General features: G+C 62.0%; 48 protein-coding genes and 2 pseudogenes. 25 read left to right on the top strand and 25 right to left on the bottom strand.

Features of this window, described 5'->3' with window-relative positions; all coding sequences use genetic code 11:
- Positions 1 to 329: 329 nt before the first annotated feature.
- The 3 genes from AC1D2L_RS23875 to AC1D2L_RS23865 form a co-directional block, all read right to left on the bottom strand.
- On the bottom strand, positions 330 to 668 hold the full coding sequence (locus AC1D2L_RS23875) for a phospholipase D-like domain-containing protein (protein ID WP_476848395.1): 339 nt from the start codon (positions 666 to 668) through the stop codon (positions 330 to 332).
- Between the two features lie 82 nt (positions 669 to 750).
- On the bottom strand, positions 751 to 1,008 hold the full coding sequence (locus AC1D2L_RS23870) for an IS110 family transposase (RefSeq protein ID WP_476848394.1): 258 nt from the start codon (positions 1,006 to 1,008) through the stop codon (positions 751 to 753).
- 417 nt (positions 1,009 to 1,425) lie between these two features.
- Entirely contained in the window at positions 1,426 to 1,842 is a 417-nt protein-coding gene (locus AC1D2L_RS23865; protein ID WP_476848393.1) for a DUF1236 domain-containing protein, read from the bottom strand.
- 510 nt (positions 1,843 to 2,352) lie between these two features.
- Between AC1D2L_RS23865 and AC1D2L_RS23860 the strand changes: the two genes are divergently transcribed.
- From AC1D2L_RS23860 to terL, 6 genes are all read left to right on the top strand, one after another.
- Positions 2,353 to 2,658 (top strand): DUF3489 domain-containing protein, encoded by a 306-nt coding sequence (locus tag AC1D2L_RS23860; protein ID WP_476848392.1) that lies wholly within the window; start codon positions 2,353 to 2,355, stop codon positions 2,656 to 2,658.
- A complete protein-coding gene (locus AC1D2L_RS23855; protein WP_476848391.1) occupies positions 2,655 to 3,119 on the top strand; it encodes a DUF2924 domain-containing protein in 465 nt (154 codons plus the stop codon). Before AC1D2L_RS23860 ends, AC1D2L_RS23855 begins: the two co-directional genes overlap by 4 nt.
- Entirely contained in the window at positions 3,116 to 4,609 is a 1,494-nt protein-coding gene (locus AC1D2L_RS23850) for a recombinase family protein (protein ID WP_476848390.1), read from the top strand. The genes AC1D2L_RS23855 and AC1D2L_RS23850 overlap by 4 nt, the downstream gene beginning before the upstream one ends.
- A gap of 658 nt (positions 4,610 to 5,267) precedes the next feature.
- Positions 5,268 to 6,776, top strand: coding sequence for a site-specific DNA-methyltransferase (locus AC1D2L_RS23845; protein ID WP_476848389.1), 1,509 nt, complete (start codon positions 5,268 to 5,270; stop codon positions 6,774 to 6,776).
- A gap of 11 nt (positions 6,777 to 6,787) precedes the next feature.
- A complete protein-coding gene (locus AC1D2L_RS23840) occupies positions 6,788 to 7,234 on the top strand; it encodes a DUF5681 domain-containing protein (protein WP_476848388.1) in 447 nt (148 codons plus the stop codon).
- Positions 7,227 to 8,711 (top strand): phage terminase large subunit, encoded by a 1,485-nt coding sequence (gene terL, locus AC1D2L_RS23835; protein WP_476848387.1) that lies wholly within the window; start codon positions 7,227 to 7,229, stop codon positions 8,709 to 8,711. Before AC1D2L_RS23840 ends, terL begins: the two co-directional genes overlap by 8 nt.
- A gap of 177 nt (positions 8,712 to 8,888) precedes the next feature.
- Here the strand turns inward: terL and AC1D2L_RS23830 are convergent.
- Positions 8,889 to 9,077, bottom strand: a pseudogene (locus AC1D2L_RS23830) (DDE-type integrase/transposase/recombinase); the annotation flags it as partial.
- A gap of 492 nt (positions 9,078 to 9,569) precedes the next feature.
- Between AC1D2L_RS23830 and AC1D2L_RS23825 the strand changes: the two are divergent.
- From AC1D2L_RS23825 to AC1D2L_RS23815, 3 genes are read left to right on the top strand one after another with little or no spacing between them, the layout of a single operon-like run.
- On the top strand, positions 9,570 to 9,854 hold the full coding sequence (locus AC1D2L_RS23825) for a hypothetical protein (RefSeq protein WP_476848386.1): 285 nt from the start codon (positions 9,570 to 9,572) through the stop codon (positions 9,852 to 9,854).
- Positions 9,855 to 9,857: 3 nt separating this feature from the next.
- Positions 9,858 to 10,343, top strand: a complete 486-nt coding sequence (locus AC1D2L_RS23820) for a hypothetical protein (protein WP_476848385.1) — start codon at positions 9,858 to 9,860, stop codon at positions 10,341 to 10,343.
- A gap of 39 nt (positions 10,344 to 10,382) precedes the next feature.
- Positions 10,383 to 11,387, top strand: a complete 1,005-nt coding sequence (locus AC1D2L_RS23815) for an IS110 family RNA-guided transposase (RefSeq protein WP_476848411.1) — start codon at positions 10,383 to 10,385, stop codon at positions 11,385 to 11,387.
- A 544-nt stretch (positions 11,388 to 11,931) separates the two neighbouring features.
- On the opposite strand, the gene AC1D2L_RS23810 is transcribed toward AC1D2L_RS23815, so the two are convergent.
- Entirely contained in the window at positions 11,932 to 12,456 is a 525-nt protein-coding gene (locus AC1D2L_RS23810; protein WP_476848384.1) for a MarR family winged helix-turn-helix transcriptional regulator, read from the bottom strand.
- Between the two features lie 92 nt (positions 12,457 to 12,548).
- Here AC1D2L_RS23810 and AC1D2L_RS23805 point away from each other — a divergent pair, with 92 nt between their 5' ends.
- Positions 12,549 to 13,496, top strand: coding sequence for an alpha/beta fold hydrolase (locus AC1D2L_RS23805; RefSeq protein WP_476848383.1), 948 nt, complete (start codon positions 12,549 to 12,551; stop codon positions 13,494 to 13,496).
- Between the two features lie 60 nt (positions 13,497 to 13,556).
- Positions 13,557 to 14,759 (top strand): ABC transporter substrate-binding protein, encoded by a 1,203-nt coding sequence (locus tag AC1D2L_RS23800; RefSeq protein ID WP_476848382.1) that lies wholly within the window; start codon positions 13,557 to 13,559, stop codon positions 14,757 to 14,759.
- A gap of 393 nt (positions 14,760 to 15,152) precedes the next feature.
- On the opposite strand, the gene AC1D2L_RS23795 is transcribed toward AC1D2L_RS23800, so the two are convergent.
- From AC1D2L_RS23795 to AC1D2L_RS23760, 8 genes are all read right to left on the bottom strand, one after another.
- Positions 15,153 to 16,037, bottom strand: a complete 885-nt coding sequence (locus AC1D2L_RS23795) for an SMP-30/gluconolactonase/LRE family protein (protein WP_476848381.1) — start codon at positions 16,035 to 16,037, stop codon at positions 15,153 to 15,155.
- A gap of 6 nt (positions 16,038 to 16,043) precedes the next feature.
- Positions 16,044 to 17,342: a TRAP transporter large permease gene (locus AC1D2L_RS23790; RefSeq protein ID WP_476848380.1), complete on the bottom strand. Its 1,299-nt coding sequence runs from the start codon at positions 17,340 to 17,342 to the stop codon at positions 16,044 to 16,046.
- Positions 17,339 to 17,842: a TRAP transporter small permease gene (locus tag AC1D2L_RS23785; protein ID WP_476848379.1), complete on the bottom strand. Its 504-nt coding sequence runs from the start codon at positions 17,840 to 17,842 to the stop codon at positions 17,339 to 17,341. The genes AC1D2L_RS23790 and AC1D2L_RS23785 overlap by 4 nt, the downstream gene beginning before the upstream one ends.
- Before the next feature lie 31 nt (positions 17,843 to 17,873).
- Positions 17,874 to 18,863 (bottom strand): TRAP transporter substrate-binding protein DctP, encoded by a 990-nt coding sequence (gene dctP / locus AC1D2L_RS23780; RefSeq protein ID WP_476848378.1) that lies wholly within the window; start codon positions 18,861 to 18,863, stop codon positions 17,874 to 17,876.
- A gap of 66 nt (positions 18,864 to 18,929) precedes the next feature.
- Positions 18,930 to 20,207, bottom strand: coding sequence for a TRAP transporter large permease (locus tag AC1D2L_RS23775; RefSeq protein WP_476848377.1), 1,278 nt, complete (start codon positions 20,205 to 20,207; stop codon positions 18,930 to 18,932).
- Between the two features lie 13 nt (positions 20,208 to 20,220).
- Entirely contained in the window at positions 20,221 to 20,733 is a 513-nt protein-coding gene (locus AC1D2L_RS23770) for a TRAP transporter small permease (RefSeq protein ID WP_476848376.1), read from the bottom strand.
- Positions 20,730 to 21,716 (bottom strand): TRAP transporter substrate-binding protein, encoded by a 987-nt coding sequence (locus AC1D2L_RS23765; protein WP_476848375.1) that lies wholly within the window; start codon positions 21,714 to 21,716, stop codon positions 20,730 to 20,732. The genes AC1D2L_RS23770 and AC1D2L_RS23765 overlap by 4 nt, the downstream gene beginning before the upstream one ends.
- Before the next feature lie 47 nt (positions 21,717 to 21,763).
- Positions 21,764 to 22,915 carry a mandelate racemase/muconate lactonizing enzyme family protein gene (locus AC1D2L_RS23760; RefSeq protein ID WP_476848374.1) on the bottom strand — a complete coding sequence of 384 codons (1,152 nt, stop codon included), beginning with the start codon at positions 22,913 to 22,915 and terminating at the stop codon, positions 21,764 to 21,766.
- 112 nt (positions 22,916 to 23,027) lie between these two features.
- Here AC1D2L_RS23760 and AC1D2L_RS23755 point away from each other — a divergent pair, with 112 nt between their 5' ends.
- Positions 23,028 to 23,969 (top strand): LysR family transcriptional regulator, encoded by a 942-nt coding sequence (locus tag AC1D2L_RS23755; protein ID WP_476848373.1) that lies wholly within the window; start codon positions 23,028 to 23,030, stop codon positions 23,967 to 23,969.
- On the opposite strand, the gene AC1D2L_RS23750 is transcribed toward AC1D2L_RS23755, so the two are convergent.
- Positions 23,914 to 24,885, bottom strand: coding sequence for a LysR family transcriptional regulator (locus AC1D2L_RS23750; protein ID WP_476848372.1), 972 nt, complete (start codon positions 24,883 to 24,885; stop codon positions 23,914 to 23,916). The two genes, AC1D2L_RS23755 and AC1D2L_RS23750, sit on opposite strands and share 56 nt — an antisense overlap.
- Between AC1D2L_RS23750 and AC1D2L_RS23745 the strand changes: the two genes are divergently transcribed.
- The 4 genes from AC1D2L_RS23745 to AC1D2L_RS23730 are packed head-to-tail and all read left to right on the top strand — an operon-like array spanning position 24,812 to position 28,686.
- Entirely contained in the window at positions 24,812 to 26,056 is a 1,245-nt protein-coding gene (locus AC1D2L_RS23745; protein WP_476848371.1) for a TRAP transporter substrate-binding protein, read from the top strand. The two genes, AC1D2L_RS23750 and AC1D2L_RS23745, sit on opposite strands and share 74 nt — an antisense overlap.
- Before the next feature lie 28 nt (positions 26,057 to 26,084).
- Positions 26,085 to 26,675, top strand: coding sequence for a TRAP transporter small permease subunit (locus AC1D2L_RS23740; protein ID WP_476848370.1), 591 nt, complete (start codon positions 26,085 to 26,087; stop codon positions 26,673 to 26,675).
- Positions 26,676 to 26,680: 5 nt separating this feature from the next.
- The gene (locus tag AC1D2L_RS23735) at positions 26,681 to 27,970 is read left to right on the top strand and encodes a TRAP transporter large permease (protein ID WP_476848369.1); all 1,290 of its coding nucleotides are present in this window, start codon (positions 26,681 to 26,683) and stop codon (positions 27,968 to 27,970) included.
- Positions 27,971 to 28,005: 35 nt separating this feature from the next.
- The gene (locus AC1D2L_RS23730; protein ID WP_476848368.1) at positions 28,006 to 28,686 is read left to right on the top strand and encodes an HD domain-containing protein; all 681 of its coding nucleotides are present in this window, start codon (positions 28,006 to 28,008) and stop codon (positions 28,684 to 28,686) included.
- A 436-nt stretch (positions 28,687 to 29,122) separates the two neighbouring features.
- On the opposite strand, the gene AC1D2L_RS23725 is transcribed toward AC1D2L_RS23730, so the two are convergent.
- On the bottom strand, positions 29,123 to 34,705 hold the full coding sequence (locus AC1D2L_RS23725) for a DUF3320 domain-containing protein (protein WP_476848367.1): 5,583 nt from the start codon (positions 34,703 to 34,705) through the stop codon (positions 29,123 to 29,125).
- A gap of 751 nt (positions 34,706 to 35,456) precedes the next feature.
- Here AC1D2L_RS23725 and AC1D2L_RS23720 point away from each other — a divergent pair.
- Positions 35,457 to 35,933 (top strand): L,D-transpeptidase, encoded by a 477-nt coding sequence (locus AC1D2L_RS23720; protein WP_476848410.1) that lies wholly within the window; start codon positions 35,457 to 35,459, stop codon positions 35,931 to 35,933.
- Between the two features lie 840 nt (positions 35,934 to 36,773).
- Here the strand turns inward: AC1D2L_RS23720 and AC1D2L_RS23715 are convergent.
- From AC1D2L_RS23715 to AC1D2L_RS23700, 4 genes are all read right to left on the bottom strand, one after another.
- Positions 36,774 to 36,899: an ABC transporter gene (locus AC1D2L_RS23715; protein ID WP_476848366.1), complete on the bottom strand. Its 126-nt coding sequence runs from the start codon at positions 36,897 to 36,899 to the stop codon at positions 36,774 to 36,776.
- Positions 36,900 to 37,136: 237 nt separating this feature from the next.
- A complete protein-coding gene (locus tag AC1D2L_RS23710; RefSeq protein WP_476848365.1) occupies positions 37,137 to 37,739 on the bottom strand; it encodes a protein-S-isoprenylcysteine O-methyltransferase in 603 nt (200 codons plus the stop codon).
- Positions 37,736 to 38,959: a hypothetical protein gene (locus tag AC1D2L_RS23705; protein ID WP_476848364.1), complete on the bottom strand. Its 1,224-nt coding sequence runs from the start codon at positions 38,957 to 38,959 to the stop codon at positions 37,736 to 37,738. The genes AC1D2L_RS23710 and AC1D2L_RS23705 overlap by 4 nt, the downstream gene beginning before the upstream one ends.
- 220 nt (positions 38,960 to 39,179) lie before the next feature.
- Positions 39,180 to 39,944, bottom strand: a complete 765-nt coding sequence (locus tag AC1D2L_RS23700) for an IclR family transcriptional regulator (RefSeq protein WP_476848363.1) — start codon at positions 39,942 to 39,944, stop codon at positions 39,180 to 39,182.
- 299 nt (positions 39,945 to 40,243) lie between these two features.
- On the opposite strand from AC1D2L_RS23700, the gene AC1D2L_RS23695 reads away from it, so the two are divergent.
- Positions 40,244 to 41,594, top strand: a protein-coding gene (locus AC1D2L_RS23695) for an IS3 family transposase (protein ID WP_476848362.1) whose coding sequence is annotated in 2 segments (ribosomal slippage) — positions 40,244 to 40,581 and positions 40,580 to 41,594 — 1,353 coding nt in all. Because the reading frame shifts where the segments join, the coding sequence is not laid out codon by codon here.
- Positions 41,595 to 42,106: 512 nt separating this feature from the next.
- Here AC1D2L_RS23695 and AC1D2L_RS23690 read toward each other — a convergent pair.
- The 6 genes from AC1D2L_RS23690 to AC1D2L_RS23665 all read right to left on the bottom strand — a co-directional run bounded on the left by AC1D2L_RS23690 (position 42,107) and on the right by AC1D2L_RS23665 (position 51,662).
- Positions 42,107 to 43,180: an AI-2E family transporter gene (locus tag AC1D2L_RS23690; protein WP_476848361.1), complete on the bottom strand. Its 1,074-nt coding sequence runs from the start codon at positions 43,178 to 43,180 to the stop codon at positions 42,107 to 42,109.
- A gap of 134 nt (positions 43,181 to 43,314) precedes the next feature.
- The gene (locus AC1D2L_RS23685; protein WP_103875814.1) at positions 43,315 to 43,569 is read right to left on the bottom strand and encodes a hypothetical protein; all 255 of its coding nucleotides are present in this window, start codon (positions 43,567 to 43,569) and stop codon (positions 43,315 to 43,317) included.
- A gap of 111 nt (positions 43,570 to 43,680) precedes the next feature.
- A complete protein-coding gene (gene aspT / locus AC1D2L_RS23680) occupies positions 43,681 to 45,378 on the bottom strand; it encodes an aspartate-alanine antiporter (RefSeq protein ID WP_476848360.1) in 1,698 nt (565 codons plus the stop codon).
- 93 nt (positions 45,379 to 45,471) lie between these two features.
- On the bottom strand, positions 45,472 to 47,124 hold the full coding sequence (locus AC1D2L_RS23675) for a bifunctional aspartate transaminase/aspartate 4-decarboxylase (protein ID WP_476848359.1): 1,653 nt from the start codon (positions 47,122 to 47,124) through the stop codon (positions 45,472 to 45,474).
- 45 nt (positions 47,125 to 47,169) lie between these two features.
- Entirely contained in the window at positions 47,170 to 48,861 is a 1,692-nt protein-coding gene (gene aspT, locus AC1D2L_RS23670; protein ID WP_476848358.1) for an aspartate-alanine antiporter, read from the bottom strand.
- A 77-nt stretch (positions 48,862 to 48,938) separates the two neighbouring features.
- Positions 48,939 to 51,662, bottom strand: coding sequence for a decarboxylase (locus AC1D2L_RS23665; protein WP_476848357.1), 2,724 nt, complete (start codon positions 51,660 to 51,662; stop codon positions 48,939 to 48,941).
- Between the two features lie 219 nt (positions 51,663 to 51,881).
- On the opposite strand from AC1D2L_RS23665, the gene AC1D2L_RS23660 reads away from it, so the two are divergent.
- From AC1D2L_RS23660 to AC1D2L_RS23630, 7 genes and pseudogenes are all read left to right on the top strand, one after another.
- Positions 51,882 to 52,172 carry a hypothetical protein gene (locus AC1D2L_RS23660; RefSeq protein ID WP_476848356.1) on the top strand — a complete coding sequence of 97 codons (291 nt, stop codon included), beginning with the start codon at positions 51,882 to 51,884 and terminating at the stop codon, positions 52,170 to 52,172.
- Positions 52,120 to 53,895, top strand: coding sequence for a DUF3300 domain-containing protein (locus tag AC1D2L_RS23655; protein ID WP_476848355.1), 1,776 nt, complete (start codon positions 52,120 to 52,122; stop codon positions 53,893 to 53,895). Before AC1D2L_RS23660 ends, AC1D2L_RS23655 begins: the two co-directional genes overlap by 53 nt.
- A gap of 50 nt (positions 53,896 to 53,945) precedes the next feature.
- Complete coding sequence (locus AC1D2L_RS23650; protein WP_476848354.1) at positions 53,946 to 54,881, top strand: DUF2950 domain-containing protein; 936 nt, start codon at positions 53,946 to 53,948, stop codon at positions 54,879 to 54,881.
- A 77-nt stretch (positions 54,882 to 54,958) separates the two neighbouring features.
- Positions 54,959 to 55,993 (top strand): annotated as a pseudogene (locus AC1D2L_RS23645) (transposase); the annotation flags it as partial.
- A gap of 301 nt (positions 55,994 to 56,294) precedes the next feature.
- Positions 56,295 to 56,600 (top strand): DUF3489 domain-containing protein, encoded by a 306-nt coding sequence (locus tag AC1D2L_RS23640; RefSeq protein ID WP_476848353.1) that lies wholly within the window; start codon positions 56,295 to 56,297, stop codon positions 56,598 to 56,600.
- Positions 56,597 to 57,061: a DUF2924 domain-containing protein gene (locus tag AC1D2L_RS23635; protein WP_476848352.1), complete on the top strand. Its 465-nt coding sequence runs from the start codon at positions 56,597 to 56,599 to the stop codon at positions 57,059 to 57,061. The genes AC1D2L_RS23640 and AC1D2L_RS23635 overlap by 4 nt, the downstream gene beginning before the upstream one ends.
- Positions 57,058 to 57,671, top strand: a 614-nt coding sequence (locus AC1D2L_RS23630) for a recombinase family protein (RefSeq protein ID WP_476848351.1), incomplete at its 3' end; no start/stop codon positions are given. The genes AC1D2L_RS23635 and AC1D2L_RS23630, both read left to right, overlap by 4 nt.

Here is a 57,671-nt window from a genome sequence, read left to right as displayed (position 1 = left end):
CCTCGGCCCGGACCATCCCAATGGCGACGGTTCGGGCGCCAGCCACGGTCGCCGCGATAATACTGGACGTCCTGCACGCTACTCGGTTGCTCCATGGCCGTGCTCGTCGAGACGGGCACCGCAAGTGCGGGAACGGTTGCGAGCGCCCCGAGTGCTATCGCTGCAGCAATGATCGTTTTACGCATTTGGTCTCCTAGAATTGCGATCTGACGTCAGGTCGAATGTCGATCAAACGCGAAATGGAAACGATAGTTCAGTTTTGATTGCATAAAATGTGGATATATTTCGAATGATATGAGATGAACGCATGATGAACGTTTTTGTATGTTTTATATTTCTACGCGACGCGAAATTTTCGTATGAAAAAATGCCGCGATTTTTTTAAATTTGCGAACGCAACAAGCTCGCCATCCAGTCTGATATCTTTTCCGAGACGGTCCTCCTCTCCCAGAGCGACAACGTGTAAGACGTGGAGCGTTCGACGTCGGCGTCAAAAAGTCGATCTGTCTTTTTGCGAAGCGCTCGTCGTAGAAGTTGATGTTGGCCTCGTCGTCGTTCAGGCGACGGGCCCGCTCGTCGATATTGGTCGAGCCCACGGACGTCCAGATCCCGTCCACGATCGCGACCTTGCAATGATACATCGTCGGTTCGAATTCGTGGATCCTCACGCCGGCCCTGAGCAATTCCTCCCAAAGGTGCCGCGATCGCGGTCAGCGCAACCTTCTTCTCCTTCCCAGCCGCGATGAGCTCTTAGTACTGCTTCTCGAGATCGGGGTTGACGCGTGCCGCGGCTATTGCCGGGAAGTAGAGCGCTTGGCGCAACGCGGCGCGACCGCCTTGGATGCGTTCCTTGCCCTGCCATTTGCCCGACTGACGGGCTACAGGCGCTAGTCCGGCCAGAATCGCTGCCTGCTTTCCCTCAAGCTCCCCGAGTTCCGGCATATCGATGATGAGCGCTATGGCGGTTAGATTGCCAATAAATCCCGTTAGCCCCCTCGCATCGCCCAAGACAGCCTATCCCGCTATGGCAGCGCGACGCCTCCGGCGCGCTGCGGGGTCTTGCGGGATGCAATTCTGCAGGCAGTTCAATTCGAGGCAGTCGGCCCAGGGTAAACCACTCGCACTTTTCTCCGGTTGGTCGGCGCATTTTCGGTGCCAGAGGCAATAGGTCTCGGAAGTGCCTCGGGGGGCTTCGAAGTCGCAAGATCCGGTTTGGCCGACGGGCGTGGCCGACTTGATAGGTCCAACCCACGCGAACCGTGACTTTTGCCTTGGTACTCCGCGCCAGCTGACGTCGCCATCAGGATGCACAGGACCGCCGACCCGACAGGTAATAACGAGATGCGTCGCATCGAAATCCCCATCATACTGAGTCAGAGGTGAGCGAGGGGCCGGTCCTTTCGGGCTGGCCCCTCGGACGCGATATCAGTCGATGACCTGCACGATGCGTCCAGTGTCGGGATCGACGAGCACGGTGCGGTTGTTGACCACGGTATAACGATAGGTGGTCGCGCCATATTCACGCGGGACCTCGTAATACGTCACGCCCTGGCGCGGCAGGGTCGAGCCGACCACGACCGGCTCGGCATAGGTATAAGACGGCCGGCGCTGCTCGGTGACATAGGTCTGGAAGCGGGGGGTGTTGTCGCCGATGATCCCGCCGACCACGGCACCGCCAACTCCCCCAACCACAGCACCAACCGGGCCACCAACAATGGCCCCGCCCACTGCACCGGTGAGTGCGCCGCTCGCGGCCCCACCCTGCGCACCCGGCGGGTTCTGCGCGAATGCAACAACTGGAGCCGTGGCCAAAGCTACAATGAGAGCAATCTGCTTAATCATAGTGACGTCTCCTCGCTGCCATGCGTCGGGACAATCCCGGGCTGGCAGCCGGAGCGACAACTCGACTAAATTAGCAAGGTTCCAAACTGCGAATTCTAGTGAAAAATACACGGCGCTCACGCGGCGATCTATTCAGAAGAAGGTTTGGTTGCGATAAGGCACGCTACTAATCACTTGGATTTTATGTGTATCTGTCGAGGAACGAAGTCGCGCTTGACGCCGCATCCCCGCTACAGATCGTCGAAGTGAGCTGCCCAATTGCGGACCTCGCGGAAGTCTGCTTAGGGCCAACTGCGGAAGCAGGAGCGGACCCCAGGTTCAATTTTAGATCCGACAGCCGGAGTTTTGCGTGGCCGCTTAATCGACTGGACTTCGTTCGCACAGCAAGCATTGGTGTCCATGGCGACGCGAAGAGACGCGCCGATCTTCTGAGGCAACCCTGCCGGCCTGGCGCCGCGGCGGGGTCGCGGTGGTGATGGGGATGACCCCGTCTGCCCCGAGGAGATCATCATGTTTCGTCGAACCAGCAAGACCGCGCCAGCCGCTTTATCCCAACCTCCGGCAGCCATCACCACCGGCGTGATTTCAGCCCCGCGTCCGAGCAGCAAACTTGGCATCGTGCTCGATCTGCTGCAGGCAACGGATGGCGTTAGCCTGACTAAACTCGTTTCAGTAACGAACTGGCAGCCTCATACCGTGCGAGCAGCCCTCACCGGCCTGCGAAAGCGCGGCTTTGTCATCGCGATAGAAATGGGCGTTGCCGCAGATGGCGCGAGGATTTCGGTCTACCGTATCGCTGCGGGGCAGGCCCAATGAGCCCTATCAGGCAGCCCAGGACGGCCAAGCCCGCGGCATCGGGACTGACCGACGAGTTGACGAGCCTCTCTACGCTGGGCTTCGATGAGCTGCGCGGCCGCTTCCGCAAACTTTACCGCACTTCAGCTCCCGCTGGCCTCTCGCGCGAGATGGTCGCGCGCCTGGTTGCTCATCGCATGCAAGAGCAGCAACTCGGCAAACTCAACGCCGAACTGGCACGCCACCTGGCAAAGCTGGCGCGCGGCCAGGAGACCCATCGACGGATCAAGACAGGATCCGTGCTGGTGCGCGAGCATGATGGAGTTAGCCACGAGGTCGTGATCGTTCCCGATGGCTTCCTTTGGAATGGTGAGACCCATCGCAGCCTCTCAACCTTGGCCAAGCGCATTACCGGCACGACCTGGAACGGACCGCGCTTCTTTGGTCTCCGACAACGCCCGCCCGTCAGGGTGTCGCCATGATCACGCCTCCCACGACCAAGCCGCAGCGTTGCGCGATCTACACCCGCAAATCGACCGAGCATAATCTCGACCTCGCCTTCAACTCGCTCGATGCTCAGCGCGAAGCCTGCGAGGCCTATATCAAGAGCCAGGCCCATGAGGGCTGGAACCTGATTGGCGATCGCTTTGATGATGGCGGCTTGTCTGGCGCCTCTTTGGAACGCCCTGCCCTGCAGCAATTGCTCGATGCGGTTCGAGCGAAACGCATCGACATCATCGTCGTCTACAAGGTTGACCGGCTGACGCGCTCGCTTGCAGATTTTGCCAAGCTGGTTGAGCTCTTCGACGAGCACGGCGTTTCATTCGTCTCTGTGACCCAGTCGTTCAACACAACAACGAGCATGGGCAGGCTGACTCTGAATGTCTTGCTGTCATTCGCCCAGTTTGAGCGTGAGGTCATCGGTGAACGCGTCCGCGACAAGATCGCTGCCTCTAAGACCAAAGGTCTCTGGGTCGGTGGTCCCATCCCCCTCGGCTATCGCAGCGAGAAGAAGCAGCTCATCACCGTCGAGCAGGATGCTGCGCTGGTGCGTCGCATCTTCAAGCTCTATCTCGATCTCGGCACGGTCGGCGCGGTCGCCGAGACGYTGGACCGTGAGGGCATCCGCACCAGGTTGGGCTGCAGCTTCCGGGTCGGCATGCTCGCCCACCTGCTCAAGAACCGCTTCTATCTGGGTGAGATCGTCTGGCGCGGCGTGTCGCATCGCGGAGCACATGAGCCGATTGTGACGCTGGACATATTCGATGCGGTCCAGCGCGCGCTCGCGGCGGCGGCCGTCGATCGCAAGGGCCGATCGGCYAATACCGCCTTTRCCYTGGCTGGCCTCCTTTATGACGATGCCGGCAACCGGATGAGCCCGAGCCACGCCCGCAAGAGTGGAGCGCGATATCGCTACTATGTCTCTCAGGCGCTGATCCAGCACCGCAAAGCTCAGGCCGGTTCGATTGCGCGCATCTCGGCTCCCGAAATCGAAGCTGCCGTAAAGGCCGCAGCTGCGCCGCCGCTCCAGATCGCGCGCGTGACATTGCACCGCGATCATCTTTTGATCGACGTGATGGCCGAGGCCAACGATAGCCAGAGTCACCAGCCGATCCGAGTGCCCTTTGCCTGGCAACCGCAGGGGCGCCGCAAGGGAGTGGCTCATGAGTCAACGCAGCCATCCCGCCTGGACCACGATTCCGCTGAGGCGATCCTGACGATGATCGCCCAGGCGCGGCACTGGATGGCGCAGCTGAGTGACGGCCAGATATCCTCGACTGAGGCCATCGCAATCCGCGAGGGCATGGGCGAGCGCAATGTTCGCAAGCTACTTCCACTGGCGTGTCTATCGCCCAAGCTTATCGGCGCCATCGCTGATAGAACCGCGCCTGCCAACCTCTCTGTCAGTCGACTATGTGTAGCCCTGCCCCATGACTGGGCGAGCCAGGAACAGCGCTTCCTTATTCACTGACGGCTTGGAACCCCCGCATCGCAGCCCGCCGCTCTGCGGCGGGCTTCTGGTTCCGGCGTCCTTGTCGAACCGGTCTGGCCCAGGACTGATGCGAACCGGTCTCGCTGATATTCCCGCGGAATTTCAAAATGGGGTAGGCCAGACAGCCGACTAGAAACCCGCCCGATCTGGCGAAGTCGCGCGCTTGACGGCGACGAGCAGACGGCGGGCCCCGGCTAACCCGCGACACCGTCGCGGAAATCCGTGAGCCACCCGAAAATCTGGTTCGCACAGAATATTTGGCTGACGACGCAGTTGGCGGCGAACCGGTCTGGTCAATTTTCGGCGGCGCCCCCGGTTCGGTTTCACTGTTCTGAGGGAAATCAGCAGGGAAACTGTGCTGCGAGGCGGGCTTCCATAAGGGCGCCCAGGCGGGAGTGGCTCGCTAGCCACGTACACTGGCTTTGTCAAAACCCTTTGAAATCAAACGCTTGCAGCGAATGAGGCGATGCTGTAGGAGTGATTCTGTCTAGCGGCAATTTCCCTTTCCTTCGGGAGCATTCGCGGACAGCCCACGGCCCATCGCGGGCCGTATCACTGCCGATCTCCTGATCGCGGTGAACGTTGCCGGGTTTCCTTCGGCGCGCGGGCTGACCTCTTGCTTTGAAGGATCACCGCCATGAGCGCACCGCTCTCTCCCAAAGTTGTTGCCTCCCCCGATAACATCAATGCCGTGCCCGTGCCGAAGCGGCGCGCGCCCAAGGCCGCCCTGCCCCCGACCAACGCGGCCGAAGCGCTCTATCGGGACCTAAAGCTCGCAGTCGAGCACGTCCCCATCGAAGGCCTCAAGGCCTACAAGCGCGTCTTGCGCCGCCATACGGCGGAGCACATCGAGCAGCTGGTGGCTTCGATCAACGCCTTTGGCCTGGTGCAGCCGATCCTGGTCGATCGGGACGGCGAGATCGTCGGCGGTCATGGCCTCTTCGACGCGGCCCGCAAGGCCGGTCACGTGACCGTCCCGGTCATCCGTCTCCGCCACCTCGACGAGGCGCAAAAGCGCACGCTGCGCATCGCACTGAACGCGCTGGCCGAGAAGTCCGATTGGGACAGGGAGCTGCTGGCTCTCGAGTTCGGCGAACTCCTCGAGATCGACCTCACGCTCGACCTGAGCTTCGGGCTGGAGATCACCGGCTTCCGCTCGGCCGAGATCGATCATTTGATCGAGAGCGCAGCGACGAACAGCCCCGACGCTGCGGATGATGTCTTGCCCGATGAGGCGAACGGAGCTCCTGTCAGCCAACCCGGCGATCTCTGGCTGCTCGGCGAGCACCGCCTGATCTGCGGCGATGCGCGCGACAAAGCAACCTACGCAGCCCTGCTCGACGACGAGCGCGCGGCGATGGGCATCCATGACGCGCCCTATGACGTCCCGATCTCGGGCCATGTCGCCAAGCCCGGCCGGCACCGCGAGTTCGTGATGGGCTCGGGCGAACTGGGGGCAAACTTCACCCCGTTCCTGACCGGCTTCCTGTCGGCCAGCTCGGCCTTCCTGGTGCCCGGCGGCTATCAGTTCTGCTTCATGGACTGGCGCCACATCGGCGAGATGCTCGCGGCCGGACAGGCCGCGGGCCTGGAGCTCAAGAACCTCTGCGTCTGGAACAAGGGTGCCGGCGCGATGGGCTCCCTCTACCGCTCGCAGCACGAGCTGGTGTTCTTGTTCAAGGATCCGGGGCAGCCCGGTGCGAACAACGTGCAGCTCGGCAAGTTCGGGCGGAACCGGACGAATGTCTGGGACTACCAGGGTGCAGCGGGCCTGCGCAAAGAGCTCAAGCTGCATCCGACGCCGAAGAATGTCCGGATGATCGCCGATGCCGTGCGCGACGTCACGCAGCGCAACGAGATCGTCCTCGACGCCTTTTCAGGCTCCGGCACGACGATCATCGCCTGCGCGAAGGTTGGGCGTCGGGGCTACGCGGCCGAGCTCGATCCGCATTACGTCGATGTCGGCGTTCGACGCTGGGAGAGCTGGGCGGGGAGGTCCGCCCGGCACGCCTCCACCGGTTTGAGCTTCGGCGAGATGACCGAACTGAGGGGGTCACTGACCAACCGGCAGGTCGCCCCAGCGACGACGTCGTCCGAAGCGCTGCCCGCTCCGAAGGTGCGGCAGCGCTTCAGGCGCGTTGCCTGAGGTGACGTGTCATGACCAAGAACACCCCCCCGCGCGCCGCGAGCGATTACGAGGTCGGTCGCGGTAAACCCCCGCGCGCCTCCCGGTTCAAGCCCGGGCAGTCCGGCAATCCCGGCGGACGCAAGAAAGGCAGCCTCAATCTCAAAACCATCCTGACCGCCGTGATGGAGAGCGAGATCGAGGTCGCCGAGAACGGTCGCAAGCGGACCGTAACCAGGCTCGAGGCCCTCATCCTGGGCCAGGTCCAGGTCGGCCTGCGCGGTAACACCCGGGCGAGCGACAGCCTGCTCAATCGCTATGAGCGGCTCGCCGACGTCGGTGTTGAGCAGGGGGATGAGCTGCCGGAAGACGACCAGGCCCTGTTGGAGCGGGCGCTGAACTCTCGGCGCCGCGTGAGCTCTGAGCGCGCCAGGGGTCCTGCTGCGGCAGATCTGGAGGAGGACACAGATCATGACTGACCGTGCCCGTCTCCTGCGGGCCTTCCTGCGCGAAGACCTTTCGACTTTCAGCGAGAAGGTCTTTGGCACGCTGGAGCCTGGCACACCCTACCAGCACAACTGGCACATCGATCACTTGTGCTGGCAGCTGATGCGGGTCGCACGGGGGGAGGTCCGCCGTCTGATCATCAACGTCCCGCCCCGGTCCATGAAGTCGATCACCGTCTCGGTCGGGTTCACGGCCTGGGTGATGGGGCGGGATCCGACCAAACGCATCATCTGCGTGTCCTATGCTGATGATCTGGCGCGCAAGCTCTCCGTCGACACGCGCACGGTGATCGATAGCCCCTGGTACCGGGAACTGTTCCCCAAACTGCAATTGGCGTCCCGGCGTCCCCGCAGCATGGAGCTGATCACGACCGAACAGGGCTATCGCTTTGCCGCCGGCATCAACGGCGCGATCCTCGGCCGGGGGGCGGATCTCATCGTCGTCGACGATCCGATCAAGGCGACCGATGCGTTGTCGGAGAAGGAGCGGCGGCGCGTGAACGAGGCTTTCGACAACACACTCCAGACCCGCCTGAATGACAAACGGACCGGCGCGATCGTGATCATCATGCAGCGACTGCACGAAGACGATCTCGTCGGGCATGTCATTGGCCGGGAAGACTGGGACATCGTCTCGATCCCGGCCATCGAGACCGATGCCAGGACCTACCAGCTCAGCGATAAGCCGGGGCATGTTTATGTCCGCCAGCCCGGCGAGGTTCTTCACGAAGCGCGCGAGCCCCTGGCTATTCTGGAGCAGATGCGGCGCGCACAAGGGTCGCTCACCTTCTCCGCCCAGTATCAGCAGGCTCCGATTCCACCCGAGGGGAACATCGTCAAACGCGAGTGGTTGCGCTCCTACTGCAAACCACCCAAGTCCTTCGACTTCATCGTGGCCAGCTGGGATACCGCCTCGACCCTGTCGGAAAGCGCGGATTACTCCGTTGGCACGGTCTGGGGCGCAAAGGGTCTCGACTTTTATCTGCTTGATCTGGTGCGCGAGCGTCTGGAAGTGCCGGAGTTGAAGCGGGAGATCCTCCGCCTCTCCAAGGCCTGGAATGCCGACCAAACGATCATCGAAGACACCGATATCGGCCGGGCGATCACGCAGGATCTGCGACGGTTGGGCGAATGGCGCGCCATCTTGCGCAAGCCGCGCTACGACAAGCAGACGCGCTTTGTCATGCAGTCGGCACGCTTCGAGTCAGGCCAGGTCCATGTCCCGCAGGAGGCCCCCTGGCTGGCCACCTGGCTAAACGAGCTTCTCGCCTTTCCGAATGGGCGCCACGATGATCAGGTCGACTCCACCAGCCAGGCGCTGAGCTATCTCACGGGCCGTACCCACCCGCCCCACGCCGCTCAGACCCCGCGCGAGCGCCCCCAGCACGTCCGCCGGCCGGCCGGATTTGCGCGGCAGGCCGGTTTCCAGAGAGGTGGCGCAGAAGAGTAGCGCGGTTGCGTCGATGGGCGAGGAACCAAAAGCCCCTCGAGCGCCATATGATCTCCCGAGCGACGCTGCGCCTCTTTCGAGCCGCGGTCGCGCGACAGTGGCAAATTGCGACGGCCGCCGCGTAAGTCGGCTTTGCTAGGGCGAAATCCTGGATGGCCGACATTCCCGTGACAATGCCGCAGCACCCTTATCCCGTCTCGATTGCACCAGCATGTCGAGGATCTGGCCCTCGCTGTCGACGGCTCGCCATAGATACAGGTGCCGGCCCTGGATGCGGATCACCATCTCGTCGAGGTGCCAGATGTCTGCCGGTTGCGGCCGAAGCCGGCGCAGGTTGCGGGCATAGCTGCATCCAAATTTGGCCAACGCGGTCAATCGAGCTGTCGTCGCATCCCGCGCCGTTCGTGAAGCTCGATCCCGTCACAAACCCCGGTTGGTACCTTCGGGATCCAACCTTGCGTCGTGGGGATATCGTGGTCATTGGACGCGGCGTATTGGTTTACCGAGGGCGCGACAGCGATAACATCCACCGGGAGCGACTTCGCCGAACTCGGCGGTGGCAAGATCGGTCGAAGAACTGCCAATATCAACTGAAGACCGCAGCCCAAAGTGGCCGCTTCCTCACCTCTACCACGCGAGCCAAAACGGTTGAAGCTACGGCCTATTAGCCGCAGCTCGAATGGCGCCAGGTGCGCAATCTAACCATCCCGATCGGCATGCGCCGCGCGCACGCGGCAGATAAAGCAGGGGTGAACTCTAACCTTCGTAACGACGTGTGGAACAGGAATGGAGCGCGGCGGTTGCAGCGTCAGGAGCGTCGCGAGCGCGACGACCGAATCCAAATCCGGAGGAAGTGTCATGGAAAACGGCAGCGGTACATCAACTGCGACCGGCTTCAAAGCGATGTCGCAAAACGCCGAGACAGGCGAGAGCGGCGACCAGCAAAACAAAGAGGGCAATACCGGCGTCGCGGCCAGCCTGAAGGCGTACGGTGTTGACACCGACCAGATGACTGAAGCGGCCGGAGAACAGGTCTCCGAACTTCAACGACTAATCCTGGATGAGGTCAAAGCCCGTCCGCTTCGCGCTCTAGGATGGGCGGCGGCAGCTGGCGTCATCTTCGGTTTCTGGGCGGCGAAGTAAGTCGTGGGCGGCTTGTTCGCATATTTCGTTGCTAAAGCGACGACAGCAATCAAGCGCAAAGCCACCGTCTACGGCCTCATGGCTGTAGGCGGATTGCTTATGATTTTCGCCGGAGGTTACCTACTGAATGCCGGTTACGTGATGCTCGCGTTTCGCTTAGGGCCCACTTCCGCCAGTTTGATTGTTGCAGGCGGCTTGTTCGTTTTGGCAGTTATTGCGGGGTTTGCTGCGTCAATCATCGGAAAGCGTCCGGTACGCTCGGCGAAGGTCGCGATCCAGTCATCGCCGTTCAGTCATCCGCCCCATCGTGCGCCCTATTCACAGCAGCGAATAGTGGCAATTGGTGCTGGAGCGGCGGGCGCACTGAGCGCTGCCATCGTATTAGCGCGCTTCCAGGTCCTTCGTAGCTTTTTACGAGGTAAGCCTGGCTCCAGACCTGTTTCCACGCCAAAGGCTTCGCCCGAGCCTCGTGGAAGCAGGCGAACCTAAAAAACCCGGCGCTTGGAAGAATGGTCATGGCTGAAAAAGGTGAGAAAACTGCTGGTCAGGCGCGTCGCGCGAGCGACAGTCGCCCAAGGCCCGGCTCAGGTACTCCGTCCACGGATACACCGGATCAAACACTGGCAAATCGTCAGCGAAGGTGACACCAGGGTTGGGCTCGAGACTGGCCCATTGGCCGTCTGGCTCTGGAACGAGCTGACAAGCCGACGCCTGCCTATCATCTGCATCGATGCACGGCACGCCAATGCGGCTCTGAAGATGCGGCCGGTTAAGACCGATCGTAATGATGCTGCAGGTCTTGCCCAGATCATGCGCACAGGCTGGTTCAAAGAGGTCCGCATAAAAAGCCGCGACAGCTACCAGGTTCGCTCCATCCTTGTCGCCCGGGAGATGCTGGTGCGCACCCGGATTAAGATCGAGAACGAGATCCGAGGGTTGCTGCGCACTTTCGGGGTTCTGTTCGGCAAGCGCGTCGGCAGCTTCACCAGCCGCGCCGACGAGATCATCTACGGCGAGTTAGATACGGCTCCCGAGATGCGTGTCATTGCCGAGGTACCGATAAAGGCGCGTGCTGTGATCCTCGACCAGATCAAGGTGCTGGACCGACGTCTCATGGCCATTGCCAAATCAACGCCGACGGCTCGGCTGTTCATGACGGCTCCTGGCGTCGGCGTCATCACCGCTCTGTCCCTCGCGTCCTCATTCGACGACGCCGGGCGCTTTAAAAGATCATCGAGCGCGGGCGCCTACCTCGGACTGACACCGCGTCGATACGAGTCCGGCGAAACCAGTCGGAATGGCCGCATCTCCAAGCAAGGAAACAGGATGACGAGGAAGCACCTCTACGAGGCGGCCACGACACTCTTGACGCGAAACCTGCGCTTCTCGACGCTGAAGGCGTGGGGGCTGAAGCTCGCGAAGGTCTCGGGCTTCAAGAAGGCGCGGATCGCCGTTGCCCGGAAGATCGCCGTCATCCTTCACGCGATGTGGAAGACCAATACCCCCTTCCGCTGGGGCTCCGCAGCCACATGATCGCAGACGCGTTGCTCGGCTGACTGTACGGATGCGTCCCCGCCGGTACGTATGGCGCGGATCAGGCCGTCCCTGAAAATGCAGTGCCTTCGACGGCAACTGCGAGGGCCACTTCGGTCGATCCAACCATTCTGACGCCAACATGCGGCGATCCATAGAGATCGACCACGGAGAGAACCATGAACCCGGCGTGTACGCGGCCTTCAATCAGGCAACTTGACCAGCGCGATTAGAGAACTTTTCAGGGGGCAGGCCAGCATGAGAAAGGGCAATCCAGATTTGAAGGCGTGGCTGGAGAAATGGGTCGCGGACAATATCGCCAACGGTAAGCTCAATGCCATCTACCGCAAGTCGATCTGCCTGTGAAAGAGCTTCAGGCCGCAAACTGATTTACCTCCGGGGCAAACGCAGGCGGAGACGTAGCAATCTTCGCCTGCCCATACGATCGCAGGGATTTGTCAACGCAGTTCATATGCCCGAATGAACCACCCGCGATGGGCATCCGCTTTTAGCCTGCGCGGAGATGGCTTGGATCTTATCGCGTTTAAAGCTCCGACGGAGATCCCCACTGCGGCACATGCGCTGCGAGCTTGTCGAGCAGCCGATCGAGCTGCCGGCATTCCGCTGCTGACAGGCAGGCCACCATCGCGTGCTCGCGGGCCTTCAGCGCCGGTATGTAGCGCCCATAAAGCTCGCGCCCAGCTTCCGTCAGATACAACAGCTGACGCCGGTTGTCGGCCTGATCGGTCTGGCGCCTGATCAGCCCCTTCTTGTCCAGGGCGATGGCGGCGCGGCTGACGCCGGCCTTGAGATGGCCCGAAAATTCGCAGAACTCGCTGGCCGTGATGCCGTCGCGAAAATGCAGCGCGAGCAGGATCACGATCTCGGGCCGGGTCAATCCGAACTCGGTCTCGATCGCGCGAAAGGACGGCTCCCGATAGAAGTTGAGAATGTAGCCGATCTTATAGGCGGTCGGGATCTCGGTGCCGTTCAGGATGTCGCGCAGACCCGGGCCGGCCTCGGCCTCGTCCTTGGGATTGCCGGCGCGGGGTTTCGCAATTGGTCTCATATAAGACTTTTCTGTTGCAGCGGCGATGGGACAGTCCTAGCATCTTCGTCAATGACAGGACATGGCCGCGAAGCCGTGCATCGGAGGATGCCATGCAGGACACCGCGCTCGCAGCGCGCCGCTTGAATTCGGCGGGTTCGCGCCTTGGCCGGAGCTTCTTCTCCGGCACCGCGAAACGCCCGATTTACGTCGATTATATTGGCGCCGCTGGCGACGTGCCTGTCAGGCGCCCTGTCGTGATGGTGCATGGCGGCTGCCATACAGGCACGTGCTATCTTGCGACGCCCGACGGGCGAGAAGGCTGGGCCGGCGTCTTCGCCGCGGCGGGCCACGACGTTTTCGTAGTCGACTGGCCCGGCCATGGCCGTTCGCCTGTTTGCGAGGATCTGGCCACTCTGTCGACGCGCGAGATCGCCGAGAGCCTGCGCGTGCTGCTCGAGGATGTGGGCCCGGCGATCCTGGTGGTACATTCCGCCAGCGGGCCGATGGCGTGGTGGGTGGCCGAGCAGGCGCACGCATCCGTCGCTGCGATTATCGGCATCGCCCCCGGCGCGCCCGCCAACATCCTGAAGGTGCTGCCGGACGATCCCGCCGAGGTCGCCAAGCTCAGCCAGGATGTCAGCCTCGGCTGCCCGGTCTGCCTGCCCGAAGACAAGCCGGTCCGTGTTGGCCGCGATTTCATCGAGAGCTTCTGGGCAAATGCGCCGCGCTTTCCCAAGCATGGCCTCGACACCTACGCGCTTGCCATCGTGCCGGAGAGCGCAGGGCTGTTCAATGAACGCTTCAATATCGGCGGGCGCGGCCTTCGCATCGACGACCCGGCGTCGCTGGCAAAGCTTCCGATCCTGATCATGACCGGCGACCATGACCCCCGCCATCCCCGCGCCATGGACGAGGCGACGGCTCGATATATCGGCGCCGAGTTCGTCTGGCTCCCCGATCGCGGCATCACCGGCAACGGACACATGCCGATGATCGAGGACAATAGCGACGAGATTGCAGCGCTGCTGCAGGAATGGCTGGCAGGCAAGGGCCTTTGAAGACCTCGACATCAAAGCCGCGCTGAAGCGGCACAAATCGATCCCAAGGGAGGGACCATCATGAAAGCCATCGCCTTCGGCAGCGCGCTGCTCGCGCTCGCATCGACACCGCTTCGCGCCCAGATCAGCGACGACGTCGTCAAGATCGGCGTCCTCACCGACATGGCCGGCGTGACCGCCGACATCACCGGTAAGGGCTCGGTCATCGCGGCCGAACTCGCGGTGAAGGAGTTCGGCGGCAGCGTGCTCAGCAAGAAGATCGAGATCATCTTCGCCGATCACCAGCACAAGGCCGATGTCGGCACGACGATCGCCAGGCAGTGGATGGACGTCGACAAAGTCGATGCGCTGGTCGATATCCCGAACTCCGCCGTGGCGTTGGCGATCCAGTCGCTGGCCCGCGAAAAGAAGAAGATCGTGATGTATTCGGGCGCCGGCACCACGGCGCTGACCAACGAGCAATGCTCGCCTTACGGTTTCCACTGGACCTACGACACCTATGGCGTCTCGCATGGCACGGCATCGGCCGTGGTCAAGGCCGGGGGCACCTCTTGGTTCATGCTGGCAGCCGACTACGCTTTCGGCCACCAGCTGCAGAAGGACGCCACCGACGTCGTCGAGGCCAATGGCGGCAAAGTCGTGGGTGCCGTGCGCCACCCGCTCAACAACGCCGATTTCTCGTCCTTCCTGCTGCGGGCGCAATCCTCCGGTGCCAAGGTCATCGGCATCGCCAATGCCGGCAACGATACCGTCAACGCGATCAAGCAGGCGGGTGAGTTCGGCCTTGTCGAGCATGGTCAGAGCCTGGCAGCGCTGATCTTCTTCCTGCAGGACGTTCACAGTCTCGGGCTCAAGGCGACGCAGGGAACCTATCTGACGACCGCCTCCTACTGGGATCTCGATGACGCCTCGCGCGCCTGGTCGAAGCAGTTCATGGAACGCGCCGGCATGATGCCCTCAATGCTCCATGCCGGTGTCTACGGCTCCGTGCTGCATTACCTCAAGGCGATCAAGCAGGCCGGGACCGACGATCCAGACACGGTCGCCGCCGCAATGAAGGCGATGCCGATCAACGACGCCTTCACCAAGGACGCAACGATCCGGGCCGACGGCCATGTGATGCGCGACATGTACCTCGCGCGCGTCAAAAAGCCGGCGGATTCCAAGGGGCCCTGGGACTATTTCGAGATCGTGCGCAAGATCGCGCCGGAAGAGACCGTCTGGCCGCTGTCGGAAAGCAAGTGCCCGATGGTGAAGCAGTAAAGGCAAATTTAGAGACTAGCCTGACCGTCGAAAGTGGACGATCAGGCTAAACACGGCCCCTTCGAAAGAGCCAACCGTAGTCATCGGCATTGCCGAGAAGCGCGTATCGTCTAACCCCAAGGCTTCAGTCATTTCGGAAAGCTGACATTGCGGACGTCAGCGTTGGGCCAACTCCACTTGTTCGGCTCACGCGGTCATCGCGCTGCCAGCGCCCGGAGTGAGCAAAGGCCGATTCTAATCGTAGCGTACCGGTCGTTTATCCTTGGAGAGCCCTCCACGCGATCCCTGGCTTGCGACTCCCTCGCTGCAGAATCCCTGGCATCCCGGACAGGCTTTTGTCGGTCGGTTCTCCCGGCGCGTCCGCTTCTCAATCTGCAATGATGGCGAGTTGGGTCAGTCAGGGATATCCGCGACGAGAATTGAGCCTGTTTCGGATTCGGTGATGAACAGATGACGCTCGTCGGCCGAGAACACCATATTGGTCGTGTGGGTTCCGGCGCAGGATTCGATGCGATAAAGCGGCTCCCCGCGCGGACTCATCAGCCAGACGATCCCCAACCCGATATGGGCGATCGCGAGCCGGCCCTTCCGATCGATCGCGAGGCCATCGGGACCGCCGCCGCCCGATAGCTGGACGTAGACGCCAACCTTGGCGACGGTGCCATCCGGCATCAGCGGCACACGCCAGATCGCGTTCGCCCGCGTCATCGCGACGTAAAGCACGCTTTCGTCCGGCGAGAGCGCGAGGCCGTTCGGGCTCGGCCCATTGTCGATCAGGCAGTCGACATGGCCGTCGGTCCTCCGCCGATAGACGCGTCCCGTCGGATCGTGCAAGCCGGTCAAACCCTGGTCGGTGAAGAAGACTTCGCCCTTGCTCGAGACGGTCAGATCGTTCAGCGCTTTCAACCGTTCCAGCCTGACCCGGCTGAGATGCGGAACGACCTCACCCGTCTCTGGATTGAGGCGCACCAATCCGTTCTTGTAGTCCGCGATCAGTAATTCGCCGCTCGGCAGGAGCTTCATGCCGTTGGGCTCGCCGTCATATTCGGCGACGAGGCTGAACGTGCCACCGACGGCGACATGGAAGACGCGCCCCCATGGGATGTCGACGCAGTATAGGCCACCATTGCCATCCAGGACAGGACCCTCAAGCAGCGAATGACCCCAGAGGCTCCCTGGCTGATGCTGATGCCACTCCGAGTTTGCAGCAGGTTTGCGGAACCGGTCAGGCAGCCTGGCGAAGAGGCGGGTCGTCAGAATGGCTGGGGGAGCGAACATATCATTTCACTTCAGCGTCTGCGGCAGCCACAGGGCGATGCCAGGGAAGAAATAAAGCAGGAAGGCGAAGCCGATGATCAGAAAGCAATAGGGCAGTGAGGCCCAGGCCACGTCCGACAGCTTCCGGTCGGGCACGATCGATTGCACTGCGAACAGGTTCAGCCCCATTGGCGGCGTCAGAGCGCCGAGTTCGATGAACACGACCAGGATGATGCCGAACCAGACGATGTCGTACCCGAGCGCAGGCAGCGCCGGATAGAGCAGCGGCACGGTCAGCAGCACGATCGAGAGGCCGTCGATGAACATGCCGACGACGAGATAGATCAGCAGCAGGATGCAGAAGAAGGCGAAAGCCGGCACGTCCAGCGCAGCCAGCCATCCAGCCAATCCGCGTCCGACACCTGACGATACGATGGCGAAGTTCAGGAGTTGCGCGTTGAGCGTGATGAACATCACCACGGCGCTGGTCAGAAGCGCATTGACCACAGCCTTGCGGAAGCGCGCCGCGCTGAGCTCGCGATAGAGCAGCGACATCACGAGCGCGATCAGGCAACCGAAAGCCGAAGCCTCGGTCGGCGTGACGATGCCGAAATACATGCCACCGATGACGGACAAGATCAGCAGCATCACCGGCAGTACGTCGCGCAAAGGCTGGCCCGCGACCTCGGCCGCCACGGCTTCCCGGCTCGGCATCAATCGCGGCGACAGTGTCACGCGGATCGCGACATAGACCGAGAAGATCAGGGCCAGCAGGATGCCGGGAACGACGCCGGCCATGAATAGGTCGACGATCGAGGCCTGCGTGATCGAACCATAGACGATCAGCGGAATGCTGGGCGGGATCAGGATGCCGAGGCAGCCGCCGGCCGTCAGGGTGCCAAGCGTCAACCGGTCATCATATCCACGCGCCCGCATCTCACCGACCGCGACGGTGCCCACTGTCAGCGCTGTGGCGACGGAGGAGCCGGCGATCGCCGAGAAAATCGCGCAGCCAAAAATGTTGGTTTGCGCCAGGCCGCCTGGAATGCGCCGGAACAGCGGCGTGATGCCAGTGTAGAAGCGCGTCGCGATGCCGCCCTGCAGGATGAGCTCGCCCATCAGGATGAAGAGCGGGATCGAGACCAGCGTGAAATTCGTCGCGGTGTTCCAGATGATGTCGCCGAAACTTGGCCAAAGCATCGTGCCCGACACCATCGAGACGCCGACGATGCCGACAAAACCCATGGCCGCACCGATGCTGGCGCCGCCGACGAGACAGCCTCCTAGCAAGGCGAGATAAATCAGCAGCAGATCCGTCCAGTTCATGACTGATCCCCAGCGGGTCCGGCCGCAACGCCGCGCGCCTTGCGCCACGCGGTTTCGATGAAGGCGAGCGCCAGCAGCGCGAAGCCGAGCGGCATCAGCGCCTGAGGCCAGGCAAGCGGCGTCTGCGACATCTCGATCGAGCGCGAGTCGAACTGAAAACTGGTCCAGGCGAGCTTTCCGGTCGCCCAGCACAGCACCGCGCTGACCGCAAGCCCGATTAGCGCGCCAAAAATCTCGGCGGCGCGCTGGAGCATTGGGTTCAACCGTTCGACGATGCCGTCGACGCGCAGGAAGCGCTCGCGCCGCATCGCGGCGACAAGGCAGAGCATGGTGATCGCGCAGAGCCCATAACCCGAAAACTCATCGGACACCTGCGTCGAGCGCGACAACAGCGTACGCGATGCGATTTCGATATTCATGAGCGCGCCCAGCCCGATCAGGATGATCGCGGCCAGGGCGACGAGCCAGCGGTCAAGCCGGTCGAAAAAACGGGTCAGCATGACCGTCGCTCGCCGCCGGGGCGGCGCTCCCTCAGTTGCAGGCGGCCACGGCAGTATCGAGCATTGCTTTGGCCGGCGCGCCGTTCTTGTCGGTCCATTCCTGCCAGATCGGCTTGACCGTCTGCTGCAGCTGAGTGTTTTCCGCAGCGCTGACCTCGCGAAGCTTCACGCCCTTCTCAGCCAGGGTTTTGCGCGCATCTTTGTCGGCCTGGATCAGCTCGGTGCGATAACGCCCCGCCCATTCCTGCGACTTGACCTGCAGTAGCTGCTTCAGGTCGGCCGGCAGCTTGTCGAGCGCAGACTGGTTCACCGCCACGATCTGGTGGGCTAGCGTCAGGTTCAGCATCAGCGCATAAGGCGTGACCTCGTTGAACTTCCAGTCGAGCGCTGGCACGGCGGCCGTGAAGGCGCCGTCGACAACCTTGCGCTGCAGGGCAGGAATGACCTCAGCCGGGGTGATCGAGACGCCGGAACCGCCGAGCAGCCGCATCATCTCGCTCTGCTCGCGGTTCCAGGAGCGGGCCTTCAGGTTCTTGAACGCGTCGAGCGTCTCGACCGGCTTGGTCAGCCAGAGCTGCTGCGGCGGCATCACCCATTGCATGGCGCTGTGGACCTTGAAGCGCTTGCCGAGTTCGTCGTCGATGGCCGGCGCGATCGCGGGCGCGACCTTGTCGTAGAACTTGTCCATCGAGGTGCAGGAGAACGGCATCGACAGGGCATTCAAAGCGGGCACGTCGCCGGCGACGAAGCCGAAGGCGACATCGCCCATCTCGACCTGGTTCTGCGCCACGATACGCAGCACGTCGGCGGCCTTGTAGGGCAGTTCGCCGGAGGCGAAGACGTTGATCTTGAAGCGCCCGCCGCTCGTCTTGCCGATGTCCTCGGCAAAGGCCTTGTGTAGCAGGGTCGGCTTATCGTTGGCAGCGAAGTAGGTGTAGAATTTCCATTCCACATCCGCCGCGTGGGCGATAGTCGCGGAGGTGGCAAGAGCTGCGAGCGCAGTCAGGGTAACGAGACGCATGGTATCCTCCCAAGGATGACGCCGCATTCGCGGTCGTTGCTTTGAACCGCCTCCTGGCGGCAGAAATCAGCGATAGACAAGATCCCGCAAGGCGAGCGAGATCCAGGGCATGTAGGTGATGAGCATCAGGCACGCGAAGACCACACCGATGAAGGGCAGCAGCGACTTGGTCATCCTGTCGAGCGAGATTTTGGCAACCGCGCAAGCCGCGAACAGATTGACGCCGAAGGGCGGCGTGATCATGCCGAGCGCCAGATTGACAACCATGACCATGCCGAAATGCACGGGGTCTATACCGAAGCGCGCTGCCACCGGAGCCAGGATCGGCGCCAGCACGATGATCGCGGCCGAGGTCTCGATGAACATGCCGATGACGAACAGGAAGAGGTTGACCGCAAGCAGGAAGGACCAGCCGCTGTCGAAGGTCGCGATAATATAGGCGCCGATCTGGGCCGGGACGCCGGCACGCGTCAGGAGGAAGCTGAACAGGCCGGCCATCGCGATGATCAGCATGATCACCGAGGACGAGACCACCGATTTGCGCAGGATGACGATGACCGTTGCGAAATCGAGTTCGCGATAGACGAAGCAGCTGACGATCAGCGCGTAGAAAACCGCAACGATCGAGGCTTCGGTCGGGGTGAAGACGCCGCCATAGATGCCGCCGAGGATGATCACCGGCATCATCAGGGCGAGGCCCGCAGCACGCGTTGCCGCCAGCACCTGAATGCGGCCCTCGTGATCGTTTTTGCCGTAGCCCCGGATGCGGCACCACAGCCAGACCGAGAACATCAGCGCCCCGGCGATCAGGATGCCCGGTCCGAAGCCAGCGACGAACAACTCGCCGATCGAGACCTCGGCTGCGACGCCATAGAGGATCATCGGGATCGAGGGCGGGATGATGACGCCAAGTTCGGCTGCGCTCGCCTGCAACGAGGCCGCAAACGAGATCGGATAGCCGTGCTTGACCATGGCCGGGATCAGGATCGCGCCGATGGCGAAGGTCGTCGCCACGCTCGACCCGGAGACCGCGGCGAAGATCATGCAGGTCAGGATGCAGGTACAGGCGAGGCCGCCCTGGACACCGCCGACCAGGCTCTTGGCGAAGTCGACCAGCCGGCGCGAGATGCCGCCCTCGCCCATGAGATTGCCGGCAAGGATGAAGAACGGCACCGCCGCGAGCGGGAACTTGTCGAGCGAGGCGAAGGCCTGCTGTGCCACCAGTACCAGCGGCAGCGGCGTATAGAGCCCCATACCTGCCACGGCAGACAGGCCGACGGCCACAGCCACCGGCACCGAGAGCAGGAACAGCACGCACATCGTGACGAGCATCGTCGCAGTCATGGCAAATAGTCCTTCAGACCGCAGTTTCGAGTTCTTCGCGACGCGGGTCGAAGAAATGCGCGATCACGGCGAGCATCGAGACCAGCGCTCCGGTCGGGATCGCGGCATAGGCGTAGCTGATCGGGATCTCGAGCCCGGCCAGATTCTGGAAGCGGACGCGCCAGACCAGATCGGCGCCGAACCAGAACAAAACCGCCAGCAGCGCGAAGGTCGCCGTCGCGATCGCAGCTTCGAGGAACCGTCGATTGCGGCCGCTGACCAGACGGTAGAGCAGATCAACCGAGACCAGCGAGCCGGCGCGCACCGCCGCGGCCAGACCGAGATAGGCCATCCAGATCAGCAAGCTTCGGATCAGCGGCTCTGACCATGTCGCGGGCTCCTGGAAGACGAAGCGGGTCAGCACCTGGAACAGCCCGACGCAGGCTGCCAGCGCCATCGCCAGGCAACCGGCCGCGAGGCCGGCGCCGGTGACGATGCGTTCGGCTGCCAGCAGCCGCGCCACCGGCCTGGATGGCTGCCCGCTCACTTCTGGTCCTTGATGCGCGCGATCGTCGCCTCGCCGAAGCGCTTGCCCAGCTCGGCGAAGGCCGGCTTGAGCAGGTCCTGGAACTTGGCGGTATCGACCTTCTCGACGACCTGAAGGCCGAGCTTGCGCAACTCCTCGACGCCGGTCTTCTCGACCTTGGCGACCTCGTCCTTGCAGATCGCCATGGCCCGGCGTCCGGCTTCGACGAAGAGCTTCTGATCCTCGGGCGAGAGCGCCTCAAAAGCCCGCGGGGCCATGACGAAGCCGACCGGCGTGAAGGCGTGGTTGGTGATCGTCAGATACTTCTGCACCTGCCCGAATTTGTTGTTCAGGATCGCGCCGATCGGGTTTTCCTGGCCGTCGACGACGCCCTGCTGCAGGGCGGTGAACACCTCCGGCAGCGCCATCGGCGTCGGCAGCGCGCCGAGCGCACGCCAGACCTGGAGATGGATCTGGTTCTCCTGCGTGCGGATCTTCAGGCCCTTGACGTCGTCGGGACCGTTGACGGGGCGGCGGCTATTGGTGAGTTGGCGGAAGCCGATGCCGCCGAAGGCCAGCCCCTGGAGCCCCTTGGCCTTGAATTTGGCGAGAATCTCCTGACCGATCGGCCCGTCCAGCACGGCCTGCGCATGATCGAAATCGCGGAACAAGAAAGGGATATCGAAGACCTGAACCTCGGGCACGAAATTGGCGATGACCGAGGTCGAAGGCACGGTCAGGTCGACAGTGCCGAGCTGGAGGCCTTCCAGCACCTCGCGATCGCCGCCGAGCGCGCCGCCCGGATGCAGCCGGATCTCGATACGGCCATTGGTCTTTGCCTTGATCTCCTCGGCGAAGGCCGTCATCGCAACGCCTTCCGGAGCTGTGACGCGCCCGACGAAGGCGAGGTTGAGCACCTTTGGCTGTTGAGCTGCGACTTCGCCGACGCCGGCAAGGCAGGCCGTCGCGAACAGTGCGGAACTGATGAGAGCTTTCAAACGCATGGTCGTCTCCTCGTGAGTTGCTGCGCCGGTTGTCTCCGGCGCTACGATTAGTTCAGGGTCCAGTGATTGGTGATGAAGGGCTCGAGCTCATCGGGCGCCAGGTCGAGCCCTAGCCCCGGCGCATCAGGAACCGCGATCGAGCCCGAAGAGTCGAGCGGATGACTGGCGAAGGCGGTGCGCAGCGGGTTCTCCGACGGGTCGTATTCGAAGAGCGGCCAGCGCAGACGGCCGCGCTTCTCCGGCAGGCAGGCCGCAAAGTGCAGCGACGCCTGGAAATTTACCACCGAGCCCCAGACATGCGGCACCAGGGCGACCTCAAAAGCCTCGCACAGCGCCGAGATGCGCATGCCTTCCGAAAGCCCGCCGCATAGGCCGAGATCGGGCTGGATGAAATCGAAGACACCAGCCGTGAGATAATCGCGAAAGGCGCGCAGGCCGAACAGCGCTTCTCCGCCGGCCAGCGGAATCGGCGAGGTCGCGGAGAGCCGGCGATAACCCGGAAGATCGTCATGAGCGATCGGCTCCTCGAGCCAGACAGGATCTACCTCGGCGAGCCGCTTGGCGATCGCGCCGGCCCCCTCGACGGTGAAGCCTTCATTGAGATCGACCATTAACGGCATGGCATCGCCGATCTGCTTGCGAACCTGCCACGCCATGGCGCCATCACGAGCCGGCTCGGTGCCCATGCGCAGCTTGATCGCCTTGAAGCCGGTCGAGAGATAACCGGCGATGTCCCTCTCGAAATCGCGATAGGGGTCGGACCCCGGCTTCATGAAGGGGCCGCTGACATAGGCCGGGATCGTCGAGCGCAGCTTGCCGCCGAGCAGCGCGTGCACGGGCTTGCCCGTAATCTGCCCGGCGAGATCCCACAGCGCGACGTCGAGACCGCCGAGCGCCATGGTCGAAATACCGCGCCGATCGTAGCCCAGCTTCGCTGCCATCGCCTGCCAGGCGGCGCGCGGCGTGGTCGCGTCGAGGCCGATCAGCACGGGGGCAAACGTTTCGCGGACCAGCGCTGTGGCGGCCGAGGCGTAGGCCCAGGTCTCGCCCCAGCCAACATGGCCGCAATCGCTCGTCACCCGCAGCAGCAAAGCGCCGCGCCGGTCGAACATCTGGCGCGAATTGCCGACCGTCTCGCTGAGCTGCGCGGTCAGCTCAAACGCGTCGATGCGTATGATCCTGGGAGGCGTGGACAACATTGTGAAGGGCGGGCTCCGGCGATGGCGCCAGCTAAAGCAGCTTTGCAATCACTAATCTAATTGGTTTATCTAGCGAGGAATTGATTGGAATTTCCAAAGTCAGGATAATGCGATGAGGTTCACGATCGCTCAGCTCGAGGCTTTTTTCTGGACCTCCCGACTGGGTTCGCTGAGCCGGGCCGCAGGTCATCTGCATATGTCGCAGCCGACAATCTCGTTGCGGCTGCGCGATCTCGAAAACGCACTCGACATCAAGCTGTTCGCGCGGAACGGTCGCGGGCTGGCCTTGACCGCGGATGGCCTGGCGCTGCTGCCGCGCGCCGCCGCGCTGCTGGAGGAGGCCGACCGCATCATGTTGCAGACCGATCCGGCAGTTGTCACCGGCAGCGTCCGCGTCGGCTTTGCCGAGGGTTTTGCGATGACCTGCCTGCCGGCTCTGCTCGAGACCGTGCGGACCGACTATCCACTGCTGAAGGCGGAATACGTGGTTTCGATCAGCTACGAGTTGGAGCGCCAGCTCAATGAGCGTGACCTCGATCTGGCGGTCCTGGTCAACCCAATCGGCCGACACGGCATGAGGCTGGTGCCGCTGGGCGTTCAGGACACGGCTTGGGTCGCCTCGGTCAAATGGGGGCTCGGCCCCGAGATCAGGCCCGCCGATCTCTATCGCCTGCCGATCGTCAGCAACCAGCCGCGCTCGGCGATGTTTCGCCAGATCAAGGACTGGTTTGCGACGGCCGGCCTCGAACCCTTACGGCACGACCTCTGCAGCAGCGTCGCGGTCATCGGCCACCTCGTCTCGTCGGGCGTCGCGCTCGGCGTTCTGCCGGCCCGTATGATGGAGGCGGAGGTCAAGGCGGGGCTGGTCAGCGTGCTCAGGTCGGTCCCGGAGCTCAACCATGGCAGGGTCTATGCGAGTTACCCCGAGGGCGGCTTGACCGGACCGGTCAGCGCGATGCTGAAGTCGATTCAGAAGGCGCTCGACGCGATCGGTTATCTCAAGGTCGACGTGCCGCAGCCGCCCGCCGGAGCGGGGTCTTCGCCTGGCGGGTGATCGAGGCATCGGCGGCTGCCGGCAAAAGAAACGGCACCTGCTCCAGCACCCGCTGCGCAGCGGCGATGACCGCTTCGATCTCGGGCGTCGCGCCGCCGATGCGGTGGCCGGCGCAGACCGCGGCATGGTCGAAATCCGGTATCGAGCGCAGCTTCACCACGCGCCCGATAGCGAGCGCCGTTTCCATTAGCTTCACCGGAAGAAAGGCCGCAGCGACACCTTCCTGGACCAAATGGGCGATCACCATCTGCCCGGTGCAGAAGTCGAGGCGGCGCGGCTTCACGTCGGCAGCACTGAACCATTCGATGATCTGACGATGCATCGCCGATGGCGGTGGGTTGGACAGGATTTGGCAATCCTGCAGGTCGGCAGGCCGGACAATCGGGCCTAGGCCAAGGCTTGCTGCCGCGACCCACGCGGCCTCCTGCCGCCCGAGCTGGATCAGGCGAATGGCCGCGCCATCGCTGGGATGAACCAGGAATGCAAGGTCGAGTCTGTGCTCGCCGAGTTCCTCCTCCAGCATCGAGCTCGTCGCGACGGAAAGTTCTAGCCGCAGCAACGGGTAACGGGTGGCAAGGTCCTTGAGGATCAAGGGCAGGCAGGCGACCGCAAACGTCTCCGGCAGGCCGACCTTGACTGTTCCGTGCAACGCTTCGGTGGCGCCTGCGCGCTCGCGCATCCGCCCGAGTTCCTCGATGATCGCGATCGCGTGGGAAAAGAGCTGGTCCCCGTCGGTGCTCAGCTTCAGCGTTGGCCCTGACCTGTCGAAGACTTTGACACCTAGCTCATCCTGAAGCGATTTGAGGCGCAAGGAAACCGTAGGCTGCGCCAAATAGAGGTGCTTGGCAGCGGCTTGGACCGAGCCCAGGCGCGCCGTCCAGACGAAGGCTTCGAGTTCCGCGATTGTCGGGCGCATTGAAATTTCCAATATTGCCCCACGAGATAATCCAATTGGATTTATGATTGCAATGCAGCTTACGCTGCTCGCCAGAAGTCGAGTAATCGACCTAGCAGGGGAGCGTGCTATGCAACGATCGATGAAGGTATTGGCCTGTCTGGCGGTTTTCGGGCTGTCGGCTTTGAGCGCGCAGGCGCAGGACTTTCCGAAGATCAATCTCAAGGTGTCCGGCGGAAATCAGACGCAGAACCTGTTTCAGAAAATCTACAAGCCGTTCTTCACCGAAACGCTGCCGGCGCGCACCAATGGCGCGATCACGACGACATTCGGATCGCTGGAAGAGCTCGGTTTGCGCGGACCCGAGGTACTGCGTCTGCTGCGCCAGGGCGTCTTCGATATCTCCGAGGCGACGATGAGCTATATGGCGGGCGAGGACTCGCGCTTCGACGGCCTAGACCTGCCTGGCGTCACCGTCGACATCGCCACGCAGCGCAAGGCCGCCGATGCGTTCCGCCCCGCGCTCGCGAAGGCGCTCGAGGCGAAATACAATACCAAATTACTGAGCATGAGCCCGGTCGCGGCGCAGATGTTCTATTGCAAGGGCGAGATCCAGGGCCTGGATTCACTCCGCGGTAAGGCGGTGCGCACTTTCAACCGCGCGATGTCCCAGATGGTCGAGGGCGCCGGCGGCTCCTCGGTGAACGTGCCCTTCGCCGAAGTCATCCCCGCGATGCAGCGCGGCGTCGCGCAATGCGCGGTCAGCGGCACCTCGGCCGGCAATACGGCGCGCTGGTGGGAAGTGAGCGATCACCTCTATGCGCTGCCGATGGGCTGGTCGATGACCTTCTTCGGCGCCAATCTGAACAGCTGGAAGAAGCTCGACGAGAAGACACGGACGTTCCTCGAACAGCAATTCGCCGAGATGGAAGACCGCATGTGGGCGCAGGCCGGCAGCGACATCCAGGATGGCGTGAACTGCAACACCGGTCTGGGCCCCTGCAAGGATGGCATTGAGGCCATTCCCAAGATGAAGTTCGTCACCGTCTCCGACGCCGACAAGGCCACTGCGCAGAAGATTCTGCGCGAACGCGTGTTGCCCGATTGGGCCAAGCGTTGCGGACCTGAATGCGTCGCCGAGTGGAACGCGACGGTCGGCAAGGTGGCGGGTGTCGAGGCGAGCGCGCAGTAATCCTGCGGCTTCAGCAAGGCGCTTCGTCATGAACGGATTCCACGCGATCGTTGCGGCCATATCGCTTTGGATGGCCCGCATCGGCGGCCTGATGCTCGTCGGCTCCTCGGTGGTGATCACCATGGAAATCCTGGCGCGCAAGGTGATCCACATCCCCTTCAGTGTCGGCACGGAGCTGTCGAGCTATGCGCTCGCCATCTCCGCCAGCTGGTCGTTCAGCTATGCTTTGTTGAACCGCGCGCACGTGCGGATCGATGTGATCAGGAATTGGACGCCGCCGACCATCAGGTTTTGCCTGGATGTCCTGGCGCTCGGCTCGCTCGGCGGCGTCGCCATTATCCTGGCCTGGTTCGCCTGGGACACCGTCGACACCTCGTGGACGCTGAGCGCCCGTGAGAACACCTCGCTCGGCACGCTGCTCGTGATCCCGCAGGGGCTCTGGTTCATCGGGCTGACCTGGTTCGCCTTCGTCTGCGTGGAGCAGCTCGCGCTGGTTGCGCTCGCCCTCATGCGGGGCGACCAGACTGCCGCAGCCGCGATCGTGACGACGCCCGACGTCGCCGACGAGATCGACGAGGCCCTCGAGGCCGTCGACGCCCAGCCCGTGATCGCGAGGTAGCCGCCATGGTCCCGACCTCGCTTGGCCTCCTGATCCTGCTGCTCGGCCTCAGCATTCCCGTCGGTGCAGCGCTTCTGCTGCTGGCATTGTCGCTGGGCGCGGCGTTCTCGCCGATGCCGATCTACCTCGCTATGGGCGAGGTCATCTGGTCGGCCTCGACAAATGCCATTCTGGTCAGCGTGCCGCTCTTCGTACTGCTCGGCGAGATCCTGCTGCGCTCAGGCATGGCCGACCGGCTCTACAGCTCGATGAGCCATTGGCTCGCCTGGCTGCCGGGCGGTCTGATGCATGCCAATATCGGCGCCTCGATGGTTTTCGCGGCGACCTCCGGCTCAAGCGTCGCGACCGCCGCCACGATCGGGACGGTCGCGACCCCCGTGATCAAGACCTATGGCTATGGCGAGAGGCTCTTCCTCGGCACCATCGCGGCGGGCGGGACGCTCGGCATCCTGATCCCGCCCTCGATCAACCTGATCATCTATGGCTGGCTGACGCAGACCTCGGTGCCACAGCTCTATCTCGCCGGCTTCGTGCCCGGCATCGTGCTCGGCCTGATCTTCATGGCGACGATCCTGATCTGCTGCCTCATCCGGCCGGAATGGCGCGGCCGCACGATCGAAACCTCCTGGAAGGAGCGTGTCGAAAGCCTGGGCGGGCTCGTCCCGCCGGGAACCATCTTCCTGATCGTGATCGGCAGCATCTATGCGGGGCTCGCGACGCCGACGGAATCGGCCGCACTCGGCGTCGTCGTGGCGATCGGACTGGCGGCGATCAACGGCAAGCTGTCCGTCAAGATGATCCTCGAGGCCCTGGACGGCACGATGCGGACATCGGCGATGATCATGCTGATCGTCGCCTCGGCCTTCTTCCTGAATTTCGTGCTCTCGGCGATCGGCCTCGTCGGCGCGCTGAACAGCTTCATCACCGGCCTCGGGCTGGGGCCCACCGGCACGCTTGTCGCGATCATCATCTTCTACCTGATCCTCGGCTGCTTCATGGAGCCGTTGCCGATGATGATCGTGACGATCCCCATTATCGTTCCCGTCGTGGTTCAGGCCGGTTTCGACCCGGTCTGGTTCGGGATCATGGTCGTCCTGCTCTGCGAGACCGCGATGATCACGCCGCCGGTCGGGGTCAATCTCTACGTCGTGCAGGGCGTGAGAGGCCGCGGCGTCATCAGCGACGTCATCCTCGGCGTCCTCCCCTTCATCGGAAGCCTGCTCGTGATGATCGTTCTGATCATCGTTGCGCCCAGCATCGTGATGTGGCTGCCGCGCCTGATCGGCGCGCAGTGACACCCATCAAAATCGTCTGAAATTCGGAGTTCCAAGTGACTTATTCCCGAACCGTAACGCTGCGCGGCCAATCGATCGAGATCACGCAGGCCAAGCGCGCGGCCCGTGTCGCCGAGATGCCGGAGATCGAATGGATCGAGGATCGCGATCTCCGCGACAAGGTGATCGATGCCTGGGTCGCAGCCCTCGAAGCGCATGGCTTCACGCAGATCGGCGAGATGAAGCCCTCTGGAAACTACGATTCGAACCCGCTGCTCACCGGCACGCAATGCGACCACATGCGCTCGGTCTGCCGGCTGGCTCTGAAGAGCGCCGAGGAGATGGCAGGTCTCTTCCCGAACTTCCGCTACAACCGCGATATTCTCATCGCCGGCGCGCTCTGCCACGACATCGGAAAAGTCTGGGAGTTCCAGCCCGACAATGTGAAGCGCTGGAAGGCCGATCCCTATGCCGTCGGATTTCCCTCCGTGCGCCACCCCGGCTACGGCGTCTTCATCTGCTTCAGCATGGATCTGCCGGAGGCCGTCGCGCATATCGCGGCGGCGCATTCGGCCGAAGGCGAGCTTCTGGAGCGCAGTCTGGAGAATACCATCGTCCACTGGGCCGACGTGACGTTCTGGAAGGTCGTGCAGGCCGGGCGGCAATTCGCCGATACCGACACCTGGCTCGATGGCCTGACGGGCGGTGTCAGCGGACAGCCAAAACCCGCTGAATAAAATAATAAAGATCTGCCGTAGTATCCGCCTCGAAATTGAAACGCGATTGCCCAAAAGCGGACTTTGCGAAGGTCGGCTAAGGGCCCATCGCCAGCCGATCGTTCGGGCGAGATGCGCCATTAGCTGCCGGCCGTAGTCTGCCCAGAAGCGGACTTTCTAGGTGAGCTTGCGCGCGACCACTATCGCCCTGTTTCAACGTTCCGTTACGCGGGCAAGCCATCGCCGCCGATGTCCGGCCGTAGCGGCGCTTCCGGGCGACGAAGCCAAGAGCCTAGCTAGCCCTCTTCCTGAAGTCTCGGGTTTTAACCTGATCGTGTCGAGGTGGAGATCGGAGATGTAGATGCCCTAAAACACGATGACCCTGTTGGGAGGTCCCGTCTGGTCGCAGTCGATGAATCTGGCTCTGGATCTGCGCGGCATCGAGAAGGCTCCATGATCAGGAGGGCGCTGTCAGTGAGTCCACAGCTGCGGCGCCAGCCGCAATCCCAACCATGAGGAGATCACCGGAACGCGTCAGCTGTCCCTGCTCCACCATGGCATGGACCTGCGAGGCGACTGTATCGCGCGCTACGGCGCTAGCGGCCTTGAACCCGAAGGCCCGCAACGTGGCGACGGCGACCTCGTCGTCGGTTGCTCCCAGATGGTCCGTTACGACTCCTAAGATCGCGACGCGCATCTCAGACGGCGGCAACATCTCCGGCTTCCGAACGGAGGTCGACGTCACGATGGAGCGGTCACGCACCCGAGGAGTTCGACCCGGAATTGCTAAAAATCCTCCCTCGTCGACGATAGACTTCTGAGCTTGCGCTGCTGCGGCTGCCCGCTCGACGCTTGACTGTATCCGGCCGCCGGATCGCTGAAGACGCCAGGCACTCCGGATCCGCGCCGTGACCTCGTCGATGTGCACAGGACCTTCCTTGTCAACCACCTCGACGACCATCGCCGCCAAGGTGCCGGTCGGCGTTTCGTGCAGCTCCATGCCGAGGGCATGCCGCGGCACCTCGGGAACGTGCTCGACATAAGCCCGGCTCTCGGCGCCGGTCTCAGCGTGGACAAGTCCGATTTCCGTCACGTCCGCTCGTTCGACAGTCACTATCTCGACTGGAGTCGCACGACCGTGGCGAACACCAGACGTCTCTCGGGACGTCAGCTCGTCCTTCGCCGCCTCGATCGCCGCGACAGCGCGATCCAACTGCTCGTTCGGGCGATGGAACCAATCGGTGCTCCAGATGCGGTGAATTGTCCAACCATGGTCCTCGAGGACGGCCTGACGCAGACGGTCCCGCTCCCGCGCTGAACGCGATTCATGATAAGGCGCGCCGTCACATTCGATTCCCAGGACATACCGCCCAGGGCGCGACGGGTCAGACACGCCCAGATCGACGAAGAAGCCCGCGATGCCGACTTGCGGATGGACGTGATAGCCGCGATCCGACAGGGCGCGCGCGACCTGCTCCTCGAAGACGCTGTCGTGGTCCCGTCCGCTGATTTGAGCCATCGACAATCGCCCAGTCCGCGCGAAATGTAGAAAGAGCTTGAAGGCGAATATGCCCTTGCCCTTGCCACGCTCCAAGTCGATGTCCTCGTCCGTGATGGAGGCGTAAACCTCGCAGCGGCGTTTCGCGCGGCTGATGAGGACGTTCAGACGTCGCTCACCCCCCTCGGCCCCAAGCGGACCGAACCGCATCGCCATATAGCCCTGAGCGTTGCGTCCGTACCCGACTGAAATGATGATGACGTCACGTTCGTCGCCCTGAACATTCTCTAGGTTCTTCACGAAAAACGGCTCGGCAGGATGCGCGTGGAAGAAGGGCTCGGTGTCGGGGTTGAGGCGGCGAAGGGACTCGAGCTCATCTTGTATGGCCCGTCTCTGGCTGACCGAGAAGGCGGCGACGCCGAGTGACATGGCGGGCTCGCTCTTCGCGTGCCGTATAATGGCTTCGGCGACGGCCCTCGCTTCGACTTTGTTCGCGTTCGTGTTGCCGCTGTCGAAGACGCCATCAGGGAAGTGGTGGAAGCGGAGGCCCATGCCCGCCTCCGCCGTATAGGGGCTCGGCACAATATACAGCTTGTTCTCATAGAACTGGCTGTTTGAGACTGCGATCAGCGATTGGTGACGGCTGCGATAGTGCCACCTTAGCATTCGCTGCGGCAATCCTCGCGCCGTGAAGAGGCCGAGGATGCTCTCGATGTCGGCGACCTGGGCCGCGTCGTCCTCGTTATCTTCGTTCCCGGATCCGGTGAGCTTCGAGAAGAAGCGCGTTGGCGGAAGCTGCCTCTCGTCCCCGACAACGACCACCTGTCGAGCGCGAGCGACTGATCCCAACGCGTCTACCGGCGCGATCTGACTGGCCTCGTCCATGACGAGGAGATCGAACTCAAGCACACCGGGAGCCAAAAACTGGGCGACCGAGAGCGGGGACATCATCATCACAGGCTTGAGCGCCTGAATGGCCGATCCGGCCCGCTGGACCAGTTGTCGGATTGGCATGTGCCCTCGGCGGCGCGCCATCTCAGCGCGCAGCGTCCCGAGGGCGCCGATCCCGCCGGCTCCTTGCGGTATTCCGGAGTGGTGACGGCGAGCGACCTGGAGGCTTGCGGCGGCGATCCGTTGGCGGTCGAGGGAAGCGAACTCTGCGACGAGACGGGCGTGCAACTCCCCATCGAAGCGGCCCAAGGCCGGATCAGCGCGAACCTGGGCCGCATACATCGTCTCGAAGTACGCCATTTCGAATGCCGGAACGGCTTCCATCGGGCTAATGCGTCCGTCCTCAAGCCGCTCGATAACAGGTTGGAGCCCGAGTTCCCGGGCTCGGTTGGATCGCTCGCGATAGGCAACCCACTTCGACATCCCCTCGATTGAAGAGCTCCACTCGGAAAGCTGGCGAGAGAGATCCTCGAAAGAAACCCGGTAGATGTCTGACCGACCGAATGGTGCTGGCGGGACGATCGCGAGATCCGCGAGCAAGGACGACAACTTCGCCTCGACGGATTTTGCCTCTTCCAAGGCCACTTTGGCGCGATCGGCGAGCGCGGCCCTGTCTCGTATCCGGGCGGCGAGAGCCGCGAGGGAACCGCGTGACGACATCCACGACACAGCCCTCTCTAGCTCGTCCCAGGATGATCCGAGGCCTCGCCACAGCGACCCGAAAGCCGCACTTCCCAGTTGCCCGGTCTGTTCGACAACCTCGCGCGCGCCTTGGGCGACTTGGATCTTTCGCAGAAGGTCAATTTTGGCCGATACGGGTACTGACGCATCAGCGAGCACGGAACTCACGAGCGTGTCTGCGTCGCGGATCGCGGTCGCCCTCTTCGCGATGAACTGCAGTTCTCCGTCGAAGTCGACGTCGCGAAAGGCATCCCAGGCAACGGCTGATAGCGCGCGCGCCTTGCTGACCGCATCGACCAGCCGTTCGGCCCTTAGGGCTAAATCAGACCGGACCGGAACGCGGCTGGCGATCAAGCGAGGCTCTGCGCCGAGCCCTCTGAGCGTGCGCATCCAGTCGACCAACGCGCGTAGAGGGCGCGGATCGGATCTATCTCCGCGCCAGTCGGGCCCGAAGGCTGAGCGACCAAACCCGTCATCACACGCGAGTTGCTCAGCGGCGGCCTTCCCTTTTGCCAGGGCATCCAGGGCACCAAGTGTTGCCGTCAAGGAGCTACCTGGGTTCTTCATCACCGATGCGACGAGCCGGTTGGCCTGCCGCCACTCTCCGGAAAGGAAGCGAGTCAGCCCTGTTCCCTTCGTTGCGAGGATGTGCCGCGCGCCCGACAGATCGGTTACCCAAGCCGCGTCCGCCAATTGACCATCCGTTTCCGAGCGAGCGGACAAGAGCCGGTCGAGCGCATCAACGAGATCGCCTGCTTGCTCGACCCCTCGCTCCCAAACCGTAGCGGCGAAAGCCTCTGGACTGGCATCCGGAGCGGCGGCCACGCGGGTGCCGAGCGCGACCAGCCGCTCGACGCTGGCCATGGTCCCGACCTGCTCAGAGCTCCCGAGTCGCTGCTTGAGAGATCCAGCGTCCTCGATGAGCCGTGGCAGCAGGAGCGCCAGCTCATTCACCGCTTCTAGGGCCTCGAAGGACGTATCCCCGGGTAGCGCAGCGAGTACCTCTTTGGCCTCGACGACATCGGTCCGCCAAGCTGGCTCGCGAATCCGCCCAGATAATTCGACGTTGAGCCGTGCCTGCAGTGCTCCGACGCCGACCAACCTGTCAATGGCCTCGCTATTCGACCTCCAGGTGTCTGAAAGGAAGGCATCTGCTTCTAGGTCCGGCGCGTCCGCCAGTTGGGCTGCCACTTCGTCGGCCCGGGCCATCACCGAGAGGCTGTCTGCCGCGTCGAGTTCGAGCTCGGCCGCTAGCGCCTCGGCATCCTCACGTCTGCGGGCAAGATCGTCAGCGAGTTGAGTAATCCGAGGCTTGAGGCGCTCGACTTCCGTGGGAAGGATGGTCTCGAGACCGACGTGCCGCCATGGGTTCTTATTCGGCAGGCCGATGTCTTCGATGCGCTGGCACAGTTCGGCCAGGAGGCTCTCCCGGCGCCGGATGTCCTCCCGTGTCCAAGCGGAGGCGTTCGGGAGATTGACGTCCGAAGGCTTGTGGCCGTCCTGCCGGAGGCGGATGAGCTGCCCTAAGGTCTCAAAGGGCGTGCGGCCCGTCACGCGATCGCGCTGATGGAGCCTTGAGGCGTGGTCATTTAGATGATCCCGCGCTTCGACCAGGCGCGATAGCAGCGTGTCGAGCGCAGCGCCCCGCGGCGCGCCGAGCTCCCATGTTCTGCGCAACTCTTCCAAGATCGCGCGCTTATTCGCCTTGTTGCTGTGAAGCTCGAGGCAGCAATCCCCGACGCCAGCTGTATCGAGACGCCGCTTGACTACTTCGAGAGCGGCCATCTTTTCGGCGACGAAGAGAACGGTCTTTCCATCGGCAACCGCGGACGCGATAACGTTGGCGATTGTCTGGGACTTCCCAGTGCCAGGCGGGCCTTGGATAACGAGGTCCTGCCCCCGGCGAACCTCGTGAATTGCGGCCATCTGCGAGGAGTCGCAGTCGACGATGTGGAGCATCTCTGCTGGAGAGACGTGAGGGTCGAGCGGCCCCTCCTCTGGGAGCAGTCCTGTGCCGGCCTGAAAGCCGTCCGATAAGAGGCCTCGGATAAGAGGCTTGTCGGCAAGCCTGGAATTCGACGGCCAGTTGGCAGGGTCAAGGTCCCGGTACATTAGGAACTTCGCGAACGAGAAGAACCCCAGCACAATGTCGTCGGGGAAGACCTCCCACCCTGGTTTCGCCGAAACCGACGCCTTCACGTCAGCAGCATACCCGGCAATGTCAGCATCGTCTCCAAGATCGGGCGCTGGAAGCCTGATGCCGTGGACCCTCTCCAGCAGGAGCTCCAGCGACAGGTTCGTAGCAAGGTCGTCTCCGCGCCATTTCAACCTAAAACGCTCAGATGCAGTCCCGCGCTCAAGCAAGACCGGGACGAGGACGAGCGGCGCGTACCGCTCGTTCTTCGCGTTATTTGGATCGATCCACTTCAACGTGCCGAGCGCCAAGAACAGGATATTTACGCCCTGCTCCTCCTCGAGCGTGCGAGCGTCATAACTCATTTCGAGCAGACGCTTCTGCAGCCCTTCTGCCGTCAGGCGCGTCTGGAGTCGCGTGTCGGCGTGCCTTGAAGAGACGCCGCGCTCGTCGACGGAATCTTCAATCGGCGGCAGCGCAACGGCGGCTACCGGTTCGCCTTCATCCTGGCCATGCTCGGTTGCACGGCCTGGCAGAAATGAAAATGTCCGGGCTTCTTTCACCAGCAGACGGTGGATCTCGGCGGCTTTTTCGTCGACGACCTCTAGGATCCGTGCAGCACGGGCAGATCTCGGAATATTGAGGAGCCGGTTGTTGGCGGAAAGATCAAGGAGTTCGGTACGAGCGCGTTCTAATTTCACCTCGGTTGGGAGATCGGATCGCATGAGTGAAGGTTGGCTTGCACCGCTCTCGAAAATTTGTCTGCTGTTGTCCATGACCATCCCACGCGCGTAGGTTGATAAGACACTGGCGCGCAGCAATTCGTCTAGTGGCGTGGCTCGCACTTTCGACCGATGCGAACTTGACGCGACTACAGCAGGTGTTTGCTGCGATACGGGTCCGTCTTGAAGGCCGGGCTTGTCGCAATCCTGGATGCATCGCAAAGTTGCGCCATAAGCAGACTCTGGGCTGCCGCCCCGAACCAGACATCCACAGGCGCGCCTCCGAGGTCTGCTGGCGACCCATCTGAGACATTTGCGGTTTACCGCGTAACGGTCATGGGTTGGCCCCTCGCTGACGTCTGGAACGTCCGCTTTCCGGCAATCCAGCTCACGCGGCGACACGATGGCCGAAGCTGCCCCTTGGGGCATTAGGAACGGCCGCATTCTGGTTATCTGACCGAGTGGCAATCCAAACGCTCACTGATAATGCCGACCGCACTAGTCGATCTCAGTCATAACTCAACGCTCAACGCTGTTCTCAGAGAGGCCGGTCGCAAATGATGGGCAACTGGACCTGAGGGACGGCGGAGCTCTCCGATGCCAGCCAGCACGCGATTTGCAGTCGCCGCGCATTACGTTCGTTATATAATCAAAGATCAAAACTCTGAAAAATGCAGCTTCGCTTTTACAATAGGTAAGGCGTTTGGGGATACGAGGCTAGGCTAGCAGCTTGGCCTAGCCGAGTAAGTGTCTAGCAGGCGGGGTGAATGAAATGCGCGATGGCGGAGCCTTGTTGTTGGCACTCATGCTGGTGTCGCCTTTCGCGGCCTCGCCTGCCAGCGGCCGGGAAATCGTCGCCTACATCGGCAAGGAAGAGCCAGGGTCTATCGTCATCCGTACGAAGGACAGGCGACTGTATCTCATTCTGGAAGACGGCAGGGCTATTCGATATCGCGTAGCGGTCGGAAAATCAGCGAAGCAATGGCTGGGGACGGTTCAGATCGAGGGCAAGTATGTTGAGCCAGCCTGGTCGCCGCCGGACGAAATAAAGCGTGACAACCCGAATATTCCCGACGTCATAGCGGGCGGCTCCCCGCGGAATCCCATGGGGGCCAGAGCAATGACGCTTTCCGGTGGCGGGCAATACGCCATTCACGGAACGAACAGACCCGAATCGATCGGGACTTTTGCGTCTTATGGGTGTTTTCGAATGTACAATGACGACATCATCGACCTGTTTGGCCGCGTTCGGGTGGGAGCTCCTGTCATAGTGCTGCGATAAGGTCGATAACGAGGCATGCGGCGTCGTTCACGCGGCTTTCACAGTCTACCGAACGCCGTGCGATGAAAATTGAGGCTCGGAAAATTTACGAAAGTTGAGACCGCGAAGACTCGAAATGTAATCAGACGGGTATAGCATCGTATTATCTGGCGCGATCATGCCCATGAATGTCGCAACTTCTCCAACCCAGCGATTGCAATTATATAGAACGGCGTGCCACATCGTTGCCGTCCGTTGCTTTTTCTTGATGTAAGCTAGGACCCTCCGATACTGGGCGTCGTCTAGCACCACGCGAAAGCGATTGGAGATGTACTGATCCTCGGTGTCGCCATCGCTGGCGCCCGTTTCAGCCGGGACCGGCACGACGTGCCCAACAGACCAGAGTTGCGGCCCATCACCTGCCGGGTGGAGGCCGGCTACCTGATCTGCCGTTACCGGACCGACTTCACCCCTGGCATTGAGGCGCCCGTGAACCAGAAATGTGTGCCCATAGCTCAGGGCGTAGCGGGAGCGAAACTCGACATAGTAGCGCGCTCTCTCGCGCGAGGCGGATGGCGAGCGTGGGGCAGACGCCACTTGCGTCGATGTGCCCGCATGGCTTCCGTACTCGCCCCCGGCAGGGTCTCGCGCCATCGCAGTGCCGGGGCCAAACGTCAGCAGGGCGCTCGCTAGTCCGTAAGCGAATAGGAAAGAGCGGAATGAAGAGGTTGTGGCAAACTGCATCACAGGCTCCGATCACGCTCAGCGCTCTGGCGCCCGCTCTCAACAGCCCGAACGTCGCGCGCGCTATTGCAAAGGAGAAAGCGGCCGAGATGTCGACCGCTTTCTTTATAGACGTTGCTAGCCCTTGGTTACGATGGGGGCATAAGCGGGAGGCGGAGCCTTACCCTTGCCCTTACCGATGGAAGCACACCCGCCGACGCTAATGAGTGCAACAGCTACCGCCAACACTACGATCTTTTTCATCGGTTCGCCCTCGGTTAAACAGGCCCACTTTCAGGTCAGCGCAATCGTCATTCTAGTGCAACTGCGCAACATGGTGCCGAAAAATACGAGTTATCGTGCGGCACGCATTATCATCTCAGATGCCGTGGGCGATTTCAATTGGCACGAAACCTGCCGGCTTGGCTGCGTTGAATTATGGTTGCCAAACGACACGTGTACCAACTGTTTTCGGCCGTGTCTTCGTATCGTCACGGCTCGCTAGCGTGGCCGATGAGCGATGTAAAGACGCGGCACAACGCGGCCTGTACGATTCATGTAGCTCCGATACTCGTCGCCGAACGCCGCGCTCATCAGATTTTCTTCTTGCCTGACACGGAAGAAATAGAGCGTTCCGAAACCAATGAGTCCGGCGGGTCCCGAAATCCAGTTCGGTAGAAGGAGCGCTTGCGCCACAGCCCAAAGCCAAAAGGCAGTATACATGGGGTGGCGAACGTAGGTGTAAACGCCATAAGTTATTAGCTTATGACTTTCTCGAAGATCGAGGGAAACGGACCAATTTCGGCCGAGGGCGCGATGGGTCAAATAAAACAGAAGCAATGATGCGGCAGCGAGAAATGCCCCTGCCCAGGCCAATGTGGGCTGGAATGCGTACCTTGCAAACCGCGGGAATCCGAATGCCACATAGGTAAAAGGCAATATCCCTAAGCCGGTGAAAGAGATGCTCAAAAGGATTCGCTCCCTGAGCCCACGCGCGGAGCGGAAAACCGGCGTCCGGCGAGAACGTCGCTCATGTGGAATGCGGATGACGTACCAACCAATTGCGAGGACCAGATAAATCGCCTTGGCAACGGCAAGGGTCATAGCTTCATGGCCCCGGCGGCGTTGAATTCTTCTGGGCCGCTATCTAATTCGATCAATTGACCGTCTGCGCCGAATAAATCCATGGTACCTCGCTCCAATCGTGCGCTCTGCTCCGCGGAGATCGGGCCGCAGATCGACATGAAATAGTCGTAGGGGGCCCGCCTATCGTTCGCCCTAACGAACTGGCAGTGCATCTTGTACCAGTTCCTTCGGATGCGCGGATAGCGTTCTGGGGCAATCATCCGACGAATACTGACATTGCGAACAATTGGAGAGGCAGCGGCAGGCAGCTTCAAATCTCGCAGAAGCTCCGCGCCATAGAAGTTCATCACATCAGAACGAGCTCTGTAATCCGCCCACAACACGTCGGGATTTGCGCTGACGCGCCCAACCGCTGCGCGAAATCGGCGTGCGGCGCGGTGAAGGCCAATCTTGAGAATAGAGCCTCCAACCGAAAGGAACGCCAGCTTTCCGGCGGCGCGGTGCCCGAGTTGAAGCTTCGTGGCGCGATCAAGAAGGTCTATTGCAAGCACAGCGCCCAAGCTGTGCCCGACAATGAGAATCTCGTCTATAGCTTCGTCTTGAGAACTGGCTGCGATTTCCGCGGCGACCCGCTGTATCCGATTATCCAAAGTGTCATTACCATATCTAATATAATGGCGCGCAAAAATCCAATCGTCCAGAAGAAGATCAATATATAGCCAGCGGCTGGACGCGCGCATCAGAAAGAAACCTACAAATAAAAAAGCAACTCCACCCCAGAAAATGCTACCTGTTAATTCAGAAACGAAATATGCCGCCCACATAGAAATTATTATAACAATTGATAGAATCAAAAATGGATAAACGAAAAATATAGCGTAACGCCAATTTGATTTAAGATAGGCGATGAGCGCTCCTGCGCTAAGAAAATCAAAAAAGGCTACCACGCTACACTTCAAGCGACCCCATGCGGAGCGCGTTATCGATTCGGCTATTAAATCATCCCACCGAACCAAGCGTAACTCGGTTTCGGTGCGCCAGTTTGGCCCTGCCGTATACACCCGCCAACTTGCGAGATCTTCGTCAGCTTCTAGCTCAGAAATTGTCGCGCGCACACTCCAGGCGCGTTCGAAACGTCGCAACTCATTGGCGAAACGGTCGAACACCACCGATGGCGGCGCAGGATCATAGCCCCCCACATGATACACTCTGCGTTTGAAAACCTGGGACGTACTCATTCCGGAGGCATTCCGGCCATGCTGCTTGATGACATGAACTTGCAGTTTCGTTCCATATTAAGCAGACGTCACCTCTCGGGCCCCGCCGCTTACATTCCACAGCAAACGCTGTAAGGTCTCACCGGGAAGCACTCCGAAGGAAGATCCTCGCCACCTCAAACTGGGGCGGGATGTTAGCGACGTTTAACATGCTGACTGCACAAATAAGACGACAGGGCTTTCAGATCTCATATGCGGCCTCGGTTCTTGGGAGTTTCAGGTCACGCGAAATCCTCTCGGCAGTCGCCAGGACGCGCTCCGCCATTGCCGGGATGGCTTCCCGAGTTAGTCGGCTGGACGATCCCGATATGCAGACTGCCGCTTCGGTGACTCCGCCGACGCATCTGATTGGAGCAGCAATCTCGCATTTCATTCCGTCGAATTCATTCCAGTGAGCGGCATATCCTTGCAGGCGAATCTCCTCGAGCTCGCGCTGTAACGCTCCAAGATCATGCTGCGATGAAATTGTTGCAAGAGTGCATTTTTCCAACTTGCCAGTCATTTCGAGAGGATGAAAAGCAAGGATCGCTTTTCCTCCTGCGCAAGCGACGGCAGGCAATTTTGTGCCGACCTCGAATTCTGCTCCTGCTGGCTCAGGCACGTTCAATCCGGCAGCAATGACAATCTCCCTGTCTGCAATGATTGCCAGACAAGCCGATTCGCCTGTGCTCATTACGAGATCTGAAAGATGGTAATCCGCAACGCGCTTTAGATCCGCCTTAGCCTTCCAGCAAAATCCCAGACTCCACAATTTTGGAGAAAGTGTAACAATTTTTGAATTGTGAGATATTGATATGTATCGCGATTCTTCAAGAACTCTTAATGTTTCATAAAGTTTTTTTCGTTCAAAATTCGTATGAGAATCAAGTTGATCTATGGTTTTATGATAATTACTATCGGCCAAAGCTTCCAGGATAGCCATCCCAGCTTCGAAAGACACATTCATGATCAACCTCATGACATTAAAATGGTTGAGAGCTTATGTCCGCATTATCTAGACCAAGATATCGGGGCTCACGCCAACACGGCATCCTGCAACTCAACGTCTACGCATGGGTACACGAGGTAGTTTGGTATGGTCGATACTGATCCGATTGCCTTCCCAAGGCCAGCGCAGATCAAGCTGCTCCCCATCTTTTTCGAGGCGCGCAGACCGCTTTCTGTCCGCCGTCAGCGCTCTTGAGACAGTTTAGGGGTTTCGGGAAGGGAGGATTTCTGGATCATCGCAGCCATTCAGGAGCGTAGATGAGACAGAGATCCGGGCCGGAGAAAGCGCCGGCAGAGCAGGTCGTGAAGGACATCCGCCGAGCGACGCGCCTGCAGTTCTCGGCGGAAGAGAAAATCCGCATCGTGCTGGAAGGCGTACGCGGCGAGGAGAGCATCGCCGAGCTGTGCCGGCGCGAGGGGATCGCCTCGTCGATGTATTACGGCTGGTCAAAGGAGTGCCTCTATGTCGGCAAGCACCGTCTCGCCGGTGACACCGCCCGCGCTGCAACGTCGGACAAGGTGAAGGAACTGCGTCGTCAGGCGCAGGCCCTGAAGGAGGCCGTGGCCAATCTCACCCTGGAAAACCGCCTGCTTAAAAAAGCATGCTGGCGGATGGGGAAGACGACACATGAGATATCCTGCCTCCGAGAAGGCCGAGATCATCCGGCTCGTGGAAGCCTCGCACCTGCCAGCGCGACGCACGCTGGACAAGCTCGGCATTCCCCGCGCCACGTTCTATCGCTGGTACGATCACTATCTCTCCGGCGCGGTCGAGGCGCTCGCCGATCATCGCTCGAGGCCGGATTGTATCTGGAACCGGCTTCCCGACCCGATCCGGGACGAGATCGTCGACCTGGCGCTGCGCGAGACAGAGCTGACCCCACGCGAACTGGCGGTGCGCTTCACCGACGAGAAGCGCTACTTCGTCTCGGAAGCCTCGGTGTATCGGCTGCTGAAGGCGCATGATCTCATCACCAGCCCGGCTTACATCGTCATCAAAGCGGCGTCCGAGTTCAAGGAAAAGACGACGGCGCCCAACCACCTCTGGCAGACCGACTTCACCTACCTGAAGATCACGGGCTGGGGCTGGTATTATCTCTCGACCGTGCTCGACGACTTCTCCCGGTTCATCGTCGCTTGGAAGCTCTGCGCCGCGATGCTGGCAGACGACGTCACCGCCACGCTCGATCTGGCTCTGGCGGCAGCGGGGCTCGACCAGATCACGGTCGCTCATCGACCCAGGCTGTTGAGCGACAACGGCAGTTCCTACATCTCTGCCGACCTCGCCTCCTGGCTCGACGGCAAGGGCATGAAACACGTTCGCGGCGCGCCCTATCATCCCCAGACGCAGGGCAAGATCGAGCGCTGGCACCAGACCCTGAAGAACCGCATCCTGCTAGAAAACTACTATCTGCCCGGCGATCTCGAACGGCAGGTTGCCGCCTTCGTCGAGCACTACAACCATGACCGCTACCACGAGAGCCTCGGCAACCTCACGCCCGCCGATGTCTACTTCAGCCGCGGGCAGGCCATCCTCACCGAACGCGAAAGGATCAAGCGCCAGACTATCCAGGTGAGACGCTTGCAGCATCGGCTGCAGGCCGCATAACCTCAAACCTAGATGAGCCAGAACCTCCGTTCCTGAGAAACAAAAACGGTCTCAAATTATCTGACGACGGACAAGCGCAATCGGAGCGCGCCTAGCTCGTGCGAGCAACTTCAGCTCTCCACCCAAGCGGGGCGCTCGGACGGAGTAAAGGCGCGAGGCCGCGCACCGCCACAAGCGGAAGTTGGCGCGTTGCCCGAAAGCGGACATTCCTCATTGGTAATTACGACTTCCGCTCCCTACCCCAATTGGACGTTAACGGCGTATAGGCGACGCTGGAGTTGTTTCCTTACGCTGGAAAATCCCGCTTTTCGGCAGGCTGTTCCCCTGTTCGTTTGTCGCTTGATTGACCATATTCCACGAGGAAAGGTCCACCGGTGGATATCCTTCATCGGCCAATGGACGATAGACTTTACGGCATTTCGCTTCAGTTTATTCTGGCAACGCGCCTTTGCGTCGCTCCCGCCAAAGGAAGGCACCTGCGCGAACGCAATAACTTCAGTAAAATGAGTGAATTACACAGAATTATTCTGCAGCCATTCGGTCAATAACACATAGCTGACAGCCAGAAGGACAGGGCCGACGAACAGGCCGAGGAGGCCATCGACAATCAATCCACCAAGAACTCCAATAAGAATGATCGGCATGGGAACTTCGAGGCCCCTGCCCAAAACCAGCGGCCTGAGGATATTGTCGCTGAGACCGACAACAATGTTCCAGATGAGAAAGATGGTCGCCGGCTGCGTTGCCTCGAAATAAAAGACGTAACCGACAACGGGCAGGGTCAGCAGGATCAACGGGATCTGCATGATGCCCAGCAGCAACGCCACAAGCGTCAGCGGACCGGCTGCCGGGAGCCCGATGGCGAAGAAGCCGCAGCCAAGGAGCAGCGACTGTATCAGCGCCACGCCGACGACGCCGAGGCCCACACCGCGGATCGTGGCGGCGGTCAACGTGACCAGGCGCGCGGCACGCTCGTCACTTCCTGTAATCCGCTCGAGCGTGCGGTGGGCAAACCCGGCCGCCCTCTGGCCGTGAACGATGAGCACGGCGGCGATCGCGAAAGAAGCGACGAACGACAATTCGGCGATGGCGAGGTCACCGGCGAAGGAGGCGAGCCATGCCACTGGGCCACTCACCAGATGGCCATATTTTGAGAGTGCAGCGGGCAGGTTGGAAGCGACGAGTGTCCAGATCTCCGTCAGCTTTTTGCCGACCAGTGGGGTGCCGTCGAGCCATAGCGGTGGCTGCGGCATCGTCACACCCTGGGCCTGCAAGCTCGAAATCGCCGAATAGAGCGACGTCGCCAATGATGTCACCAATATCACCATCGGCCCCAGCATCAGAGCCACGCCGATCAGGCCGATCAGCAGTGCCGAGCCGCGATGTCCGAGCCGCGGCGCCAGACGCAGATGGAGCGGGTGCAGCATCACCGCCAGGATCGCCGACCAGATCAAAAGGAAAGCGAAGGGCAAGACGATCCGGGCACAGGCGTAGACCAGCAGGCCCACCAGCCCGATTCGAATCGCGCTGTCGATCAAGGTCGAGGGTTCGATCGGATCGCGAAGGTTCGGCGCCTTCCTGTCCATGGCTCTGTTCCTTGCTCAACGCATCGCGCAAGCTTGCGCGCCCGGCGCAATAGCCAGCCCAACCTGAGTTGGACTGGCCAGTTGGCGCCAGGAGCGTCGGCGGAGCTCCGCCGGACACGGCCGAGCAGGCGCTTTCAGCGCCTTCCCGCCCGATTGACCGGACCACCGCGATTCATCGGCGTTCCCGCCCGCACTCCCACGCCTGGCGCGCCGACACCCGGTGTTGCCACGGCACGCGCGACCGGCCTTGGCCGGAGCACGACGCCAGGGCGTGCGATACAGCCAGCAGGATAGCTGACGTACTGGCAGTAGACCGCGGCACTGACGTCCTCGGTACCGGTTGAGACGAAGGTCGCGACCAGTGCGGACATAGCGATAAGCAGCTTCATTGTTACCTCCATCAATCGTTCTTCGGGGTAGGCCCTACGAGACGGTGCGATGCCGAGTAGCCAAAGGCGTCAGGATCGAACGTTGACGGACATGTCCCATCGAACGTTCGATCAGATTGTCATCAGCGCAATCAGCACGGGGCCCCAGGCTGTCAGAAGAATATTGCCGATGGCATAGGGGACCGTGTAGCCGAGAGCCGGGATGCTGCTTTGGGCCTCGTCCTGAATGGCCCTGAGGGCGGCGGTGATCGTGCCGGCACCGGCGCAGGCGCCCAGCACGATGAGCGGATCCATCCTGAGAGCGTAGCGACCGAACAGAATCCCGACGGTGTGCGGGATGAGGGACGATGCCAGCCCGACGGCCACAAGGCTGACGCCCGTCGCTTTCAGGCCGGCGACGAAGCTTGGGCCGGCACCGAGCCCGACGATGCCGATGAACATGCAGAGTCCAACCGTATCGAAAATCCAAATCGCTGGTTCTGGAATGCGGCCGAAGAACGGGTAGACGGAACGCAGCCAGCCGAAGAGCAGGCCCATGAACAAGGCGCCGCCGCTGGCGGTCAGTGTGAGCGGCACCCCCCAGACGCCGATCGAGAGCAGGCCGAACAGGCCTCCCAGGAAAATCCCCAGCCCTACGAAGACCATGTCGGTCGCCGGCGTCCGTCTGTCCGAATAGCCGATCACGGCTGCGACGCGTTCAACCTCCGTCAGGGGGCCTACCAGGGACATGACGTCGCCGCGATTGAGCCGCGTCGTCGGGATCACCGGCATGGCGATGCCCGAACGCGTCAGCTTGGCGAGGAAGACCCCGCGTGCGAACTGACCCTCGGCCAGTTCGGCCAGCGACGTATCGTCGAGCTTGCGGCTTGTCACGATGACGTCGAGCGCTTCGAGCGGAATGTCCAGCAGCTCGGGGTCGCTGACCTCGGGGCCGATGACATCGCCGCGTGCTGCGTGCACCTCGAAGCGTGCCATCACCGCGATGACGTCGCCGGCCCGGACTCGATGCTCCGAGGCATAATCAAACAGGACATCGCCACTACGGCCGCGCAGGACGAAGACGCGAGATTTCTTTGGCCGGGCTTCCAGTTCCGCAATCGTCTTGCCAAGCAGTTGGGCGTTCTCGACCCGATAGGCGCGCACATCGAACAGGCGAGCAGCCGATGTGATGCCATCGGCCTCGCCGGGCGAGCCCGTCTTGTCGGAATGCGATGCTGCCGTGGCTTTGCGAGCGGCGTCGCGCAGGTCAATGCCCATGAGCTTGGGGCCGACCTTCGGCAGGAACCAGACGAGCGCGGTTGTCCCGACCAGATAGGTGACGGCGTAGGCCACCGGAATATTGTTTACGAGCGCCCGGCGCTCGGCTTCCGGCAGGTCGAGCCGCTGGATCGCCTCTCCGGCGGTTCCAATGACCGTCGATTCGGAGAAAGCGCCAGCCAGGAGACCAGCCGCGGTGCCCATGTCGTAGCCGAGCAGTTTCGCGAAGGTCAGCGCCATCAGGAGACACGTCACGCACAGGACGACCGTGAGCGCCATCTGCGGAAGCGCATCCTTCTTCAGGGCTCGAAAGAACTGAGGGCCGACCTTGTAGCCGGTCGTGAAGAGGAACAGGTCGAAGAAGACCGCTTTGACAGTCGGGGGGATCTTGATGTCGAGCTGGCCGACCAGCACTCCCGCCAGCAGGCAGCCGACGACGACACCCAGGCTGAAGCTCCCGAATTTCAGCCTACCGATCAGAAAGCCGAGCGCGACCGTCAGGAAGATGGCGAGCTCGGGGTTGTTCCGCAGGGCCTCCACCAAGAAATTCATGCCGGACCTCTCTGCAGAATGACCGGATGATCGACCGGCGAGACGAACCGGTCGACAGCCCGATGGAGCTGCTGCGCGTAATGCGGCCTTAGTTCACTTCACTTTGGCGGGCACCGCGCCGCCAGGCGATTTCGTTTTGGTTAGGGCGAGATTGTAGGCATCGAAGGCTTGTCGGTAGCCGCGGGCGACCGCTCGCGTGGCCCGCCCGATCTGACTGTAGACCTCGTCGTCGAGATTGGCGAAGGAGACGCGAACCGACCAGTCGGGCGCGTGGAAGCCGCCGCCATTGAGCAGCACGATGCCGTGATCCTCCGCGAGCCGGAACACGATGTCGAGCGGGTGAACGTGTTCCTTCATATAGGCCACGACCTCCGGCCCGACATATTTGTTGGCCCAGAATTCGAAGTCGATCAGGCCGTAATAGCGATCATGCAGCAGGTTTTCGGGCACCTCGATGCCCAGCCCCTCGATCATCCGCTCGGCTCTCGCCCTGACGATGCCCATGCAGGTCTTCTGGTAAAGCTTGGCCTCGTCCATCAATTCGGAAAGCGAGAACATCGACATCATCACCTGCTGCGGCAACGAGAGCCCGGCGGTGTGATTGAGTGCGATGTCGCGGCTGTCGGCGACGATGCGGTCGATCAGTTTCATGTCGCGCGGCTTCAGCGTCAGAGGCCCGTAGCGGGAATCGAGCGCCGTCGAAATTTTCTCAGGATGAGCGGCGATCGCCTTGTCGAAGATGTTCTCACGATGGATGGCGATGACGCCCAGCCGCCAGCCGGTACAGCCGAAATATTTCGAGTAGGAGTAGACGCCGATCGTATTGCGGGGCAGTGCGCCAAGCAGGCCGCGGAAGCCCTTCACGAAGGTCCCGTAGACATCATCGGTCAGCAGAAGGAGATCGGGGCGCTTCGTCTCGACCAGCTTGACGATCTTGGCGATCGTCTCTTCGCTCAGGGCAACCGCATAGGGATTGCCCGGGTTGACGACGAAGAAGGCCTTGACCTTGGGGTCCTCGAGCTTCTTCAGCTCTTCATCCGTGAACTGAAAGCGGTTCTCCTGCGGCGCTGCCACCGAGACGATGTTGAGCCCGTAATCCTCGAGATGCGGCATTTCGAGATAGGGCGTGAAGATCGGCGTTGCCAGCGCGATCGTATCCCCCGCGTTCAGCAGGCGGTTGGCCTTCAGTGACTTGAAGATGTAGCACATCGCGGCCGTGCCGCCTTCGACGGCGTAGAGGTCGAACTGGCCGGATGGGCGCGGATCGCCGCACATCGCCCACATCAGATACTCATGAACGACACGCTCGTTATGGACGAGCATGCGATCGGGCACCGGATAGTTGTCGCCGATGATCGAGTCGACGAGCTCATGGACGAAGGCGTCCGGCTTGAAGTCGAACTTCTTGACCGCGAAGGAGACCATGTCGCCCAGGAAGGTGGCGCCGGGCGCATCCTTGTGTTCCGCCAGCCAGTCCTCGAGACGTTTGGCGATGCCATCGGCCTTTGGCATCCCGCCGATGCCGGCCGGCTTGTTCATCACGCGCCGGCTCTCCGTGATCGCGAATTGCCCGAGCAGGAAGAAACCCTCGCGCGGTGTCATCGCCACCCAGTTCGGATTGCCGCGGCCGGCATTGAGAAGAGCGATCGAGGATTCCTGCGAGGTCAATTTGGCGAGACGGATGAGCTCGTCCTTGATCTCGAAGGGGCTGAGTTTCTCGAAGGTCCGCAGGGTGACAGGATCCATGACGTTCTCCCGACAAGAATGAAATCGAATGAATTCGAGGCGCCGCTAGGCCAGAAGCATGATGATCACCATGCCCCAGATGGTCAGAAGCGTGTTTCCGACGGCATAGGTCACTGTGTAGCCGAGCGCCGGAACCTGGCTTCCTGCGGTTTCGCAGATCATGCCGAGGGCCGCCGTTGTCGTACGAGCGCCGGCGCAGGCGCCGAGTAGGATGGCTGGATCGAACCGGAACACATACTTGCCGGCGAGCATCGCGAGGATCAGCGGGATGGCGGTGGCGAGCGCACCCCAGAGAAACAGGCCGACCCCTTGCGTCTGCAGCCCTTTGACGAAGCCCGGGCCGGCGGAGATGCCGACGACGGCGATGAAGATGTTGAGGCCGACGGAGTTCATGAACCAGACGGTCGAGCTGGGAATGCGGCCGAAGACGGGACGCACCGAACGCAGCCAGCCGAAGACGAGGCCCGAGATCAACGCGCCGCCCGCGGTCGACAGCGTCAGCGGGACGCCTCCGACCTTGAAGACGAGCGCGCCAACCAACGCACCGAGCGTGATGGCAGCACCGATGAAGGCGACATCGGCGACGTCGCTCGGGCGGTCGGCATGGCCGATGACCTTGGCGACCGCGGCAATATCCTGCGTCCGGCCGACGATGGTGATGATGTCGCCGCGGTGGATGACGGTGTCACGCAGGATGGGGATGTTCACGGCGGTGGCGCCTCGAACGATCTTTCGAAGGAAGACGCCGCGTGCCGCAGGCATCTGCGAGAGTTCGGCGAGGGTCTTGCCGTCGGCGTCCTTGCTGGTGACGTAGACATCGACGCCTTCGGCCTTCACATCGAGAAGTTCCGGATCCTCGACCTCATCGGCGTTCTGGCCGATCAGGTTGACGAGAACATCGCGCGGCCCTGCGATGGCGATGATGTCGCCCTCCTGCAGGATCGTGTCGGTTGTGGCGTCCTCGATGCGGCCATTGCGCCGCACACGCTCGACGAACACGCGCGCGTCGGGCACGAGCGCTTCGGCGTCCGCCGCGCGCAGCCCGATAACCTTGGCGCCGCTACGCACCCGAAAGGCGCGCAACTCGAAGCGCCGCCAGACGGAGCCGGGGCCGCCAAGCTCCGCGCCACCGCCGAGCCGTGCTTCGTAGTCCTTGCAGGCTTGGACGAGATCGATGCCGAGGAGCTTCGGTCCCAGCAGCGCCAGGACCATGGCAGAGCCCACGGTGCCGAAGATATAGGTAACCGCATAGGCGACCGGCATCGCGTCGAGATATTCCTTGGTCTGCTCGGCAGAGAGCCCCAGGCGGTTGATCGCGTCGGTCGCCAGGCCCATCGAGGCCGAGATCGTCTGCGAGCCGGCATAGAGGCCAGCTGCATATCCTGGATGGTACCCGGCAAACTTGGCGATGATGACGGGAACCGCGAGGCAGAACACGGTAACGAGGACCGCGAAGATCGCCTGCGGCGCGCCGTCCTTGGCGATGCCCCGGACGAACTGGGGTCCGACGCCGTAGCCGACCGCGAACAGGAACATCAGAAAGAACGTCGATTTCACATTGGGGGAGATCGTGATGCCGAGCTGCCCGATCACGACCGCGGCGATGAGCGTCGAGGTCACTGCGCCCAAGCTGAAGCCTTTATAGGCGAAGCCGCCGACGTAATAGCCGATCGCCAGCGACAGAAAGAGAGCGATCTCGGGGTAACTGCGTAACGTGCTAACGAACCAGTCGAACATTCCGATCCCCTCTTGCTGGAGTTCGAGGCCGCCGGCTTGCCGGCGAGCCCGTTAGAGCTTGGGCTTGCCTGGCATTCTCATTTCTTCTTGCTTGCGAGGACGTCCGGCTTCAGCAATTTGAGGCCTTTTGCTTTCTCGTAGCCGTGGATTTCCTTCACATCGAGCTTGCGCATGAAGGTGATCGTCTCATGCGTGACGACTTGACCGGGCACGAGGATGGGGAAGCCGGGCGGGTAGGGAATGACGAAATTGGCCGAGATCAGCGCCGGACCCTTGTCGATGCGGCGGTCGCATTCGGGGCTGTCTATGCGCAGATACTCGCACTTCTCTTCCTTATAGGCAGAGAAGAAGGCAGTGCGGATGTCGCCCTCAGGGGTGGTTTTGCCGGCATCCGTGCGAAACGCGTCGTGGAACCGGCTGAAATTCGGCAGGTCGGGCACATTCTTCATCAGGCTGTGCACGCGAGCGGCGAAGGCCTTGCGCTCGTCCTCGCCGCCCCGGCGCAGGCGCGCCTCGATCTCATTGCTGATCTTGAGCAGAACGCCGATCAGGAGCGCGACATCGCTGCGGGTGTTGTTGATGTTGGACTGCAGCAGCACCGAGTTGCGTGAGGTCTTGTTGACCTGGATGTTGTATTGAGCGGCCAGCAGGCCCTTGAACGAGGTGCCATCGAAACCCGCTGTTCCGCAGACCAGCGTCATGCGGGTCGGATCGAGGCAGAACTCGTCTTCCCGCATGCTGCGCAGCTGATCGTCCCAATGCGTGTCGGGCGCGAGGAAATCGACGAAGCCACTGGTTCGGTACTCGCGCGGGACCATCCCGTCGGCGCCCACGACCCTGAAGTATTTCGAGATGACCGGATGCACGGCGATCTCGTGCCTGATGTCGAGCGCGACTTCGATCGCATTCATCACCAGCCCGTAGCCTTCCAGCTCCATCTGCCGGCGTGCGACGTCGAGGCTGGCGATGAGCTGCTGGTTGGGGCTGGTCGAGGCATGGGTGAAGATGGCCTCGTGGAACTGCGCCTCGACCCTGTGAAAGTCGACATCCCTGACGAGCACCATCGACCCCTGCCGGATTGCCGACATCGACTTGTGCGTTGAATTGGTCTGGTAGACGCGCAGCCTGAGCGCGGCGGGATCGGGCACCAGGCGCGTATCGAGCAGCGTTTCGATGGATGGGTTCGCGCCGAGCCCCTCGCGCTGCTTCTTGTGCTGGATGGCCGCGTCGGGATCCTGTGCCCATGCCTCGATATCGGCGGCGGCGCCCATCGCGGTCCGTGGCCTGAGGAAAGGCGACCAGCGCGCGAAGCCGAACCAGGCCTCGTCCCACAGGAAGATCAGGTCCGGCTTGATGGCAAGGCATTCCTCCATCACCCGCCGGGTGTTGTAGATGTGGCCATCGAAGGTGCAATTGGTCAGGTCGACCATCTTGACGCGGTCGAGGCGGCCTTCGGCCTCGAGGTCCAGCAGCGCCTTCTTGATGGTGCGCAGCGGCACCGCTCCGTACATCGAGAATTCCGTCATCGGGAAGGCCTCGACGTAGAACGGCTGGGCACCGCACAGCATCAGACCGTAATGGTGGGATTTGTGGCAGTTGCGATCGAGGATGACGATGTCGCCGGGCCCGATCAGCGCCTGCAGCACCATCTTGTTGGAGGTGCTCGTTCCGTTGGTCACGAAGAAGACCTGGTCGGCGCCGAACGCGCGCGCCGCCATCTCCTGTGCCCGCTTGATGTTGCCTGTCGGCTCCAGAAGGCTATCGAGGCCGCCGGTCGTGGCGCTGCTTTCCGCCAGGAAGAGATTGATGCCGTAGAACTGCCCCATGTCGCGGATCCAGGGCGAGCGGAAGACCGACTTGCCGCGTGCGATCGGAAGGGCGTGGAAGGTGGCGACAGGCCGTTGCGCATAGCGCTTGAGGTTGTCGAAGAACGGCGTGTCGTAGCGCGCCTCGATGCCTTCGAGCACCGAGAGATGAAGTTCGAGCGGCTCCTCGATCTGATACATGACGCGGCGGATCATGGCGGCCCGCGGGTCGCCTGCGAGCTTCTCGACGCGGCGGTCCGACAAAAGGTAGATGTCGAGTTCGGGCCGGATGGCCTTGAGTCCGGCCGCGAGGCGCAGCGCCAGATCGGCCTCATCGGCCTTGTCGAGATAGGGTTGCTGCGCGGCGAGCACGCTACGCAGCACCGGGGCATCGTGCCGCGACTTCAACGCAAAGCCTTCATAGATGACGACGGCGGCGATGTTCGGGTTGAGCACGGCCGCACAGACCGCATCCTCCAGACTGCCGACCATCACCGTCTCGTAGACGAAAGCGTCCTCTGGCCGCCGCAGCCGGCGGAATTCCGCAGCCATATGCGGCCAGCGCGCCATCGGCGCCGGTGTCACCGCCAGCATCTCGAAATAAGGCCGATAGGTCGATGACTCTCCCAGCGATGATGGAAGCATGTCGACCGGATCCGCCATCGACAGATCGACCGCCTGCCACTCCTTGGAATCGTGCTTGTAATTGCCCGTGATGATCGCGACCGAAATCCGCTTGGCCAGGGCGAGAAAGCCGCTGGCATCGTCGCTCTGCAACCGCTCCCGCAGGGCGGCTAGAAGCTCCCGGCCCGGGAAGGCATGGAATTCCTCGATCGCGCCGAGCTCCTGGAGCGTCGCCTCCACCATGCTGCGGGCCGTCTCACCCCTGGACCAGGAGCGCGCGACCGCGTGAAGGTCCCGCCAGCGATCCGTGCGGCCGGAAGGAGCCGAGAAGAAATGATCGATCGAACGGGATTCCTGAACTGCAGAGGCCATCGCGAATCCTTCCTCCGATCGCGCGATCCGCGTTTCAGCGGCCGGAGGCCAAGCTCAGCACAAGGAAAGAAGCCGGCGTATTGTCCTTAGGGACAGGGTGCCCGTTTTCGGGAATGTGATAGTACTTGCCGCACTCTCGGGCAAAAATACATGCAATTTTACTACTGATATAAAGCCTGTAACCGCATCGAAAAAATGGACCTATACAGATAATTCAAGTTGAGTTCATCGTTGATGATCTGCGGAGTCTATAAAATGCAGGCAAATCAAATTGTTCGCATCATGTGCCTAATTGTCGGCGGAGCGATCCTGTGGACCCTCGGTGCTCAACCGGCAACGGCCTGCAACCGGACAGCCGGATGCGCGATGGATGTTCTGCTTGAGGATCACGACATGATGCAGAATGGCCGGATGAGCGAAGCAATGCGCGCGGGCCGTGAAAACGTCGAGGCTTCTCGTGCGCTGCAAGCGGCGCCGCAGGCGGCGAGCCGGCCACCAGCAAGGAAATGATCGCGACCGTGCCACTGGCCCGGGAGATGTTTGTGCGGAGGCGCGCTTGGCCAGGAAAACCAACCATCTGCTGACGGTTCTCGCCAGCGTCATCGCGAGCGGGTTTATGTCTCAGGCGCTCGCACAGACAGCGCCGCCTCCTGCGCAGCCCCAACCACCGGTCGGAGTTGAGACGGGTCAGAGCGAGCAGCTTCTGCCCGGGGCTCAACTCGATGCACTGGTGGCGCCGATCGCGCTCTATCCGGACACGTTGCTGGCGCAGGTCCTGATGGCATCGACTTATCCGCTTGAGGTGGTGCAGGCGGACCGGTGGGTAACGGCCAACAAGAATCTCAAAGGCGACAAGCTGAAGGCCGCCGCCGAGCAGCAGCCCTGGGATGTCAGCGTCAAATCCCTGGTCGCGACTCCCGCCGTGCTCGATATGATGAGCAAAAACCTGAATTGGACGCAGAAGCTCGGCGATGCGGTCCTGGCCCAGCAGCCCGATATCATAGACGGCGTCCAACGGATGAGGACGCGGGCCTATGACGCCAAAAAGCTGTCCTCTGGATCCCAGCAGACAGTTTCGGTCCGGCAGGAGAGTGGCAGGCAGACGATCGTGATCGAGCCTGCCCAACCGGACACGGTCTATGTGCCCTATTACGATCCGGCGGTGGTCTACGGCACCTGGCCCGATCCGGCCTATCCTCCCTATTACTTCCCGGCACCGGGCTACATCGCCCCCGGTGTCGTCGCGACGGGCCTCGCCTTCGGCGCGGGCTATGCGCTAGGGCGCTGGAACAACGGCAATTATTGGGGCGGCAACGTCAACTGGAACAACAACAACATCAATATCAACCGCGATCGTGTGACCCATTGGGAGCATAATCCCCAGCATCGCCACGGCGTCCAGTATCGCAACAATGCAGTCCAGCAGAAATTTGCGAACAAAAATCTGCGCGCCGGCAGCGAAGGCAGGATGGATTTTCGCGGGCGCAGCGGCGACCAGGTGCTGCAGCCGGGCGGCAATCGTGGCAATGCGGGGGCGGCCGCCCGCCCCGAGCAACGACCCGCCGACCGTGCAAATGCGGCCAATAGACCCGATCGCGGGCAAGGCGACCGCGCAGGAGCGGGGAATCGAGGGGATCGGCCCGGCGGCGGAGATCGCGCGCGGCCTGGCGGTGCAGGAGCGGGACGACCCGCAACCGAGCCGAGGCGTCCCGACGCCGGCGCAAACCGCCGCGCGCCGACGCGCGACAGCGCGTTCAGCAACATGCAGCCAGGCCGGGCAGCGAACCTCCAGGCACAGCGCGGGCATGCGAGCATGGCTCGTGCGCCGGGCGGCGGTGGACGGACCATGCATGCCGGTGGCGGCGCCATGCGCGGCGGCGGCGGCGCTCATATGTCGCGCGGCGGTTTTGGTGGCGACGGAGGCCGGGGTGGAGGCGGAGGCCGGGGCGGCGGCGGTGGGCGTCGATCCGACATCCAGCTGAAGAACCATGTCATGCTGCTCGGGCACATGGACAGCGGGCTCGGGTTCTATCGCTTCGAATATGGCGGCTCCACGATGACCTATGTCGGCGTGATCGCCCAGGAAGTTCAGCGCGTGGCACCTTCCGCCGTTTGGCGCGGCGCGGACGGCTATCTGCGGGTCGATTACCGTCAGCTCGGCATTCCGTTTCAGACCTTCGACCAATGGCAGGCCTCGGGCGCGCGCGTGCCGGCGGGCACCGGCCGACATTGACACACCACCGGCGCCTTCAGGGCGGGTTTACTCAACAGGGATGCAGTTCCATGATCCTCACATGGCCAGCAGTGCATCTGCTTGTTCGCCTGCTCTGCGCGAGCGCGGCTGGAGTTGCCGCATTTTCGACGGCAGCGCGAGCGCAGGAATTGTTCAAGTCACCAGATGAGGCGGCCACAGCGCTGGTGGCTGCTGCCCGCGACGACAATTTTCCGCGCTTTCGCAAAATCCTCGGGATCTCCGGACGCGAGATCCTGTTCTCCGGTGACGAGGTCCAGGATGCAAGCGATCGCCAGCGCTTCCTCGCGGCCTACGACAATCGGCACTCGATCAGCGAAAAGGACGCGACGGCAACTCTTCTGGTCGGGCAGGACGACTTCCCGTTCCCGATCCCGATCGTGCGTTCAGATAATGGCTGGAAATTCGACGTCGAGATGGGCCGAAAGGAGATCGTCGCCCGTCGCATCGGCCGCAACGAGCTTGATGCCGTGCAAACCAGCCTGGCCTTCTTCGATGCGCAACAGGAGTATGCGACGAAGAATCTTGGTTCGCAGGGCGCAGGTGTCTATGCGCAAAGAATCGTAAGCCGGCCTGGTATGAAAGACGGTCTGTATTGGCCGACAGAACCCGGGCAGGAGCAGAGTCCTCTCGGTGAGCTCGCCGCCCGGGCGGCGTCTTTGGGATACACGGTTGATGAGGGACGGCAGCCTTTCCATGGCTACTATTTCAAGATCCTGACAAGACAGGGCCCGGCGGCTCCCGGAGGAAAGATCGATTATCTCGCAAGAGGCAAGATGATCGGCGGTTTTGCCCTCCTGGCCTATCCGGCGGAGTATGCGAGATCCGGGTTGACGAGCTTCCTGATCAGTCACGCCGGAACGGTCTATCAAAAGGATCTCGGCCGCGACACACGCTACATCGCCGACCGGATGCTGAGCTTCAATCCGGGTGACGGCTGGGAGAAGGTGACGCCCGAAATGCCTTAGCAGGGCCGGGCGGCAGCCCGGCGCGGCAAGGGCGAGAAGCCAGGACCTGACCTGCCATCCGGGCTTGTCGTGTTTGCTTCCGCGACAGCGATCTGCTGCGCGAGGTCTTCGAGACGACGGTTCGACGCTGCATGGCGGAAGGGCTGGTCGGTGGCGAGGGATTTGCCGTCGATGCCAGCCTGATCAAGGCCGACGCCAACCGCCAAACCGGCGTGCCCGGCAAGGACGGGTTGACGCCCGAGGCCGCCAATCATGCGGTGCGCGAGTATCTGGCCGTTCTGGACGATGCCGCCTTCGGCGCGGCGACGCCGGTCGTGCCGAAGTTCATCTCGCCGGCCGATCCTGCCGCGCGCTGGACAGCCGCCCATGGTGGGCAGGCCTTCTTCGCCTATGCGACGAACTATCTGATCGACCTCAAGCATGCCGTCATCATGGACGTCGAGGCGACCACGGCCGTGCGGCAGGCCGAGGTCGGCGCCGCGCGAACCATGATCGGGCGCACCCAGGACAGGTTCGGCACCTGGCCTGAGAAGCTGGTCGCAGACGCCGCCTATGGCTCGGCCGAGAACCTGGCCTGGCTGGTGCACGAGCGCGGGATCGAGCCGCATATTCCGGTGTTCGACAAATCCCGGCGCCGGGACGGCACCTTCAGCCGCTCCGACTTCGCCTATGATCACAATCGCGATCTCTACATCTGCCCGGGCGGCCACGAGCTGCGGCAGTTCCGCAGGCCCTTCGCGGTGCCGCGCGACGGTATCGATCCTGAAGGCCTCATGCGCTACCGGGCGATCAAGAGCGACTGCGACGCCTGTTCCCTGAAGCCAAAGTGCTGTCCGAAAGATCCTGCTCGCAAGGTCCTCCGCTCCATCCACGAAGGCGCCCGCAACATGGCGCGAGACATTGCCGCCACTGATGCCTACGTCACCTCGCGACGCGAGCGGAAGAAGGTCGAGATGCTGTTTGCGCACCTGAAGCGCATCCTCAAGCTCGACCGCCTGCGCCTGCGAGGACCGTGCGGCGCCCGCGACGAGTTCCTCCTCGCAGCCACCGCCCAGAACCTCAGGAAAATGGCGAAGCTGATGCCGGCCGGAGCACTGCCCCTAGCGGCATGAGGGCGAACACCTCTCTCACAAAGCCACACAGCCTCAGTCGATAGCCAAGCCGACGCCGACTTCTTCAACACAATCGACCAACTGCGGAAGTGTGGGGGGACTTCAGGATCAACGTCAGATCTGACAGCCGCCGACGGTTTTTAACCGCTCAATCGACTGGACTTCGTTCGCACAACAAGCATTGGTGTCCATGGCGACGCGACGAGACGCGCCGATCTTCTGAGGCAACCCTGCCGGCCTGGCGCCGCGGCGGGGTCGCGGTGGTGACGGGGATGACCCCGTCTGCCCCGAGGAGATCATCATGTTGCGTCGAACCAGCAAGACCGCGCCAGCCGCTTTATCCCAACCTCCGGTAGCCATCACCACCGGCGTGATTTCAGCCCCGCGTCCGAGCAGCAAACTTGGCATCGTGCTCGATCTGCTGCAGGCAACGGAAGGCGTCAGCCTGACTAAACTCGTATCAGTAACGAACTGGCAGCCTCATACCGTACGAGCAGCTCTCACCGGCTTGCGAAAGCGCGGATACGCCATCGCGATCGAAATGGGCGTTGCCGCAGATGGCGCGAGGATTTCGGTCTACCGTATCGCTGCGAGGCAGGCCCAATGAGCCCGATCAGGCAGCCCAGGACGGCCAAGCCCACGGTATCGGGACTGACCGACGAGTTGACGAGCCTCTCCACGCTGGGCTTCGATGAGCTGCGCGGCCGCTTCCGCAGACTCTACCGCACTTCAGCTCCCGCCGGCCTCTCGCGCGAGATGGTCGCGCGCCTGGTTGCTCATCGCATGCAAGAGCAGCAACTCGGCAAGCTCAACGCCGAACTGGCACGCCACCTGGCAAAGCTGGCGCGGGGTCAGGAGACCCGTCGACGGATCAAGACAGGATCCGTGCTGGTGCGCGAGCATGATGGAGTTAGCCATGAGGTCGTGATCGTTCCCGATGGCTTCCTTTGGAATGGTGAGACCCATCGCAGCCTCTCGACCTTGGCCAAGCGCATTACCGGCACGACCTGGAACGGCCCGCGCTTCTTTGGTCTCCGGCAACGCCCACCCGGCCGGGTGTCGCCATGATCACGCCCGCCACAACCAAGCCGCAGCGTTGCGCGATTTACACCCGCAAATCGACCGAGCATAATCTCGACCTCGCCTTCAACTCGCTCGATGCTCAGCGCGAAGCCTGCGAGGCCTATATCAAGAGCCAGGCCCATGAGGGCTGGAACCTGATTGGCGATCGCTTCGATGATGGCGGCTTGTCTGGCGCCTCATTGGAACGCCCTGCCCTGCAGCAATTACTCGATGCGGTTCGAGCGAAACGCATTGACATCATCGTCGTCTACAAGGTTGACCGGCTGACGCGCTCGCTTGCAGATTTTGCCAAGCTGGTTGAGCTCTTCGATGAGCACGGCGTTTCATTCGTCTCTGTGACCCAGTCGTTCAACACAACAACGAGCATGGGCAGGCTGACTTTGAATGTCTTGCTGTCATTCGCCCAGTTTGAGCGTGAGGTCATCGGTGAACGCGTCCGCGACAAGATCGCTGCCTCTAAGACCAAAGGTCTCTGGGTCGGTGGTCCCATCCCCCTCGGCTATCGCAGCGAGAAGAAGCAGCTCATCACCGTCGAGCAGGATGCTGCGCTGGTGCGTCGCATCTTCAAGCTCTATCTCGATCTCGGCACGGTCGG

Source organism: Allobosea sp. P1_B10 (assembly GCF_056406735.1).
The sequence above is the reverse complement of the archived record's forward strand: the minus strand, read 5'-3'. Positions and strand labels throughout refer to the sequence as shown.

Excerpts from the sequence above, each read along its gene's own strand:
- AC1D2L_RS23710 (WP_476848365.1), bottom strand. The coding sequence starts at position 37,739 with ATGACCCTTGCCGTTGCCAAGGCGATTTATCTGGTCCTCGCAATTGGT.
- AC1D2L_RS23805 (WP_476848383.1), top strand. The coding sequence starts at position 12,549 with ATGCAGGACACCGCGCTCGCAGCGCGCCGCTTGAATTCGGCGGGTTCG.
- AC1D2L_RS23705 (WP_476848364.1), bottom strand. The coding sequence starts at position 38,959 with ATGAGTACGTCCCAGGTTTTCAAACGCAGAGTGTATCATGTGGGGGGC.
- aspT (WP_476848358.1), bottom strand. The coding sequence starts at position 48,861 with ATGTTCGACTGGTTCGTTAGCACGTTACGCAGTTACCCCGAGATCGCT.
- aspT (WP_476848360.1), bottom strand. The coding sequence starts at position 45,378 with ATGAATTTCTTGGTGGAGGCCCTGCGGAACAACCCCGAGCTCGCCATC.
- AC1D2L_RS23775 (WP_476848377.1), bottom strand. The coding sequence starts at position 20,207 with ATGACTGCGACGATGCTCGTCACGATGTGCGTGCTGTTCCTGCTCTCG.
- AC1D2L_RS23715 (WP_476848366.1), bottom strand. The coding sequence starts at position 36,899 with ATGAAAAAGATCGTAGTGTTGGCGGTAGCTGTTGCACTCATTAGCGTC.
- AC1D2L_RS23665 (WP_476848357.1), bottom strand. The coding sequence starts at position 51,662 with ATGGCCTCTGCAGTTCAGGAATCCCGTTCGATCGATCATTTCTTCTCG.
- AC1D2L_RS23795 (WP_476848381.1), bottom strand. The coding sequence starts at position 16,037 with ATGTTCGCTCCCCCAGCCATTCTGACGACCCGCCTCTTCGCCAGGCTG.
- AC1D2L_RS23640 (WP_476848353.1), top strand. The coding sequence starts at position 56,295 with ATGTTGCGTCGAACCAGCAAGACCGCGCCAGCCGCTTTATCCCAACCT.
- AC1D2L_RS23845 (WP_476848389.1), top strand. The coding sequence starts at position 5,268 with ATGAGCGCACCGCTCTCTCCCAAAGTTGTTGCCTCCCCCGATAACATC.
- AC1D2L_RS23810 (WP_476848384.1), bottom strand. The coding sequence starts at position 12,456 with ATGAGACCAATTGCGAAACCCCGCGCCGGCAATCCCAAGGACGAGGCC.
- AC1D2L_RS23800 (WP_476848382.1), top strand. The coding sequence starts at position 13,557 with ATGAAAGCCATCGCCTTCGGCAGCGCGCTGCTCGCGCTCGCATCGACA.
- dctP (WP_476848378.1), bottom strand. The coding sequence starts at position 18,863 with ATGCGTCTCGTTACCCTGACTGCGCTCGCAGCTCTTGCCACCTCCGCG.
- AC1D2L_RS23825 (WP_476848386.1), top strand. The coding sequence starts at position 9,570 with ATGGAAAACGGCAGCGGTACATCAACTGCGACCGGCTTCAAAGCGATG.
- AC1D2L_RS23785 (WP_476848379.1), bottom strand. The coding sequence starts at position 17,842 with ATGCTGACCCGTTTTTTCGACCGGCTTGACCGCTGGCTCGTCGCCCTG.
- AC1D2L_RS23700 (WP_476848363.1), bottom strand. The coding sequence starts at position 39,944 with ATGAATGTGTCTTTCGAAGCTGGGATGGCTATCCTGGAAGCTTTGGCC.
- AC1D2L_RS23675 (WP_476848359.1), bottom strand. The coding sequence starts at position 47,124 with ATGGATCCTGTCACCCTGCGGACCTTCGAGAAACTCAGCCCCTTCGAG.
- AC1D2L_RS23865 (WP_476848393.1), bottom strand. The coding sequence starts at position 1,842 with ATGATTAAGCAGATTGCTCTCATTGTAGCTTTGGCCACGGCTCCAGTT.
- AC1D2L_RS23840 (WP_476848388.1), top strand. The coding sequence starts at position 6,788 with ATGACCAAGAACACCCCCCCGCGCGCCGCGAGCGATTACGAGGTCGGT.
- AC1D2L_RS23650 (WP_476848354.1), top strand. The coding sequence starts at position 53,946 with ATGATCCTCACATGGCCAGCAGTGCATCTGCTTGTTCGCCTGCTCTGC.
- AC1D2L_RS23690 (WP_476848361.1), bottom strand. The coding sequence starts at position 43,180 with ATGGACAGGAAGGCGCCGAACCTTCGCGATCCGATCGAACCCTCGACC.
- AC1D2L_RS23855 (WP_476848391.1), top strand. The coding sequence starts at position 2,655 with ATGAGCCCTATCAGGCAGCCCAGGACGGCCAAGCCCGCGGCATCGGGA.
- AC1D2L_RS23635 (WP_476848352.1), top strand. The coding sequence starts at position 56,597 with ATGAGCCCGATCAGGCAGCCCAGGACGGCCAAGCCCACGGTATCGGGA.
- AC1D2L_RS23765 (WP_476848375.1), bottom strand. The coding sequence starts at position 21,716 with ATGCGTTTGAAAGCTCTCATCAGTTCCGCACTGTTCGCGACGGCCTGC.
- AC1D2L_RS23685 (WP_103875814.1), bottom strand. The coding sequence starts at position 43,569 with ATGAAGCTGCTTATCGCTATGTCCGCACTGGTCGCGACCTTCGTCTCA.
- AC1D2L_RS23860 (WP_476848392.1), top strand. The coding sequence starts at position 2,353 with ATGTTTCGTCGAACCAGCAAGACCGCGCCAGCCGCTTTATCCCAACCT.
- AC1D2L_RS23735 (WP_476848369.1), top strand. The coding sequence starts at position 26,681 with ATGGTCCCGACCTCGCTTGGCCTCCTGATCCTGCTGCTCGGCCTCAGC.
- terL (WP_476848387.1), top strand. The coding sequence starts at position 7,227 with ATGACTGACCGTGCCCGTCTCCTGCGGGCCTTCCTGCGCGAAGACCTT.
- AC1D2L_RS23760 (WP_476848374.1), bottom strand. The coding sequence starts at position 22,915 with ATGTTGTCCACGCCTCCCAGGATCATACGCATCGACGCGTTTGAGCTG.
- AC1D2L_RS23740 (WP_476848370.1), top strand. The coding sequence starts at position 26,085 with ATGAACGGATTCCACGCGATCGTTGCGGCCATATCGCTTTGGATGGCC.
- AC1D2L_RS23720 (WP_476848410.1), top strand. The coding sequence starts at position 35,457 with ATGCTGGTGTCGCCTTTCGCGGCCTCGCCTGCCAGCGGCCGGGAAATC.
- AC1D2L_RS23750 (WP_476848372.1), bottom strand. The coding sequence starts at position 24,885 with ATGCGCCCGACAATCGCGGAACTCGAAGCCTTCGTCTGGACGGCGCGC.
- AC1D2L_RS23755 (WP_476848373.1), top strand. The coding sequence starts at position 23,028 with ATGAGGTTCACGATCGCTCAGCTCGAGGCTTTTTTCTGGACCTCCCGA.
- AC1D2L_RS23790 (WP_476848380.1), bottom strand. The coding sequence starts at position 17,342 with ATGAACTGGACGGATCTGCTGCTGATTTATCTCGCCTTGCTAGGAGGC.
- AC1D2L_RS23725 (WP_476848367.1), bottom strand. The coding sequence starts at position 34,705 with ATGGACAACAGCAGACAAATTTTCGAGAGCGGTGCAAGCCAACCTTCA.